Source organism: Bacillus sp. KS1, from assembly GCF_020075515.1.
Lineage (GTDB): Bacteria > Bacillota > Bacilli > Bacillales > Bacillaceae > Bacillus > Bacillus velezensis.
Genome location: NZ_JACAWW010000018.1, coordinates 169,731 through 215,219, shown reverse-complemented (window position 1 = coordinate 215,219; position 45,489 = coordinate 169,731). Strand labels below are relative to the sequence as shown.

The following is a 45,489-nucleotide window of genomic DNA, read 5'->3' as shown; positions in this document are numbered from 1 at the left end:
ATCGCGCGCATTCTCATGGACTGCGGCGTCACGGCTGACGAACGTGTCGGCATTTTGACGAAACCGTCCTTGGAAATGGCCGCGGGCGTACTCGGCGTCCTGAAAGCGGGCGCGGCATTTGTGCCGATTGACCCCGACTACCCGGAAGAGCGGATCAGCTACATTCTGCAGGACAGCGGCGCCAAGCTTCTTCTCACACAGGAAGCGCTGGACGTGCCGGAAAGCTACAAAGGAGAAACGATTCTGCTTGACGGCGGACGCTCCATTCTGAGCCTGCCGCTTGATGAAAACGATGAAGCGAACCCGCAGACAGAAACAACGGCGGATCATCTCGCTTATATGATTTACACGTCAGGAACGACCGGACAGCCGAAGGGTGTCATGGTCGAACACCATGCGCTGGTGAACCTGTGCTTCTGGCATCACGACGCATTCGCCATGACGGCGGATGATAAAAGCGCCAAATACGCGGGCTTCGGTTTTGACGCCTCCATTTGGGAAATGTTCCCGGCATGGATCATCGGCGCGGAGCTTCACGTCATTGACGAAGCGATCCGGCTGGATATCACCCGCTTAAATCACTATTTCGAGGAGAACGGCGTGACCATCACCTTCCTGCCGACGCAGCTGGCCGAACAATTTATGGAGCTGGAAAATACCTCTCTCCGTATGCTTCTCGTCGGCGGTGACAAGCTGAAGCGGGCGGTGAAACAGCCGTACACGATCGTCAACAACTACGGCCCGACGGAAAACACCGTCGTCGCGACAAGCGGCGTCATCAATCCGGAGGAAGGATCGCTTTCGATCGGACGGGCGATTGCCAATACGAGAGTTTATATTCTCGGCGACGGCGATCAGGTGCAGCCGGAAGGCATTGCCGGTGAATTGTGTGTGGCCGGCCGCGGTCTTGCGCGCGGATACCTGAACCGTGAAGAAGAAACGGCGAAGCGGTTTACCGCAGATCCGTTCGTGCCCGGCGAGCGCATGTACCGGACCGGCGACCTCGTCAAATGGAACGCGCAGTGCGGCATTGAATACATCGGCCGTATCGACCAGCAGGTCAAAGTGCGGGGCTACCGGATCGAGCTTTCAGAAATCGAAGTCCGCCTCGCCCAGCTTGCGGACGTTCATGACGCAGCGGTGACGGCCGTGGAAGACAAAGCGGGCAATACCGCGCTTTGCGCCTATGTCGCGCCTCGGCAGGACGATATTGAAGCGCTCAAAGCCGCGCTGAAAGACACGCTGCCTGACTACATGGTGCCGGCGTTCTGGGTGGAGATGGACGAGCTTCCGGTCACCGCAAACGGCAAGATTGACAAAAAAGCCCTGCCGGAACCGGACATTGAAGCGGGAAGCGCCGCTTACAAAGCGCCGGAAACGGAGATGGAGACGCTGCTTTCAGACATTTGGCAGGAAGTGCTCGGTCTTGACCAGATCGGCGTAAGCGACAATTTCTTCACGCTCGGCGGCGATTCGATCAAAGGCATCCAAATGGCGAGCCGCCTGAACCAGCATGGCTACAAGCTGGAGATGAAGGATCTCTTCCAGCATCCGACCATCGAAGAGCTCGTCTCCTATGTGGAGCGGACGGAAGGCAAGCAGGCCGACCAGGGACCTGTCGAGGGCGAAGCGGAGTTAACGCCGATCCAGCGTTGGTTCTTTGAGAAAAACTTCACGAACAAACACCACTGGAACCAATCCGTCATGCTTCACGCGAAAGACGGCTTTGATCCGGACCTGGTGGAAAAAACCCTGCAAGCATTGATTGAACACCATGATGCGCTCCGCATGGTTTACCATGAAGAAAGGGAAGGCATCATTCAGACATACCTCCCTGTCACAGAATGCAAGGCAAGCTTTGACATCGTTGATCTGTACGGAACGGACGAGGATATGCTGAAAAGCCAGATTCAGCGGCTTGCCGATCATCTTCAGGGAAGTCTTGATCTGGAGAACGGCCCGCTGTTAAAAGCGGAGCAATACCGGACAGAACTAGGCGATCATCTGTTAATCTCGATTCACCATCTCGTCGTGGACGGGGTATCATGGAGAATTCTGCTTGAGGATTTCGCTTCAGGTTATAAACAGGCGCAGCAGCAAAACAGCATCGTCCTCCCGCAGAAAACCCACTCCTTTAAAGATTGGGCGGAGGCGCTGAACACATTTGCGCAATCAGAAGAGCTGAAAAAGCAGGCGGATTATTGGACGCAGGCAGATGCGGAAGAACTCCAGCCGCTGCCGAAAGATCATGATCCGAACAAACGGCTCGTCAAACATACGGCGGCCGTGAAATGTGAATTGACTGAGGAAGAAACGGCGCAGCTGCTCACAGATGTTCATCATCCGTACGGAACGGAAATCAACGACATTCTGCTCAGCGCGCTCGGCTTAACGATCGGTGAATGGACGGAAAACGGCAAAGTCGGCATCAACTTAGAAGGACACGGCCGGGAAGAAATCATACCGAATGTCAATATTTCACGGACGGTCGGCTGGTTTACGGCCCAATATCCTTTGATTCTGCAGATCAGCAAGGAAGACGGCGTCTCTTCCGTTATTAAAACGGTAAAAGAGACGGTGCGGCGCGTTCCTGATAAAGGTGTAGGATACGGGATTCTCCGGTATCTGTCATCCGATGAAACAGAAAAAGGCGCCGCGCCTGAAATCAGTTTTAACTACTTGGGGCAGTTTGACAATGAAGTGAAAACGGAATGGTTTGAGCCGTCTCCATATGATATGGGACGTCAAGTCAGCGAAGAGTCAGAGGCGTTATACGCACTGAGCTTCAGCGGGATGGTTACAGGCGGCCGCTTCGTCATTTCCTGCTCATACAATCAGGAAGAATATGAAAGAAGCACCGTCGAAACACAGATGCAGCGGTTTAAAGACAATCTCTTAATGATCATCCGCCATTGCACGGCCAAAGAGGAGAAAGAATTTACGCCGAGCGATTTCAGCGCGCAGGATCTTGAGATGGATGAAATGGGAGACATCTTTGACATGCTTGAGGAGAATTTAACGTGACAAAAACAGATCACAGAAGGGGGGAGCGGAGCAGATGAGCCAGTTCAAAAAAGATCAAGTTCAGGACATGTATTATTTGTCGCCGATGCAGGAGGGAATGCTGTTTCATACTCTCCTGAATCCCGGCCAAAGCTTTTACATCGAACAAATGACAATGAAAGTAAAAGGCAGCTTGAATATCAAATGCCTCGAAGAAAGCATGAATGTGATCATGGACCGGTACGATGTATTTCGTACCGTGTTCATTCACGAAAAAGTAAAAAGGCCGGTCCAAGTCGTATTGAAAAAACGGCAGTTTCAGATAGAAGAAATCGATCTGACACATGTAACGGACAGCGAGCAAACAGCCAAAATCAATGAATACAAAGAACAGGATAAGATCAAAGGCTTTGATTTGACGCGGGATATTCCGATGCGGGCAGCCATTTTTAAAAAATCGGAAGAAAGCTTTGAATGGGTGTGGAGCTACCACCACATCATTTTGGACGGCTGGTGCTTCGGCATCGTCGTGCAGGATCTGTTTAAGGTATACAATGCCCTGCGCGAACAAAAGCCGTACAGCCTGCCGCCGGTCAAACCGTATAAAGACTATATCAAGTGGCTTGAAAAGCAGGATAAACAAGCATCACTGCATTACTGGCGCGGGTACTTAGAAGATTTTGAAGGACAAACGACGTTTGCGGAGCAAAGAAAGAAACAAAAGGACGGCTATGAGCCGAAAGAGTTGCTCTTCTCACTGCCGGAGGCGGAAACAAAAGCATTTACCGAGCTTGCAAAATCGCAGCATACCACTTTGAGTACGGCGCTGCAGGCGGTTTGGAGTGTATTAATCAGCCGCTACCAGCAGTCCGGCGATTTGATCTTCGGCACAGTCGTTTCCGGGCGTCCCGCAGAAATCAAAGGCGTTGAACATATGGTCGGGCTGTTTATCAATGCTGTTCCGAGGCGGGTGAAGCTGTCTGAGGATACCACATTTAACGGCTTGCTCAAGCAGCTGCAGGAGCAATCGCTGCAGTCTGAGCCGCATCAATATGTGCCGCTCTATGACATCCAAAGCCAAGCCGATCAGCCAAAGCTGATTGACCACATCATTGTGTTTGAAAATTATCCGCTTCAGGATGCAAAAAATGAAGAGAACAGTGAAAACGGCTTTGATATGGAGGACGTCCATGTTTTTGAGAAATCGAATTATGATCTCAACCTGATGGCTTCTCCAGGTGATGAAATGCTGATTAAGCTTGCCTATAACGGGAATGTGTTTGATGAGGCGTTTATCCTGCGCTTAAAATCTCAGCTTCTCACTGCGATTCAGCAGCTCATCCAGAAGCCGGATCAGCCTGTCAATACGATCAGACTTGTTGATGAAAAGGAAAGAGAGCTTCTGCTTACCGGCTTAAACCCGCCGGCTCAGACTCATCAGGCGAAGCCTCTGACGGATTGGTTCAAGGAAGCGGTGAATGTAAATCCTGATGCGCCGGCGCTTACGTATTCCGGTCAGACTCTTTCCTACCGTGAATTAGATGAGGAAGCGAACCGCCTTGCGCGCCGTTTGCAAAAGCAAGGTGCGGGCAAAGGCTCCGTTGTCGCGTTGTACACGAAGCGCTCGCTTGAACTGGTGATCGGCATTCTCGGCGTATTAAAAGCGGGAGCGGCTTATCTGCCGGTTGATCCGAAGCTGCCGGAAGACCGAATCTCGTATATGCTGGCTGACAGTGCGGCAGCCTGTCTGCTGACACATCATGAGATGAAAGAAAAAGCGGCTCAGCTGCCGTATACAGGAACAACACTCATCATCGATGATCAAGCACGGTTTGAGGAACAGGCAAGCGATCCTGCAGCCGCAATTGATCCCGATGATCCGGCGTATATTATGTATACATCCGGCACAACCGGAAAGCCGAAGGGCAATATCACCACTCATGCCAATATTCAAGGATTGGTCAAGCATGTAGATTACATGGCATTTTCTGAAAAAGATACGTTCTTATCTGTTTCCAATTACGCTTTTGACGCATTTACCTTTGATTTCTACGCATCAATACTGAATGCGGCACGGCTCATTATCGCAGATGAACATACACTGCTTGATACAGAACGGCTCACTGATCTGATCCGGCAGGAGAATGTCAATGTCATGTTTGCGACAACCGCACTGTTTAATCTTCTCACCGATGCGGGAGAGGAGTGGCTGAAGGGGCTTCGCTGTGTGTTATTCGGAGGTGAGCGCGCGTCTGTGCCTCACGTCAGAATGGCGCTTGAGATCATGGGGCCTGGCAAGCTGATTAATTGCTACGGGCCGACTGAGGGAACGGTGTTTGCGACAGCTCACGTCGTGCACGATTTACCGGATTCCATTTCCTCATTGCCGATCGGAAAGCCGATCAGCAATGCAAGTGTTTACATTCTTAACGGGCAAAATCAGCTTCAGCCATTTGGGGCTGTCGGTGAACTGTGCATCAGCGGAATGGGTGTATCAAAAGGGTATCTGAACCGTCATGACCTGACGAAGCAAACGTTTATTCCAAATCCGTTCAAGCCGGGAGAAACGCTTTACCGCACAGGGGATTTAGCACGCTGGCTGCCGGATGGAACAATTGAATACGCCGGGCGTATTGACGACCAGGTCAAAATACGCGGACACCGGATTGAGCTTGAAGAAATCGAAAAGCAGCTGCAGGAATACCCGGGTGTGAAAGATGCGGTCGTTGTTGCAGACCGCCATGAGTCCGGAGATGCATCAATCAACGCCTACCTCGTGAACCGGACGCCGCTTTCAGCTGAAGACGTAAAGAGGCACTTGAAAAAACAGCTTCCTGCTTACATGGTGCCGCAAACCTTTACTTTCTTAGAGGAGCTTCCGTTAACGACAAACGGGAAGGTCAATAAACGGCAGCTGCCGAAACCGGATCAGACTCAGGCGGTGAAAGAATGGATCGGGCCTCGAAACGCGACGGAAGAAACGATTGCACACATCTGGTCCGACATCCTCGGCAGACAGCAGATTGGGATTCATGATGATTTCTTCGCGCTCGGAGGCCATTCCTTAAAAGCGATGACGGCAGCGTCACGCATTAAAAAAGAGCTCGGTACGGACATTCCGGTGCAGCTGCTATTCGAAGCGACGACAATCGCAGGCATTGCCGATTATCTGCTTCACGGTGAAGAAAAAGGTATGAAAGATCTCACCATCATGAATAAAAATCAGTCTGACACACTGTTTGCGTTCCCGCCGGTTCTCGGTTACGGGCTGATGTACCAGCCGCTGGCAAAACAGCTGTCCGGCTATCGAATCTGTGCGTTTGATTTTATCGAGGAAGACAACCGCATCGAACGCTACACAGAGCTGATCAATCAGCTCCAGCCGGAAGGACCGGTCAAGATGTTCGGATACTCGGCAGGCTGCACGCTCGCCTTTGAAACGGCCAAACGGCTTGAAGCCGAAGGACGTAAAGTGGAGCGGCTGATCATGGTTGATTCTTATAAAAAACAAGGCGTCAGCGACTTGGAAGGCCGCACCGTAGAAAGCGATGTCCAGGCGCTGATGAAGGTAAACCGGGATAACGAAGCGCTGAATGACGAAGCCGTCAAAGAAGGTCTCGCCAAAAAAACAAACGTGTTTTATTCTTATTTCGTGCATACCGTCAGCACCGGCACGGTCAATGCGGATATAGATCTATTAACGTCAGAACCGGACTTTGCGATGCCGCCGTGGCTCGCTTCGTGGGAGGAAGCCACGACAGGTGAATACCGTGTGAAAAAAGGCTGCGGCAGTCACGCAGAAATGCTTCAGGGAGAATGTCTCGAAAGGAATGCGGCATATTTGCTCGAATTCCTAAGGAAGGAACATCCGAAGCTGACAGCTTCACGATAGAAAAGGAGGAAGCCCGCCAATGGTCCAGCTCTTTAAATCGTTCGATACCACGGAAAAAACGCAGCTTATCTGTTTTCCGTTCGCAGGAGGCTATTCCGCATCATTCCGCCCGCTCCACACCTATCTTCAAGGTGAGTGTGAGATGCTTGCCGCGGAACCGCCGGGACACGGAACAAATCAAATGTCCGCCGTTGAGGATTTTGAACAGCTTGTCAGTTTATACAAGCAGGAGTTGAATCTCCATCCTGACCGCCCGTTTGTGCTGTTCGGCCACAGTATGGGAGGCATGGTCGCTTTCAGGCTGGCGCAAAAGCTGGAGCGGGAGGGGATTTACCCGCAGGCCGTGATCATCTCAGCCATTCAGCCGCCGCATGTTGAAAGGAAAAAAGTGTCTCATCTTGATGATGAAAAATTTCTCGCCCATATTATCGAGCTGGGCGGAATGCCGCAGGAGTTAGTGGAGAATAAGGAGGTCATGTCATTTTTCCTGCCTTCTTTCAGATCCGACTACCGCGCGCTTGAAAGCTTCCGTCCGTCTGATTCTCACATGATTCAATCACCCGTCCATATTTTTAACGGGCGGAAAGATAAAAAATGTATCAAAGATGCGGACGGATGGAAAAAATGGGCCGACAATCCCGTATTTCATGAGTTTTCGGACGGCCACATGTTCATATTAAGTGAAACTGAAAAAGTGGCGGAACGAATATATGAGATTATTAACAGGAGCACTGCAGGCCAATTGTTATAGGATATGACAGACAGCATTCGCTGTCTGTTTTTTGTAACAAAATCTGCCCGTGAGTTTTCTCATTTATCAAAAATTTTATGTTATGATTTGATGGAATATAATTTTGAAGGGATTGTCGTACATGAATGATGCAGCAAAAGAGCTGAACAGAACATTATCTGAAGAAAACCCGCACGTGCTTCATATGCTTTCTGATTTGGGCAGAGAGTTGTTTTATCCGAAAGGGGTGCTGACACAATCGGCGGAAGCGAAAGCCAAGGCCGGAAAGTATAATGCCACGATCGGGATTGCCACCTCACAAGGCGAGTCCATGCACTTTTCCCATATTCAAGAGACACTGTCCGCCTATAACCCCGATGATATCTACGATTATGCTCCGCCGCAGGGAAAAGAGCCGCTCAGACAGGAATGGCTGAAAAAAATGCGTCTCGAAAATCCTTCATTAGCCGGCAAAGACATCAGCACGCCGATCGTGACAAACGCTTTAACACACGGGCTGAGCATTGCCGCCGACTTGTTCGTCAATGAAGGGGATACGCTGCTTCTGCCGGATAAATATTGGGGAAATTACAATTTCATTTTCGGTGTCCGGCGCAAGGCATCCATTGAGACGTACCCGCTTTTTCAGCAGGATGGGCGTTTTAATGCGGCGGGGCTGTCCGAGCTGCTGAAAAAGCAGGAAGAAAAGGCGATTGTCGTGCTGAATTTCCCGAATAATCCGACAGGCTATACGCCGGGGGAAGAGGAAGCATCAGAAATCGTCAGCGTGATCCTGGAGGCAGCGGAGGCCGGCAAAGAGATTGTCGTGCTCGTAGACGATGCGTATTACAATCTGTTTTACGATGAAACGGCCATTCAGGAATCCATCTTCAGCAAACTCGCCCAAGTGCACGACCGGGTGCTTTGCGTGAAAATAGACGGCGCGACGAAGGAAAATTACGCGTGGGGCTTCCGCGTCGGTTTTATTACGTACAGCACAAAAAGCGAAAAAGCGCTGCGCGTGCTCGAGGAAAAAACAAAAGGGATTATCAGGGGAACGATTTCAAGCGCCCCGCATCCGTCCCAAACGTTTATGCTGCGGGCGATGCAGTCACCGGAATACGAGAAAGAAAAATCGCTGAAATATAATATCATGAAAAAACGGGCTGACAAAGTGAAAGCCGTTCTTGCAGAAAACAAGCACTATGAAGACGTATGGACGCCTTATCCGTTTAACTCGGGTTATTTCATGTGTGTCCGGCTGAAAGACATAAACGCCGGCGAATTAAGAGTGTCGTTGCTTGAAAAGAGAGGAATCGGGACGATATCCATTAATGAAACCGATTTGCGAATCGCATTTTCATGTGTTGAAGAAGAACACACCGCGGATCTGTTCGAAGAAATTTATCAAGAAGCAAAGCAGCTGCAGAAACAGGCGGAAATATCAGGCTGACAAAAAAAGGAGGGGGATACCCTCCTTTTTCTATGCTTACAGCAGCTCTTCATACGTTTTCATCTCAATCCCGTCACAAAAATCGGGATGCGCCGCACAAACGGCCAGCTTATATTCCTCGTCCGCATCATATGTGCGGATGAAACAAGGTTCATGTCCGTCCGGGAGCTCAATGGACACATGGCCGTCGTCTTTGAGGCGGACGCTGAATGAATCAAGCGGAAGGGAAAGCCCTTTTCCGGCCTGCTTGATAAAGCTTTCTTTCATCGACCACAGGTGGTAAAAATAATCGGTCTGCTGATCGGGGTGTTTCGCTTGCAGATCACTGTATTCCGTCGGCGAAAAAAAACGTTTGGCGATATCAATCGTGCCGGGCTTCATTTTTTCAATATCAATGCCGATCGGTTTTGAATCAACGGCACACACGATCCAGCGCCCGGAGTGGGAAATGTTAAAGTGCATGTCCGGAAGCGCGGGGATGTACGGCTTTCCGTATTCCTGGACGCTGAATGAAATCCCGGCCGGATCAAGTCCGTAAGCCTTCGCCGCAGCGGTGCGGATCAGCATGTCGCCGATCAAGGTGCGGTGAGCATCCTCCTTATGGTAAAAGCGCCGGCATTTTTCCCGCTTTTCGGCGGACACGGCCGCCATCATCCGATCCTCTTCCCCTGCAGAAAGCGGGCGGTCCATATATACTCCGTAAATCTTCATGTCCAGATCCTCCGTCTGAAAATATTGTCAAAACCATCCTACCATATCAGACGAAAGCTGTCCGAAAATAAAAAAACAAAACCGTTTCGGCTTTGTTTTTAATGAACGGACGTTGCCCGCCCGGAGATCGCGTATGTTAACAGTTTAGAGGACTGCGGCAAAGAAAAACGCAGAATCAGCCCCGTCAAAACAGCCGTAATAATGGTTCCGGCGCCGATCGGTCCGCCCATCACCCAGGCTGCGGCAAGAATCGTCAGCTCAATGCCGTTCCGCACCCATTGCACGTTCCAGCCCGTTTTTTCAGATATCAGCATCATCAGAGAGTCCCGGGGGCCCGCGCCGAGCCCTGCTGATACGTAAATACCGACGCCGCAGCCGATCAGCAGCAATCCGATAGAAAAAAACACGGCCGCTAAGGAAAAAGCGTGCGCCTCAGGAAGCAGAAACGAGAAGAAATCAATAAACATTCCCATCAGCACCATGTTTAAGATAGCGCCGATTTTCGGGAGCGTCCTCGTGAACAGGCAGGTTAAAGCCACGATGACCGCGCCGACCAAGATGGACCATTGGCCGACAGATAGCCCGAAATGCTGAAAAAGCCCATAATGAAAGGCATCCCAAGGGCTGATGCCGAGAGCTTTTCCTTTAATGGTTAACGATACCCCGAAAGACAAAATCAACAGACCGGCAAAATAAAACGTCCAGCGCATCAAGAATTCCCGCTTCAAAGAGGTCCCTTCTTTCATAACATTCATTAATTGTCATTGTAGCATAACCGCCCAAAAAAAGAAGAAGCGAAATCAGTGTTTCGCTTCTTCTCCGGCTCCTACAAAGGATTCAGTATACGATTTAAAAACCGCTGCGTGCGTTCTTCTTTCGGCGCGGAAAAAATCTGGGCCGGCGGTCCTTGTTCCACAATGACGCCGCCGTCAATGAAGATGACTTCATCAGCCACTTCCTGCGCGAATTTGATTTCATGGGTGACGACGACCATCGTCCAGCCTTCGTTCGCCAGATCCTTAATCACTTTGAGCACCTCGCCGACCAGCTCCGGATCAAGTGCTGACGTCGGTTCGTCAAACAGCATCAGCTCGGGCTGAATCGCAAGCGCGCGGGCGATGCCGACCCGCTGCTGCTGACCGCCGGAAAGCTGGAACGGATATAAATCCATTTTGTCTTTCAGTCCGACTTTTTCCAGAAGCTCTATCGCTTCTTTTCTGACTTGCTCCTTGTCGCGCTTTTGCACTTGAACGGGTCCTTCCATGACGTTTTCAAGCGCCGTGCGGTGAGGAAACAGATGATACGCCTGAAAGACCATGCCTGATTTGCGGCGGAGGCGGAGAATATCAGCCTGCTTCACTTTTTTGGAGAAATCTATTGAAAAATCGGAGAATGCCAGCTCGCCGCGATTGGGGATCTCAAGCGCGTTCAGACAGCGCAGAAGCGTCGTTTTTCCTGAACCGGACGGTCCCAGAATGGCGATGACTTTCCCTTTTTCTATCTCCATATCTATCTTTTTTAAAATTTCATTCTGTCCGAATGATTTATTTAATCCTTTGACGGAAAGCATATCGAAACCTCCTTATTTGGCCACATAACGGTCGAGACGCCGTTCGATCACATGCTGTACGATTGACAGCAAGAAGCAGATGATCCAATAAATAAAGGCGGCTTCAATATAGATGACCAAGATTTGATCAAGGTTTTGCGCGCCGATTTCCTGCGCTTTTCTGAACAGCTCCGCGACGAGAATCTGTGACGCGAGAGATGTATCCTTGATCAGGCTGATAAATGTATTTGATAATGGCGGAATGGACACGCGAAACGCCTGCGGCAGGATCACGCGGAACAATGTCTTGCGATAGGTCATGCCGATCGTATAACCGGCTTCCCATTGCCCTTTCGGCACGGATGAAATAGATGCCCGGATGATTTCAGAAGCATAGGCGCCCACGTTTAATGAAAACGCGATGACTGCGCTTGGGAAAGGGTCCAGCGTAATATTAAATGTCGGGAACAGATAAAAAATGATGAACAATTGAACGAGAAGAGGAGTGCCGCGCACCGCTGATACGTATACGCTGAACACCCATCTCAATGGTTTCATATTTGACATTCTGGCGAGCGCCGTAATCAGCGCGATGATCATTCCGAAAATAAAGGAAAGAATGGTAAGGGGAATCGAGTAATAGATTCCCCCGGAAAGAATCGGCCAGAATGACTGCTGCACCAAATCCCACGGAATGGCTGTTGCAATCACGGGTTCCGGCATGTTACTTAGAAACATCTTCGCCGAACCATTTTTTCGCTATTTTAGAAAGAGTCCCGTCCTCTTTCATTTCTTTTAACGCTTTGTTGACGTGAGTCACAAGTTCGCCGCTTCCTTTTCGGAATGCGAAATATGTCTGCTGCGGCTGGCCTGCTTCAAACGCGATTTTCACGTTTTTATTGCCGGACGTTTTTAAGTAGTTCAGTACGGCAAGCTTATCGTTGTAAGTCAGATCAGCGCGGCCCTGCTGAATGAGCTGAAGGGATTGCGCCATGCCTTCAACGCCTTCAATTTTCGCGCCGGCTTCTTTCGCTAATTTATTGTAATTGCTTGTTAATGACTGAGCCGCTGTTTTTCCTTTGACATCAGCCTCTTTCGCAATCGTGCTGTCTTTTTTCGTCACGACGACTGCATTTGACGTTGTGTATTTATCAGAAAAATCATATTGGTTCTCACGGCCTGTTTTGCCGACTTGGTTGGCGACGACGTCAAACCGTTTCGCGTTTAAACCGGCAAACATGCTGTCCCATTGTGTTTCTTTAAAGTCAGCTTTCAGACCGAGGCGTTTCGCGACTTCTTGAATCACTTCAACATCATATCCGGTCAGTTTGTCAGTCTTTTTATCATGGAAGGTAAACGGTTCGTACGTTCCTTCTGTACCGACGGTCAGTACGCCTTTTTTCTTGACAGAAGCCCAAAGATCGCCGTCTTTTGACTTAGATCCGCTGTCCTGTGAGTTTCCGCAGGCTGCAAGCATTGCGATGCTGACCATCATGAACAAAGCGAATAATGCTTTTTTCATCTTCTTTATTCCCCACTTTTCTGAGTAGTTTTATTGAGAAAAAATAGCTCCCAATTGTAAAGGATAACTTTTTTTTAGTATGAGTCAAGTAATTGGTTTTCATAAGCGGGAATTCATCGTGTTCCGGATCAAAATAATTCCAAAAACTGTCTGACAGGCTTCGGCAGGTAGCTGTCTTTTCTCCAGATGACGGCCGGTGTCATGACAAACGGGTTGTCTTCGATGATAACCGTTTTGACATGCGAGCGCATATGGACGGGAATCATCGTCAAAGGCAGAATTGTGGCGCCGAATCCTGATGATACAAGGCTCAAGAGCGTCGCGGAGTCATGGCATTCACAAACAACCTGGAGGTCGAGACCGTACTGTTCACAAACTTGGAGGACTTGGTCATACACACCTCTTCCATTGACGGTGCGCAAAAGGATCAGAGGCAAAGAGGCGATGTCATTCAGTTTAATCGTTTCTCCGCACAGTCGTTTTGAATGCTCGGACAGCACCAATACACACGGAATGTCTTCAAGCTCCTTCGATTCAATGCCGTCGTTTTTAATCAAGGTGGTGGTGACGGCGGCGTCAATCTGCCGGGTTTCCAGAAGCTCGAGCAGTGAGACGGGCTCATCTTCCCAAATGTTAAAGGTGAGATGCGGAAACCGCTCTTTCATCTGTGACACTTTCTCAAGCATAAGCGCTGCGCAGTAAATGGTTGACCCGACGGCAAGTGTCCCGGCCACCTCCTCCTTCAGCTCTTGTACCTCGATTATAGCGTCCTCAAACTTATGAAGAATCTCTTTCGCTCTTTTCAAAAAGACGTTTCCTTCATATGTGAGGGTCATTTGTTTCTTTTTATTGCGGTCAAACAGAATGACGCCCAATTCTTCTTCGAGCTGTTTCAACTGTCGGCTCAAAGGCGGCTGTGCCATATGGAGCTTTTTGGCGGCCGTCGTGATTTTCTGCTCTTGGGCAATGGTGATGAAATAACGCAATTGCCGAATATCCATGAGAACGCTCGCTCCTTTCTTTTATACCTTTAAGGTATGATACATAGATTTAACGAATATTTTTCATATGGATATATCAGGAGTATGATGGATTTGACACCACATTTCAAGCGTAAAGGAGGGGTCAATATGAAGCTCGTCATCGGAATGACCGGGGCAACGGGAGCCATATTCGGGATCAGGCTTTTAGAATATTTAAAAGCCGCGGAGATCGAAACCCATCTTGTCGTGTCTCCTTGGGCAAATGTCACCATTACACATGAAACCGATTATACGTTAAAAGATGTCGAGAAACTCGCATCCTATACGTATTCTCACAAAGACCAGGCAGCGGCGATTTCAAGCGGCTCGTTTGAAACGGACGGGATGATCATCGCTCCGTGCAGTATGAAATCACTGGCAAGCATCCGCACCGGAATGGCTGACAATCTGCTGACAAGGGCGGCTGACGTCATCCTGAAGGAGCGGAAAAAACTTGTGCTGCTGACAAGAGAAACGCCGCTCAGCCAAATCCATTTAGAAAATATGCTAGCGCTTACAAAAATGGGTTCCGTCATTCTTCCGCCGATGCCGGCATTCTATAACAAGCCGGCTGACATGGATGAATTGATAGACCATATTGTGTTCCGGACGCTCGATCAGTTCGGCATCCGTCTGCCGGAAGCGAAACGGTGGTACGGAATTGAAAAACAAAAAGGAGGAATCTGATAATGGCCTATCAGGATTTTAGGGAATTTCTCGCCGCTCTTGAAAAAGAAGGGCAGCTCTTAACCGTCAACGAAGAGGTAAAACCGGAGCCGGACCTGGGCGCCGCCGCGCGTGCAGCCAGCAATCTCGGGGATAAAACCCCTGCGCTTTTGTTTAACAATATTTACGGACATCACGATGCGCAGGTGGCTCTGAATGTCATCGGCTCGTGGCCGAATCACGCGATGATGCTCGGCATGCCGAAAGATACGACTGTTAAAGAACAATTCTTTGAGTTTGCCAAACGGTACGATGCATTTCCGGTGCCGGTCAAACGGGAAGAAACCGCGCCGTTTCATGAAAATGAAATAACGGAAGATATCAATCTTTTTGACATCCTTCCGCTATTCAGAATCAACCAGGGGGACGGCGGCTACTATTTGGATAAAGCGTGCGTCATTTCCCGCGATCTTGAAGATCCGGACAATTTCGGCAAGCAGAATGTCGGCATTTACAGAATGCAGGTAAAGGGAAAAGACCGCCTCGGCATTCAGCCGGTGCCTCAGCATGATATTGCGATTCATCTTCGCCAAGCTGAAGAACGCGGCGTGAATCTTCCCGTTACGATCGCGCTCGGCTGTGAGCCGGTGATTACGACGGCTGCATCAACTCCGCTGTTATACGATCAATCCGAGTATGAAATGGCCGGCGCGATTCAAGGGGAGCCCTACAGAATCGTTAAATCTAAATTGTCTGATTTAGACATCCCTTGGGGTGCTGAAGTCGTTCTGGAAGGAGAGATCCTTGCGGGAGAACGGGAATACGAAGGACCTTTCGGTGAGTTCACGGGCCATTATTCAGGCGGCCGCAGCATGCCGGTGATCAAAATCAAACGGGTATATCATAGAAACAATCCGATTTTTGAACATTTATACTTAGGCATGCCGTGGACGGAGTGTGATTATATGATCGGCATTAATACGTGCGTGCCGCTTTACCAGCAGCTCAAGGAAGCTTATCCGAACGAAATTGTCGCCGTGAATGCGATGTATACGCACGGGCTGATCGCCATTATTTCCACGAAAACGCGCTACGGCGGATTTGCCAAGGCGGTCGGCATGCGCGCCCTGACGACGCCGCACGGACTCGGCTACTGCAAAATGGTCATTGTCGTGGATGAAGATGTCGATCCGTTTAACCTGCCGCAAGTCATGTGGGCGCTCTCAACGAAAATGCATCCGAAACACGATGCAGTCATCATTCCTGACCTGTCCGTCCTTCCGCTTGACCCGGGGTCTGATCCGGCAGGGATGACACACAAAATGATTCTTGACGCCACAACGCCTGTCGCTCCGGAAACAAGAGGCCATTATTCGCAGCCGCTTGATTCTCCGCTGACAACGAAAGAGTGGGAACAAAAACTGATGGACTTAATGAATCAATAAGAAAGGATGAGGTTGCAATGAAAACATGCCCGCGCTGTGAATCGAAAAAAGGAGAAACCGTCAGCCAATCGCCGGTCAAAGGCGCTTGGGAAATTTACCAATGCCAAACCTGCTTTTTCACATGGAGATCCTGTGAACCGGAAAGCATCACGAATCCGGCGGCATTCAACCCGGCATTTAAAATTGATCCGAAAGAAACGGAGACGGCCGCACATGTTCCCGCTGTCCCGGAAAGAAAAGCGTAATGCTGACGGAGCACTTGCCAGAGGCGCTTTACACGCTTTTAGACGGGACGGAGCTTGAAAAAAAGCAGCACGACGCGTTTGTGCTCCAATCCGTGACAAAAGAAGGCCGTCCGCACGCGGCTATGATCAGCGCCGGTGAAATCGTGGCTGTGAGCAGAACAAAACTCCGGCTCGCCTTATGGAAAAACACGACGACCGTAAAAAGCCTGCTGCATTCGGGACAAGCTCTTTTCATCGCCTGGCATGGAGGAGCCGCATATTACGTCACATTGGAATGTGAGGCGCTTCCGCCGCTGAAAGAGGCGAAACATGAGCGGGAACGGTTCAGCTGCCGCGTGATCACCGTCAAGGAAGATCGGGCGAAATACGCGGATCTGACATCCGGACCGGCCATCCAGCTCCACGAACCGGAAGATGTCTTGAAGAGATGGAGAGAAACACTTGAGGAGTTAAAACGATAGACACATAAAAAAAGCCTGCGGACGATTCCGCAGGCTTTTCTTTTATTGTACGCCTTTCATCGCCCGTTTAATAACGGGAGATAGAAGAATCAAAATAATACCAAGAATGATCGAAATAAGACCGATTGAGCCGAAGTAGGCCGCTTCAGAAATCTTATCAAACAAACCGACTACTTTTGCGTTCAGGGCTTGACCGCAGGCGTTTGTTAAAAACCACATGCTCATCGTCTGCGCTGAGAAAGCGGCAGGCGCAAGTTTCGTTGTGACGGATAAACCGACCGGTGAAAGGCAAAGCTCACCAAGCACAACCAAAAGGAAGCTGAGCACAAGCCAAAGCGGGCTCACAAGCTCGCCGCTCCCGCCCATAACCGGAAGCACCATGACTAAAAATGATAATCCGGCAAGGATAATGCCGATCGCGAATTTAATCGGTGTTGAAGGCTGGCGTTTGCCGAGCTTCATCCAGATCCACGCGAACACCGGCGCGAAAATAACGATGAATAACGGGTTCAGAGACTGGAACCATGAAGACTCAAGATGCATGCCCGCAAAGGAAAGTCTCGTGCGCTGATCCGCATATAAAGCAAGAATCGTCGCGCCCTGCTCCTGAATCGCCCAGAACATTGCCGCTGCAATAAACAGCGGAACATAAGCCGCAAGCCGTGATTTTTCCGTTTTCGTCGCTTTTTTGCTCGTGAACATCACGATAAAGTAAATAACCGGAATGACAATGCCGAGGATACTGACGGTGTCAATCACACGCTGGATCGTCAGCCAGCCGGTTTGAATCAGAACAATAATAACGGCTGCTGCGATGACCACTCCGATTCCCGTGCCGATCACTGATGATTTAGAAATCGGATTCGGTACATTGGAGCCTGCTTTGCCGAGGTATTTCTTTCTCGTAAGAGCGAAAACAATCAGTCCGAGGAACATACCGGCCGCGGCGCATCCGAAGCCTAAGTGGTAGTTGTACTTCTGTCCGAGTGTTCCGACAATTAGCGGCGCAAGCAATCCGCCGAGGTTGATCCCCATGTAAAAGATGCTGAAACCTGAGTCGCGGCGCTCGTCTTCCTTCGTATATAAATCTCCGACAACGCTGGATACGTTTGGTTTAAGCAGGCCGGTTCCGATAATGATCAGAGCCATGCTGGTAAAAAACGCCGCCGTGCTGCCAGGGAAGGCAAGAGCGATGTGCCCGAACATAATTAAAATTCCGCCGTAAAATACGGTGTTTGCCGTGCCGAATACCCGGTCGGCCAGCCATCCGCCGATGACGCTCGACATGTATACGAGAGACCCGTATATGGACATGATGGCAACTGCGGTCGTTTTATCAAAGCCGAGACCGCCATGAGCGACTTCCGTGTATAAATAGTAAAGCAATATGGCTCTCATACCATAGTAGGAGAAACGCTCCCAAAATTCGGTGAAAAACAGTGTAAACAAGCCGCGGGGATGACCGAAAAAGCCTCTTTGCGGCACAGTTTCTGTTATAGAGTCCTTATCAATAGATGCCACCTGAGCCAACCCTTTCTTAAAAAAGTGTATTACAAAAATCATATTCTTATATAATACTTGTGTCAATATAATTTATACTGAATTCAAAAAATTCCAGAATGAAAAGATATTAAAACGTTGAATATAGACGAATCTTCCTAATTCCAATGACTTATTTTGTTATATTATCTGACGAAACTATCTTTATAAACTTTTTTAATAAAATTTAAAGTATGTACAGGCGGAGCGGGATAGAGCGGAATAAGATGACAATAAGAGAGGAAGGAGGAGATTATTACTTGCCGAATCGTATATTGGATATTACGGATTGCGGTGTGGCGGCAGACGGAAAAACCGACGTGACGGGCGCCATCAATCAATGCTTGGCCAGGGCCGTAAGCGAAGGCTGTCATACGGTGTTTTTTCCGCCCGGAACGTATAAAATCAACGGCACGCTTGGCGGGGACAGAAGCCAGCCGTTTCGGAACGCCGGGATTAACGTGCCGAGCCATCTCACCATCGTTTTAGATCCGGAATGCACGATTAAAGTGGCGCCGAACAGCTCCTGGGGCTACTCGGCTTTCTATATAGGCAGGCGTGAAAATGTCACCATCACCGGCGGCCGGATCATCGGGGAACGGGATGAACACACGTATACCAATGTCCCTTTGCGGTCGACCCATGAATGGGGGTTTGGAATCTGTATTGAAGGCAGCAGCAATGTGCTGATCGAAAATGTGAAGATTTCGGATTTTACGGGAGACGGCATAATTGTCAGCCCGCTCGGGTTAAAAACAAACAGTGATTACGAAACTTCAGAACAGGTGACCATCCGCCGCTGTGAGGTCAGGCAGTCAAGGCGGAACAACATTTCAATCACCGGCTGCCATACCGTTACGGTGGAAGAATGCGTGATTGAAGACGCCGGGCAAGGGAACGGAACGGCTCCGAAATTCGGAATCGATATTGAATCGTACGGAGAAGGCGATATTGATTATGAGGAAGCTCTTCATATTACGGTCCGCAACAACTTCTTCTCCGGAAACGCCGCAAGCTCAGTCACCAATTTTAACGGATATAATGTGTTAATTGAAGGAAATCATTCCGATAACACAATCAGCTACGGGTATGGGGCACATACCGTCATTTCGGGGAATGTCTTCTTTCGGTCAGACGGCGGCTCAAGAACCGCAGTCGCCGGACAAGGTGTGTCACAAGGACAGGACAGCAGCAATGCCGTCATTTCCAACAATCTGATTACCGGGTTTTCCACCGGAATAGATGTAAGGGGAAAAAGCGTCCTCGTCACCCATAACAAAATCAATCAATTTGAAAATACGGGCATCTCCGTCTATCAGGCAGAAGATGTGACCGTTGACGGCAATGTCATTGAAAACGGACGTTCCGAAACGAGACGAAGCACGGGGATGCGGGCGACGCTTTCGGAAAACGCCGTCTTTACGAATAACACTCTGAATCAGGTGACAGACGGAATCAGCATGTCTGCCGGCAATATCACCGTAAAACAAAATGTGCTGACATCGTTCAGCCGGGGCATATGGGTCACAGGCGGAAATGCTGTCATTGAAGGAAATACGCTCATTCCGAATGCGTATCAGGGCGCCGCGGAGTCCTATGCCGTATCTGTGACAAATGACGCCAGGGCTGTCATCAAAGGCAATCTCTTTAAGAACTACAAAAACTACCCCATTTTCAGTTCAACATCCTCAGGGACCTCTGTCATCGGCAACCGCTTTGAATCATCACCGCTCATCGTTACCGTGTATCTGAACTCAGGCACGCATGAAGTCATAGACAATACGCTCACGATCAACCGAACGGCGGGCAGCCCGATCGGCATCTATCTGAACGGAGCCTCCAATTCCCTCGTGTCGGGCAATACCATCAACAACCTTTCCGCCGCTTCTGCTTCCGCCATCCAAACCAATTCCTCCGCAAGCACCAAAATCATCGGCAACCGCATTATCAAAGGTGTCATTGTGAAACACACGACAGATACGGAAAGCGGAAATATCGTCATCTGAAAACAATCTGCATCGGAAAAATAAAAAGAACACATGAACTCCGAGAGAAGGAGGGATGTGTTCTTTTTTGACACAATACAGCCGTGCGCCTGTCAGGCATCTTTTTTACCCGATTTATATAAAGCGATCATTTCTCTGATTAAAAAGAGGGCGAATAAAAACAGTATCAGCCATTCTGAGAAGGTGGTCAATTTAAAAGCGGACAGGTTGTTTTGGACCGCTCCATAGAAACTGAAACCTTGCAGCATATCCATCGCGAGTGAAATCACCAGCAAGGCAGCCAGCAAAAAAAATGAAACTCCCAATATTTTCATGAGCAACACTCTCCCTTTTTATCCTTTTCGATTACGCAAAACTTATACAGACTTTCCGCCGTGCATAATCTTTTGCCGTACAGGAAGAATATGAAAAAAACGAGGAAAGGTTTTTTGCGATATGCCGCCATTTTTTAAGCAGAGGAAACAAAAAAAAGCCGATCAAAACGACCGTGACAATGAAGACAGAAAAGAAGCGGACAGCCGGCCGGACAAAGAACGGGGTGAGCCGATCTCCCTCAGCTTAAAAGAAAATATGAAGAAGCTGTCTGAGAGGTTCGGCAACAGTGCCGATGTCGTCATCCGCCGGCTGAAAATCGGAAAAGAAGAGCTTCCGGCCGCAATTGTGTATATCGCCGGTTTGGTAGACGAACAGCTTGTCAGCCAATCCCTTCTGGAGGATTTAATCGACATCCCGTCCGTTCAGCCGGAACAAGCGGTCTGCCTGATATACGATAAAACGCTTGCGATCGGCGGGGTGAAAGAGGAAGAGAAGTGGAAAAGTCTTTATGCCGGGCTGGTGGCGGGCAGCACGCTTATTTTTGTCGACGGGGCTGACAAGGCGCTGATCGCCAGCACGGAAGGGGGAGAGCACCGGTCCATTCAAGAGCCGAGCACTCAGGTCTCTTTCCGCGGCCCGCGGCAGGGATTCACTGAATCTCTGCAAATCAATATTTCCATGATCCGCAGGTATGTAAAAACGCCTGATGTATGGGTTGAAAAAATGGAGATCGGACACGAAACGAATACGGATGTCGCGCTGATGTATATTAACGGAATTTGCGATAAAAAGCTGATTAAGGAAGTCCGCAAGCGGCTGAAGCACATTGACATCGACAGCATTCTGGAATCCGGCTACATTGAACAGCTCATTGAAGACGCGCCGTTTTCTGTGTTCCCCACCGTATATCATACGGAGCGGCCGGACGTTGTGGCGGGGAATCTGCTGGAAGGACGATTTGCGATTATCGTGGACGGAACGCCGTTCGTTCTCATCGCGCCGGCCTTATTTATTCAATTTTTTCAATCGGTTGAGGATTATTATTCACGATTTGATATCGCCACCAGCATCAGGATGCTGCGGGTTTTGATCTTCTTCATTTCACTGGTGGCGCCGGGGATTTATGTGGCGGCGACGACCTTTCACCAGGAAATGATTCCGACGCAGCTGCTGATTGTCATCGCGGCCCAGCGGGAGACGGTGCCGTTCCCGGCCGTGATTGAAGCGCTGACGATGGAAGTGGCCTTTGAGATTCTCAGGGAGGCGGGTGTCCGGCTTCCGAGAGTTGTCGGCTCCGCCGTTTCCATAGTCGGAGCGCTTGTCATCGGCCAGGCCGCCGTACAGGCCGGCATTGTTTCCCCGGCCATGGTTATCGTCGTCGCCCTGACGGCGATTGCCAGCTTTGCGACCCCGGCTTTTGACATGGCGATATCTGCGCGCCTGATCCGGTTTCTCTTTATTCTCTCGGCGGCGGTCATGGGATTTTACGGGCTGATTCTGGGCATTATCATGATGTTTGTTCATCTGTGCGGCCTGCGTTCATTCGGATTTCCGTATATGTCCCCGCTCGCTCCTTTAACCCCGGGCGGACTGAAGGATTCCCTCCTCCGCGCTCCGTTATGGGCGGATGAAAAAAGGCCGGGACTGCTCGTGCAGGAAAACAACAGGCGCCAAGGGGAACATCAAAGACCGAAACCGGAGACATCCAGAGGAATGGTTAATAAAGATGTAGAAGAGGGCGACGGTAATGAAAAGACGTAAATGGATGCTTATCCTCTGTACGATGGTTTCCCTTATGTTTGTATCCGGATGCTGGGATAAAAGGGAGCTGACCGATTTAGCGGTGATCTCCGCCATCGGTATTGACCGGACCGAAACGGGAAAGTACGTCCTTCACTTTCAAATTATCAATCCGGGAAACGTGGCCGGCGGTCTGCAGGGCGGCGGAGCGGGAGACCGGCCTCCGGTTTCCGTCTATTCGGTGTCCGGAGACAATTTGACGGAAGCTTTGAGAAAAGGCTCGATGAAAGTGTCCAGAAGGCTCTATTTTGCGCATACGAATCTCGTGGTGTTCAGTGAAAAACTGGCGAAAGAGGAAGGGCTCAGTTTTATTCTGGACAATCTTGACCGCGACACCGAATTCAGGACGACCGCAACCGTTGTGATTGCGCATAATTCCAAGGCGGAAGACATTATTAAAGTGCTGACGCCGATTGATAAAATCCCTTCCAATAAAGTGAACAAGACGCTCAGCTTCACGCAGGAACAATATGGCAGAGTCATTAAAACCAGCCTTCAGGACGTTCTGATTGATCTCGCTTCTCCGACCGGGTCGCCGTTTATTCCTGGTTATGAAATGCACGGAGACGATAAAGCCGGTCCTACGATGGAAAATACGCAGACAACTGAACCGAAAGCAGTGCTGTCAGCGGACGGACTGGCGGTGTTCAAAAAGGATGGGAGGCTGGATTACTGGATTGAGGATGACGACAGTGTAGGGGCGGTATGGCTGCTTAATAGGATTAAGCATACGTTCATCAATGCGGATTGGAAGAACGTGAAGCACGCAATCAGTCTGCAGGTCACCCGCCAGAATACAAAGGTGACGGCCACTTTTCCGAACGGAAAACCGCATATTCACGTGCATGCTCAGGTCGAGGGGCTGGTGGACGCTGTCAGATACCCTTTCCATCTGTCTGATCCGCAAGTGCTGATGTCGATGCAAAAGGCGCTCAGCGTACAGCTTGAGAAAGATATCACCAAATCGATTGAAGATATAAAAGCCCATAAGAATGACTTCGTCGGCTTCGGAGACCTGATCTATCGGAAGCATCCGGACAAATGGAAAAAGTTCAAAGGGAAGTGGGATGAAGAATATTTCCCCAATCTCCCCGTAGATGTCAAAACGGAAGTCATTATCAGAAGAACGGGCTTGCGGAATAATCCTCTCTCAGACAAGCTTGAGCATGATTGATTTGAGGAGAAAGGAGCGAAGCGTATGGAAAATGCGAAAATCGGTACGCGTCAGCTGTTTATTATGATCATTTTGTTTGAATTGGGCAGTTCGTTATTGATCCCGCCGGGCACGATGGCCGGGCGGGATGCATGGCTGTCCGTGCTTCTCGGGTGCGTTATCGGTCTCGGGCTTTTCTACGTTTATCAGGCGCTGTATCAATTTTTTCCTGAGTCTTCTCCGAGAGATTACATGAACGAACTGATCGGCAGACATCTGAGCTGGGCGGTCTCCCTTCTTTATATTCTCTATTTTGCTTATATCGCCGCCCGCGTATTGCGGGATTTCGGCGAAATGCTTGTCACCTTCGCCTATCAGGACACGCCGATTTTAATTGTGAATGCCATGCTGATGATCGCCGCGATATTTGCGGTCAGAAAGGGAATTGAAGTGATAGCGAGAGCCGGCGAGCTGCTGTTTGGCATTATGTATTTCCTGACAGCCGTCGGGCTGATCCTCATTATCAGCTCAGGCACGATAAACCTCAGATTTCTCCAGCCCGTTTTAGCGGAGGGTGCAGGAACGGTCATTTATTCCGTGTTTAAACAGACGATGTTCATCCCGTTCGGTGAATTAATCGTGTTTGTCATGATTTTCCCTTATTTAAAAGATCGGAAAAAGGTGAAGAAAACCGGATTTATGGCGATTATCATCAGCGGGCTGTTTTTGGCGATGTCAGTGGCGATTAATATTTGTGTGCTGGACGTCAACTTAATGCTCCGCTCTCAATTTCCGCTGCTGAGCACCATACAGACAATTAAAGTGGAAGAGTTTTTAGACCGGCTGGATGTCTTTTTCATGCTCGTGCTCGTCATCGGCGGTTTTTTCAAAGTCAGCCTTTTTACATATGCGGTTGTCGTGGGCGTGTCCACGCTGTTTAAAGAAAAAAATCCGTCCCAGCTGGCCTTCCCGGTCGGATTGGGGGTGCTGATTCTCTCCATCAGCATCGCAAGCAATTTTTCGGAACACATGAATGAAGGCTTAAACATTGTGCCGATCTATATTCATCTTCCGTTTCAAGTGCTGTTCCCCGTTTTGCTGCTTATCATTGCCGTTATTAAGAAAAAGGTCAAAGGGACCGTCTATACAGTTTCGAAGAAATAACCCGGCCGGTGCGCCGGGTTTTTTAAATATCATGATTTTTGTCTTAATGCATTGACAAACTTGCTTGGCAATTGTACATTTTGATTTATTCTTATAAAATTACTAGGAAATATAGGTTTAGTCGTGTTAATATTTTCCAAACCGTATTTCAGAATAGAAGGAGATCCATCATGACAAAGAAAAAAGAAATCAAACTCGGTGTGTTTCTCGCGGGCACCGGCCATCATGTCGCTTCTTGGAGACATCCTCAGGCACCGGCGGACGCGAGCATGAATTTGGATTATTTCAAAGAACTGGCGAAAACGGCTGAGCGGGGAAAATTGGACATGCTGTTTTTGGCGGACAGTTTATCAATAGACGGCAAATCACATCCGAATGTGCTGACGCGCTTTGAGCCGTTTACGCTGCTGTCGGCGCTCGCTCAGGTCACATCCCGCATCGGTCTGACGGCGACCGCATCTACCACATACAGCGAACCGTTCCATATCGCGAGACAATTTGCATCGCTTGATCATCTTTCCAACGGCCGTGCGGGCTGGAATGTCGTCACATCTTCGATTGAATCGACCGCGCTTAATTTCAGCGGCGAAAAGCATCTTGAGCACCATCTCAGATATCAGCGCGCGGAAGAATTCGTTGAAGTCGTCAAAGGATTATGGGATTCGTGGGAGGAAGACGCCTTTATTCGTGACAAAGAATCAGGAGCTTTTTTCGATAAAGACAAAATGCATGAATTGAACCATAAAGGAACATATTTCTCCGTGAGAGGGCCGTTAAATGTCGCCCGCACACCTCAAGGGCGCCCGGTCATTATTCAGGCCGGATCATCAGGAGACGGAAAAGCGCTGGCAGCCAAAACGGCGGAAGTCATTTTCACCGCGCAAAATCATTTGGAGTCCGCGCAGGAATTCTATCAATCTATTAAAGAACAAGCGGCTTCTTTCGGCCGTGATCCTGAAAAAATCGCGATCATGCCGGGAATTTTTCCCGTTATTGCCGATACCGAAGAAGAAGCGCAGGCAAAATATGAAGAGCTCCAAGACCTCATCATTCCGTCTGTCGGCCTGAACATTCTGCAAAACTATCTGGGCGGCGTCGACCTTTCCGCCTGCCCGCTTGACAGCCCGCTGCCTGAATTGGATGCGGATGCGTCGAATGCCGTTAAAAGCCGGTTCAAGCTCGTTCAGGAGATGGCCAAACGCGATAACATGACCATCCGCGAACTTTACAAATATGTGGCGGGTTCAAGAGGCCATCATATCTTTGTCGGAACGCCGGAACAGCTTGCCGATAAGATGGAAGAATGGGTCGGAAAACAAGCTTGTGACGGTTTCAACATCATGCCGCCGCTTTTGCCTGAAGGTCTCACTCTTTTTGTAGACAAAGTGATTCCAATTTTACAAGAACGGGGCGTGTTCAGAAAAGAGTATGAAGGAACGACGCTCAGAGAACATTTCGGACTGGAAAAACCGGCAAACCGATATGCCGACTAAAGGAGGGCTCATCATGTCAAGACAATACCGGCTCGCAACAGAGGCAGACGCTGATGAGCTGCTTTCACTGACACTGCGGGCGTATGAACCGATCCGCAAGCTTGGCATCAACTTTGCCGCAGCAACGGCGGATAAGGAGCTCGTTTTGAATAACATACAAAAAAACGCCTGTTACGTTTTGGAGGAAGACGGACGGATTCTGGCGACGATTTCTCTGCGTATGCCGTGGGGGCCGAATCCCGGGCCGTACGGTGTCCCTCATATTTGGTGGTTCGCCGTCGATCCTGAAACCGGAAAAAAAGGGACGGGCTCGGACATGCTGGAGTGGCTGGAGAATACAGTGCTCCGCGATACATTAAAAGCGCCTTTCGTGTCACTGGGCACAGCGGACAAGCATCCATGGCTGATCGGCATGTACGAGCGGAAAGGCTACGTCCGTGCAGGCGAAAAGGATTTAGGAAAAGGGCACATCACCATTTATTTAAAAAAACAATTGCAGGATTAACATTTTAATAGGAAAAGGCGGGATTTCAATGAAGAAGAAAACATGGGCTTTGCTGCTGTCTGCCGCGCTTTTGGCGGTCTTAACAGCATGCGGAAACGGAAACGAAAGCGAAGGCGGCGATAACGTACTGCATGTAGGCGCCACGGGGCAAAGCTATCCGTTCGCATATAAAGAAAACGGCAAGCTGACCGGCTTTGACGTGGATGTCATGGAAGCCGTCGCGAAAAAAATCAACATGAAACTGGACTGGAAGCTGCTTGAATTCAGCGGTCTGATGGGAGAGCTCCAGACCGGCAAACTCGACACCATCTCAAACCAGGTCGCTGTCACGGACGAACGCAAGAAAACGTATAACTTCACAGAACCGTATTCGTATGCGGGCACTCAAATCGTCGTCAAAAACGATAACAAAGACATCAAATCAGTCAACGATCTAAAAGGAAAAACAGTGGCGGCCGTTCTGGGCTCAAACCACGCGAAAAACCTTGAGAGCAAGGACCCGGATAAAAAAATCAACATTAAAACGTATGAAACACAAGAAGGTACGCTGAAAGACGTGGCTTACGGACGGGTTGACGCTTATGTGAACAGCCGCAGCGTCCTGATCGCCCAGATCAAAAAGACAGGTCTGCCTCTGAAATTAGCAGGAGACCCGATTGTCTATGAAAAAGTCGCTTTCCCGTTTGCGAAAGATGCGGCTCACGATAAAATCCGCAAAAAAGTAAACAAAGCCATTGAAGACCTGCGAAAAGACGGCACGCTGAAAAAGCTGTCTGAAAAGTATTTTAAAGAAGACATCACAACGGAAGCAAAGCATTAAGAAACGGCGGTGAAAATCGAGAATGAACAGCATTGATTGGGGATTTATGTTTTCAGCTTTTCCCGCGTTAATCGAAGCCTTGCCGATCACATTACTAATGGCCGTCGCGGCCATGGTATTTGCCGTGATCGGCGGCCTTATATTAGCGCTTATCACAAAAAATCGTGTTCCTGTGCTTCACCAGCTGTCAAAGGTGTATATTTCATTTTTCCGGGGCGTGCCGACGCTCGTGCAGCTTTTCTTAATTTATTACGGCCTGCCCCAGCTCTTTCCCGGAATGAGCAAGATGACGGCGTTAACTGCGGCGATTATCGGGTTAAGCCTGAAGAATGCCGCCTACTTGGCTGAAATCTTCCGCGCGGCGCTCAACTCAGTCGATGAGGGGCAGCTTGAAGCCTGTCTGTCTGTCGGAATGACAAAATCCCAGGCGTACAGACGGATCATTTTCCCGCAAGCCGTCAGAAACGCGCTTCCCGCGACGGGAAATACGTTTATCGGCCTGTTAAAGGAAACATCGCTCGCCTTTACATTAGGAGTGATGGAAATGTTCGCCCAAGGAAAAATGTACGCATCAGGCAACCTCAAATATTTTGAGACGTATTTAGCCGTCGCGGTCATGTACTGGATTCTTACGATTATTTACAGTGTGCTGCAGGATCTGCTCGAACGGGCGATCAGCAAGCCTTATCGCACATAGGAGGAGGCTCAGGATGATACAAGTCAGACATATTCGAAAAGCATTTAAAGACCTTACCGTACTTGACGGGATCGATCTTGAGATCAAAAGCGGCGAAGTCACGGCCATCATCGGCCCGTCAGGCTCGGGAAAATCAACGCTCCTCCGTTGTTTGAATCTGCTGGAGCGCCCGGATGACGGCATCATTGAAATCGGTGATGCAAAACTGAATGCAGCGTCCTATTCGCGCAAAGACGTTCATAAGCTTCGCCAGCAGACGGCGATGGTGTTTCAGAATTACAACCTGTTCAAAAACAAAACCGCCCTGCAAAATGTGACAGAGGCGCTGATCACCGCGCAAAAGAAACCGAAAAAAGAAGCGGAACGGATCGGTATGGAACTGCTGAGGCAAGTCGGTTTAGAACACAAAGCGGACAGCTACCCAATTACGATGTCGGGCGGGCAGCAGCAGCGGATCGGGATTGCACGGGCCTTGGCCGTTGATCCTCACGCGATTTTACTGGATGAACCGACTTCGGCCCTTGACCCTGAGCTTGTAGCCGGGGTGCTCCAAGTCATCAAATCAATTGCCGAAAAACAGACAACCATGATCATCGTCACGCATGAGATGGCTTTTGCTCGTGAAGTGGCCGACAAAGTTATTTTTATGGCAGACGGACGTATCATCGAACAGGGAACGCCGGAAGAGCTGTTTGACAATCCGCAGAACGAACGGACGAAAAAATTCATTAAGCAAGTGGGAGAGCCCGCCGAACTTGTCTAAGAAGGGAAGAAGAAGAAATGGCAAATGAAACGTATGAATCATTAAACAAACGTTTAATCAATATCCGCCGCGACCTTCATGAATACCCTGAGCTGTCAGGAGAGGAATTCGAAACGACGAATAAAATCCGCCGCTGGCTGGAGGAAGAAGGAATCACGGTTCTTGATATGCCGAAACTTCAAACCGGAGTGATCGCTGAAATCAAAGGAGACAAAAGCGGCCCCGTCATCGCCGTCAGAGCGGACATCGACGCATTGCCGATCGAAGAGAACACAAACCTTCCGTTTGCTTCGCGCAACAGCGGCGTGATGCACGCCTGCGGCCATGATTTCCATACGGCATCTATCCTCGGCACGGCTTTTTTATTAAATGAGAGAAAGCATGAGATGAAAGGAACGGTGCGGTTTATTTTTCAGCCCGCGGAAGAAATCGCCGCCGGAGCAAGACAGGTCATTGAAGCCGGCGCGCTTGACGGTGTATCGGCGATATTCGGCATGCATAACAAACCTGACCTCCCCGTCGGCACGGTCGGTCTGAAAGAAGGCCCGCTGATGGCGAGTGTCGACCGCTTTGAAATCACCATTAAAGGAAAAGGCGGCCACGCCGGAATCCCTGATAACAGCATTGATCCGATTCAGGCGGCAGGGCAGATTATCGGCGGCCTGCAATCAGTTGTCAGCAGAAATATCAGCTCGCTTCACAATGCCGTCGTCAGCATCACAAGAGTTCAAGGCGGCAGCTCTTGGAATGTCATCCCGGACCATGTTGAAATGGAAGGCACCGTCCGGACGTTTCAAAAGGAAGCGCGTGACGCTGTTCCGAAACATATGAAGCGGGTTGCCGAAGGAATCGCAGCCGGGTTCGGGGCAGAAGCCGAATTCCGCTGGTATCCTTACCTTCCGTCAGTGATGAACGACGCCCGTTTCATACAGGCGGCGGAACAAACGGCTGAAGATCTTGGGCTTCAGACCGTTCGGGCAGAACAGTCGCCCGGCGGCGAAGACTTCGCATTATATCAAGAAAAAATCCCCGGCTTTTTCGTCTGGATGGGAACAAACGGAACAGAAGAATGGCACCATCCCGCCTTCACACTCGACGAAAAAGCGCTCCCGGCAGCGGCTGAGTTTTTCGCCCGGCTTGCCGTCAATGTATTGGAGCAGACGGAATGAATACGGAAAATCTGACGGCCGGACTTGCTCAGGCCGTCATGTCGTCTGTGCCGGAAACATCCGCCGAAGCGATGAAAGAAGCGCGCAAAGGACTGCTTGATTTTACAGCGGCTGCTTTTGCGGGGAGACGGGATACAGGAGTTGAAAAGCTGGTAAAACTGGCCGAAGAAGAAGGCGGGATGCCGATAGCGCCGCTTATCGGCAGAAATCAAAAAACCACGCCGTCCCAATCCGCGCTCATTAACGGCTTCATCGCACATGCGCTTGATTTTGACGATGTTCATTCTGATGTAAGAGGACATCCGAGCGCGGTCATCCTCCCGGCTTTGATTGCAGCCGCATCAGCCGGCCGGATAGACAAGAGCCGTTTTCTCGGTGCTTATGTGACGGGAATCGAAGTGATGGCGCGGCTCGGCGAGTCAGCTGGAAGGGATCATTACGAGAAAGGCTGGCACAATACAGGAACGTTAGGTGCCATTGCGGCCGCATGCGCCGTCGGATTCGCAGAGAATCTGAATCAAACCCAATTACAGAAAGCAATCGGGTTTGCGGCTGCCCGTTCCGGAGGCATGAGAGTGCAATTCGGGACAGAAATGAAGCCGCTCCACGCCGGCCTGGCCGCTCAAGCCGGGGTGTTCGCCGTAAAGCTTGCAAAGGCCGGTTTCGGCGGCTCAGCTCATGCGCTCGACGGAGAGAAAGGTTTTTTCGGACTGTACGGCGATCTTGAACGGGCAGAAACCCTGCTTGTAAACGGGTGGGGAAACCCTTGGCGGATCGTGAGTCCGGGACTTTGGTTTAAGGTTTATCCGTTTTGCTCGGCGGCCCATCATGCGGCGGACGCCATTCTCAAGCTGAAGGCCGAACATGGTCTCACTTTCGGCCAAACGGAACGGATTGACGTGATTTATCCGCCGGGCGGGGACGCCGCATTGACAGAACGGCGTCCGAAAACAGGCGAAGCGGGTCGGTTCAGCGTAGAATATGTGATCACCTTAGCTTTGCACGGTAAGGATTTTTCAGTTGAACATTTCACATCCGAGCCGATTCCGCAATCCCTTCAAAAAGGATTTGAGCGGATTCACCGCAGCTGCGATGACCAAATTCAGCCGGCTGACAACGCCGTTCCGAAGGGCCGTTTTACAATTGTACGGGTCACGGTTTCCGGCGGTCATGTCTATGAAGCACGTATCGACTGTCCGAGGGGAGCGCCGGGAAACGGTCTTTCTGAAAAAGATATTGAAGACAAGCTCCGGCTCGCTTTGCCGGGAGAAGAGAAAAAGGCGGAAGAATTGATCAAAGCAGCCGGACAATCAAATATTGACCGTTATTTACAGCTGATATAAATAAAAAGAGCGAGGGGATGCAGCCCTGGCTCTTTTTACGTTCACTTCTATTGAATAGGGGGATATAGGGTGCGCCCCTGTCTGCGCTGGCAGGGGCGCGGTATCAGGAAACGGCCGTGCCGTTTTCTTTGACCGTGAAACTTCCTCTTGATAAGCGGATGTTGATATCAGACACTTTGGCAATTTGTTCGTCGTGCGTAACCATGATGACGCATTTGCCGCCTTTATGCGCCAGATCCTGAAAGAGCCGGACGATTTCCTTTGACGTATCCTCGTCGAGGTTTCCCGTCGGCTCGTCCGCGCAAATCAGATCCGTATCACAGCAGAAAGCCCGCGCAATTGAAACGCGCTGCTGCTGTCCGCCGCTTAATGTCAGCACCCGCTGACGGGCCTGCTGTTCGGTGATGCCGACTTTATCCAGCATGCTGAGCGCGGACGCATCTTTGTTGTTCTCCTTAGATCCGGTAATCTCCATCGCGGTTGTGACGTTCTGGAGCGCCGTCATATACGGGATCAGATGATGAGATTGAAAGACGATAGAGACATATTGATTTCTGAATTTGGTTAATCCGATTTTTGAGATGTCTTCTCCGTTATAAAGGATGCTTCCCTCTTTAGGTGTGTCAAGACCGCCCGCCAGAGACAGAAACGTGGTTTTTCCCGTTCCGGAGGCGCCGGCAATTGTATAAAACTTCCCTTTTTCAAAGCTGATCGTTATATCCTGAAACAGCGGCTGTGATTTATCTTGGTACCAGTAGCCGGTCTGTTGAAAGGTTAATAGGCTCATTATGCTGCCTCCTCTTATTCCTGCTTGGTCAGGATCGTTTTAGGGTGAAGCCGCATGACTGATACAGACGGCAGTAATGTGGCGATGACGGCAATTGCGACGCCGATCCCGCCGAGAATCAGAAGGTCATTCAGCGAAACGTTTACCTGCATTGTACTGATGACATCTGCACCGGATGAATGCTGACCGAACATGCCGTCTCCCCGCGGCATTTCTCCTCCGCCCCAGCCGCTTGTTTGCTGCTGGGAATCATCGGCTGAGCTGACCTGCTGGGAAAGAAGCTGATTTCCGAGCTGATTCGCCACAAGGCTGCCCGTGACGGATGCGATCCCGATGGCGATAACCGCGACAATCAGAATTTCCGTTAAGAATTGTCCGATGAGCTTCCAGCGCTTTTCGCCGATCGCCATCAAGACACCCATTTCATACTTGCGTTCCCTGATCGACATCATCACGATCAATCCGAGAATGACCGCGCCCGCGATGGATACAAGGTACACCACGTTTTTAGAAAATGACGCGACATTTTCAATCGGGCCGGCCATTTGCTGATACACCTGATCATTTGTCGTCAGCGTGTAGGTTTTATCATCTATAGATGTTTTTTTCGCAGCCGCAACGAATGAGTCAATATATTTTGCATCATCCATATAATAAACGGCTGAGCTGATTCTGTTTTTGTTATCAGACCCTTTTAACGCCGCAGCTGCGGTGTAAGGCGTATAGATTTTATTGTCAGGGTTTAAGAATGAAAAATGCTCTGCCTGATCGTCTCCTGATGATGTTGTTTTATAAATTCCCACAATTTTAAGCTTTGTACTCACAGAATCATCCGCTGCTGAGGAAACTGTAATGGAGCCGCCGACCTTCAGCTTGTTTTGATCTGCCAGCGTTTCATTGATCACTGCGACTTTTGCGTCCGCATCTGTTTTTGTGATGGCGCGGCCTTCAGTGATTTTTGAGCTCCCGCCTGTGAAATCATCAAGCAGCGCCGTAGAGAGCACGCCTTCGACCGAAATATCCGCTGAAATCATCTGTCTTCCGCCGCCTTGAAAACGGCTTCCGCCGGAACTGTTATCGGCTGATTCGCCTGAGCTTTTTATCGCGTCAAAGCTTTCTGCGTTTGCTGACGCTGTCGTGAGGAAGTTGTAATTTTTAACGTGCTGTAAAGATGTAAGTTTCTTGGCATCAGAGACGGAAATCGGCGTTGATTCAAACGTCCTCTTTTCACCGTCTTTTTGCTGCTGCGCCATTTGCTTTTGGCGGTCAGCCTGGAGTGTGACGCTCCCGCCGAGCTGCTGCCTTGCCAGTTCGCTTGATTTCTTTGCCGCTGACTGGATCGTAAGACCGGACAGGACAAAAATGCAAATCACTGAAAACACAACCAGCTGCAAAAACGTTTTTCCCTTTTTTGCCTTCATGCTCCAAAAGGCTCTTTTTATAAAGTTCATGTCTGTTCCTCCGTGTGGGTGTCAGATCTTGTAAAACCAGCCTTCTTTAGAACCGGTTATCCGATATGTATATAGTAGGAGAAATGTATGAAAAAAATATGAACAAACTATTTCCGGGTGATGAAATAAAAACTAACAATTGTGAAACGCGAAAATATCCGGGTAAAATGGTGCTATTATAAGTAAAAGCGTCAAGATAAACGGAGGACCCAATGAAGATATTAATGATAGAAGACAATATAAGCGTATGCACCATGACGGAAATGTTCTTTTTTAAAGAAGGATTTGAAGCCGAATTTGTCCATGACGGAGTGGAAGGCTATCAGCGGTTCACGGAAGAGGACTGGGATTTGGTCATTCTGGATATTATGCTTCCATCTATGGACGGAGTGACGATCTGCCGGAAAATAAGAGAGACGAGCAGTGTGCCGATTATTATGCTGACCGCAAAGGACACGGAGTCTGATCAGGTGATCGGGTTTGAAATGGGAGCCGACGACTATGTCACCAAGCCGTTCAGCCCGCTGACGCTAGTAGCGCGGATTAAAGCGGTGATCAGAAGATACCGGGCGACGGGGCAGGCCGTAAAAAGCGGCGACTTGATCGAAACGGCGTGTTTTTCAATCAATAAGAAGACGCGGGAAGTGTTTCTGCATGGAAAGCCTGTCGAGAATCTGACGCCGAAGGAATTCGATCTGCTCTTTTATCTCGCACAAAATCCGCGCCAGGTCTTTTCGAGAGAGCAGCTGCTTGAGCAGGTGTGGGGCTATCAATTTTACGGCGATGAACGTACGGTTGATGTTCATATTAAACGGCTGCGCAAAAAACTGTCCAGTGAGGAAAAACCGTTTTTATACACGGTGTGGGGGGTAGGATACAAATTTGATGAGGATTAAATACTTATATCAGCTGCTGTTAAGCCATGTCAGCATTTTGATTTTGGCCTTTTTCATTATCATTTCCCTGTTTTCGCACTTTGTGAAAGATTTTGCGTATCAAAATAAAGTGGATGAGCTGTCTTCTTACGCCCAGCAGATCACAAGTGAGCTGAACGGACGCGATCTTGATCTGCGCCGCCTGTATCCGTATCAGGACATGTTAAAAACGCGCGAGACCAGGTTTATTATTTTTGATGAACATCAGAGGCCTTACTTTTTTCCTGACGATATGCCGCCGCGCGAGAAGCTCAAAAGTAAGGAGTGGCACATGCTGAAGCAAGGGAAAACCGTTCAGATCAGAGCGGAGATGAACCGTTTTAATACGGAGGGCTTGGAAGTATCGCTTGTCGCAAAACCGCTTTTGATCAACGATCAATTTAAAGGCGCGGTGCTGCTCGTGTCTCCCGTCAGAGGGGTCGAGCAGATGATCAGCCAGGTCAACCGCTATATGATTTACGCGATTATCAGCACCCTTATCATCACGATTCTGCTGAGCTGGCTTTTATCTAAATTTCACGTTAAGCGGATTCAGACATTGCGGGATGCGACCGGAAAAGTGGCATCCGGGGATTACGATATTTCGCTCAAGAACAGCGGCGGCGATGAAATCGGCATGCTGGCGTCCGATTTCAACATCATGGCCAAAAATCTGAAGCAATCGAGAGAGCAGATTGACCGCCTGGAAAAACGGAGGCGCCAATTTATCGCCGATGTCTCCCATGAGCTGAGAACGCCTTTGACGACCATTAACGGACTTGTGGAGGGGCTTAACAGCAACACCATCCCGGAAAAAGATAAAGAGAAATGCTTCTCGCTGATCAGTGAAGAAACGAAGCGGATGCTCAGGCTCGTGAAAGAAAATCTGGATTATGAAAAAATCAGATCCCAGCAAATCAAACTGGACAAGCTCAGTCTGCCGCTCATCGAGGTGTTTGAAATTATTAAAGAGCATCTCAATCAGCAGGCGGAGGAAAAACAAAATCAGCTGCGGATTCAGGCGGAGGACGGCGTCAAAGTGTTCGCCGATTATGACAGGCTGATCCAGATTCTCGTCAACATCACGAAAAACAGCATTCAATTTACGCAAAACGGAGACATCACGCTGCGCGGGTATGAAGGTTATAAAGAAACGGTGATTGAGATCGAAGACACCGGAATCGGCATCTCCAAAGAGGAAATTGAGCATATATGGGAGCGGTTTTATAAGGCGGACGTGTCCCGGACGAATACGGCATACGGCGAATACGGACTCGGCCTGTCCATCGTCAGGCAGCTCGTTGAAATGCACAAGGGCACGATAGATATTGCCAGCGAAAAAGGAAAAGGCACGACGTTTACAATCCGCCTTCCGCTGAATACGAAACATGAATCATCTTGAAACCGGCAGTCCCGTCTGGCTGCCGGCTGTTTTATCTTCACTCGGAAAATTGCGCTCTGCCGAAACAAAGTTTGCGTGTTTTTCGGGATGGAAAGACACGGAAACGTGATAAAATAACTGGTAAACAGGTCTTGGATGGGGAGGGTGAAGGAATGAAGAGCGGGTTAATTCCTTCTTCAGCAGTCGGGCAGAAAATTAACGAGTGGTATCGATACATCAGAACATTCAGCGTGCCGGATGCGGAGATCTTGAAGGCCGAGATCAAACAAGAGCTTGACCGTATGGAGCCTGATTCAAACTTAGTGCTTTATTATTCCCTCATGGAATTTCGCCATCAGCTGATGCTGGACTACTTGGAGCCGCTGGAAAAACTGAAGATAGAAGACCAGCCGACCCTGTCGGAAATTCTTGATAACATTGATAACAGCCAGGCCGGCCTCAAAGGGCTTCTCGATTATTACGTCAACTTTTTCAAAGGCATGTTTGAATTTGATAAAAGAGAATTTATCTCAGCGATTACATATTATAAACAAGCTGAGAAAAAACTGGCCTTCGTATCGGACCACGTGGAACGGGCGGAGTTTTATTTTAAAGTGGCCGAAGCTTATTATCATATGAAACAAACGTATTTTTCTTTGATACATATAAAAAACGCTTATGAAATTTACGTCGAGCAGGACACATATAACGTCCGGATCATTCAATGCCATTTTGTATTCGGCGTCAATTTAATGGATGAAAGGCGCTTTGAACAGGCGGCCAAACATTTTCAGCACGCTCTGCAAATGGCCGAAAAAGAACAAAAAGCGCAGCTTGTCGGGAGGGCGCTGTATAACCTCGGACTGTGCTACTACAATCAGGACCGCATCGGCGAAGCGATTCCGTACTTTGAACGGGCGGTTGATACATTTGAATCACAAAGAATCGTCAATTCTCTTCCTCAAGCATATTTCCTAATCACACTCATTTACTTTAAACTCGGAAAAAAAGAAAAAGCGTCGGAATATCACAAGCGGGGATATGAATATGCTAAAGAAACAGACGATCCCGTTTACACGGTAAAATTCGAATGGCTGCAGGCTCTGTATCAGGCGAAACCGGATGAGGAAAAAATCAGCGCATGTTTCCGTTACCTGGAAGATAAAAATTTATACGCCGATATAGAGGATTTAGCACTAGAAGCAGCTAAATATTACTATGAACAAAATTGCTTTAAGATTTCTTCTGACTATTTTCTGAAAGTCGAAGAGGCAAGGAAACAAATACAAAGGAGTGAGGGTTTGTATGAAATTGAAATCTAAATGGTTTGTTATTTGTTTAGCAGCCGCCGCGATTTTTACAGTGACAGGTGCAGGCCAGACAGATCAGGCTGAATTCCATGTAGCTGAAAGAGGAATGACGTGAGAAGAAAATAACCTGAACAAAGGAAAAGACTGCCCGGGAATGTTCCCGGCAGTCTTTTTTTTTGCGCGGCCGGACTTGAACAGCGGCGGAAAACAAAAGAAAACGCCGCAGGTCAAAACCCGCAGCGTCCTCATATAGACGGAGTGATGCTTAGAAACCGCCAACATAGGCAGTACCTACAATAACCAACAGGATAAATAAAACAACGATCAAAGCGAAAGAGCTGATTCCAGAATATCCTGACATGAGCTTCACCTCCATATTGTCTATACCATACAATATGTAAAAGAAGCTGCTTTGTAAGGGATATTAGTGGACAAGAGAAAAAAGAGGCGGTGTCCTATGAGAGTAAGACTCCTGCAAAAAACTCGTCATACAGCGCCCGCACCGCTTGTTTTTCCTGTTCTTCTTTCACCCCGAACATCATGCTGACTTCCGATGACCCCTGATTGATCATCTCGATGTTGACGCCGGCTTCGGACAGTGCTTTGGATGCCCTGGCGGTTGTGCCGACATTATGGCGCATCGCTTCCCCGACGACCATAATCAGCGCCAGGTTGTGCCTGACTGTGACTTCATCTGCTTGAAGTTCCTGCTTCAGACGGGTGACGAGCCTGTGTTCCAGTTCTGAGTCCATCTGATCGTGCCGAAGGATGATCGTGATGTCGTCAATGCCGGATGGAACATGTTCATACGTCAATCCTTCTTCCTCCAAAATGTGAAGGGCTTTGCGGCCGAAACCGATTTCCCGGTTCATTAAATATTTGCTTATGTAAATGCTGCAAAAGCCCGTATCGCTTGCGATGCCGATGACTGGCCCGTTCGTATTGTCACGGCTGCTGACGACGCGCGTTCCTTTCGCCTCCGGATTATTCGTATTCTTAATCTGAACGGGGATGCCGGCCCGAAAAGCGGGAATCAGCGCTTCATCATGAAAAACGGAAAACCCGGCATAGGAGAGCTCACGCATTTCCCGATACGTCAGTTCGTTAATCTCTTTCGGATGCCGCACGATTGACGGGTTGACGGAATAGACGGCGTCCACATCAGTAAAGTTTTCGTACAGGTCGGCTTTTAAGCCGCTGGCGAGAATGGAGCCGGTAATATCAGAACCGCTCCGGGAAAACGTCACAATCTCATGCTCCTTCGTGTAACCGAAAAATCCCGGAAAAATGATCAAGCCTTCACGGTTTCTCAGACGGTACAAATGATCATAAGACTCAGGGAGCACCTGGGCGCTTCCGGGTTCATTCGTCACAAACAGCCCCGCTTCTTTCGGGCTTACGTATTCGGCTTTCACGCCCTGCCGGCGGAAGTAGGCCGCGATCAGCTTCGCGTTGTTGTCCTCGCCGCTCGCTTTCACCGCATCCATATACTGATCGGGATTGGCTTTGCTGCTGTTTAAGAGAGCGAATAGGTCACTGCGGATTCTTTCTATAATAGAGAAATCCAGGTTCAGCTCACGCGCGATGGCGGCGTACCGTTCAATGACCGGTTCGGCAAGCTCGGGCGCTGCACCATTTTGCAAATAATGCTCCGCACAGTGGATTAACAGATCCGTCACCTTTGTATCGTCCGAGAAGCGTTTTCCCGGCGCCGATACGACGACGGCTTTCCGCGAGGGATCAGCCGTCACGATTTGAAACACTTTCTCAAGCTGGGCTCCTGACGCAAGAGAGCTGCCTCCGAATTTTACAACTTTCATGATTTACATCCCCTAATATTTAAATTTTCTCACAAATTTAATTTTTATTATCTCTCTTTCAAACATGTAAATCAAGGATTTTTTCTATGTGGAGAGAACATTTGTATTTTCATGGAGGAATTTTGCCGCTGTTTGTCAGATTTGTTTCCCGCAAGCGTGTCATCATGTGCAAAAAATGATAAGCAGCCAAATGAAGGTTATAGAAAATCCTGCAAATTCTTGATAGACTGATTGTAAGACAATTTAGTGTACGGCCCGCGGATGACCGTTTTTGAAAGCAAAACTGTATTGACTGCGCTTGGAAAGATGATAAGATTATAGTTGTCGTTGATAATGATAATCATTACGAGTGGGGATATATGGGAGTTGTTTGGCAATCAGTCATACCGTTTGTGATGGGTGCAGGGAGGCAGCATGAAGCTACGTTACTTACTTTTGCTACTGGCGGTTTTGGCGTGTACTTCTATATTTATCGGTGTAGAAGATTTGTCGCCGCTGGATATTTTTCATTTAAATAAAGAACAGGCAGGTACATTGTTTGACAGCCGGCTGCCGCGTTTGGTGAGCATTATCATCGCCGGCATGAGCCTGAGCATCTGCGGATTAATCATGCAGCAGATCAGCCGGAATAAATTTGTATCGCCGACGACTGCGGGAACGATGGACTGGGCAAGGCTCGGAATTTTGATTTCATTAATGCTTTTTACGTCAGCGAGCCCGCTTGTGAAAATGTCTATCGCTTTTATTTTCGCGTTGGCGGGAAATTTCCTTTTCATGAAAATCCTCGAGAGAATCAAGTTCAATGATGCAATTTTTATTCCTCTCGTCGGTTTAATGCTTGGGAACATCGTCAGCTCAATCGCCACGTTTATCGCATATAAATACGACCTGATCCAAAACCTGTCATCTTGGCTGCAGGGAGATTTCTCACTGGTCGTTAAAGGCCGGTATGAGCTTTTATATCTGAGTATCCCGCTGGTGATCATCGCTTATGTGTATGCGGATAAATTTACGGTGGCGGGAATGGGAGAGAGCTTTTCCGTCAATCTCGGCCTGAAATACAAACGCGTCGTCAATATCGGTCTGATTATCGTGTCGCTCATCGCTTCACTGGTGATCCTGACCGTCGGGATGCTGCCGTTTCTCGGTTTGATCATTCCCAATATGGTGTCGATTTACAAAGGGGACAACCTGAGGAGCAGCCTGCCTCACACCGCTCTCTTGGGCGCTGTTTTTGTGCTGTTTTGCGACATTTTGGGAAGGGTGATCATCTTCCCGTACGAAATTTCCATCGGCCTGATGGTCGGTGTTATCGGCAGCGGCATCTTCCTGTATATGCTGTTAAGGAGAAAAGCATATGAGTCATAATAAAAAAATTACGCTGCTGGCGGCGCTCGCCATAATATGTATCGGATTCTTTCTGTTCTACGGACTGGGCAATTGGGAATACTCCCTGCCGAGACGATGCTTCAAAGTGCTTGCCATGATGCTCACAGGGGGAGCGATCGCGTTTTCAACGGTCATCTTCCAGACGATTACAAATAACCGCATACTGACACCGGGCATTTTAGGCCTCGATTCCCTGTATATGCTCATTCAGACCGTCATCGTGTTCCTGTTCGGTTCAATGAATATCGTCATGATGAACAAAAATCTTAATTTCGTCATCTCCGTCGGACTGATGGTGCTCTTGTCACTCGTTTTGTATCAGCTCATGTTTAAAGGCGAGGGGCGGAACGTGTTTTTCCTTCTGCTTGTCGGCGTCGTGTTCGGCACGCTGTTCAACAGTCTGTCATCCTTTATGCAGATGCTGATTGATCCGAATGAGTTCCAGGTTGTTCAGGACAAAATGTTTGCCAGCTTTAACAATATCAACACCGATCTTTTAGGATTTGCCGGTGCTGTCTTTCTTCTGACAGGCATTTATGTCTGGCGGTTCACGCGGTTTTTTGACGTGCTGTCGCTCGGCAGGGAGCACGCCGTCAACCTTGGGATTGATTACAATAAGCTTGTGAAACAGATGCTCATCGTCGTCGCCATTCTTGTGTCTGTCTCTACGGCTCTTGTCGGGCCGATTATGTTTTTAGGACTGCTTGTCGTCAATCTGGCGAGAGAGTTTTTAAAAACCTACAGGCACACGTATTTAATCGCGGGTTCCGTCCTGATCAGCATCGTCGCGCTCGTCGGGGGCCAGTTTGTCGTGGAGAAAGTGTTCACGTTTTCCACGACGCTGAGCGTCATCATTAATTTTGCCGGCGGGATTTATTTTATCTATCTGCTGTTAAAGGAGAATAAATCATGGTAGAGGTCAAAAATGTAAGCAAACAATACGGAGGGAAAACCGTCCTTGAGAAAACGTCTCTATCCATTCAAAAGGGCAGGCTCACCTCGTTTATCGGTCCGAACGGCGCGGGAAAAAGCACGCTGCTGTCTATCATGAGCCGGCTGATTAAGACGGATTCCGGAGAAATCACGGTCGACGGGCAAGAGATCGGGGCCTGTAAAAGCAACGATCTGGCGAAAAAAATCAGCATCCTGAAGCAGACGAACCAAATCAATATCAGACTGACGATTAAAGACCTGGTCAGCTTCGGCAGATTTCCGTATTCCCAGGGGAAACTGACGGATGAAGATTGGGTGCATATCAACCAGGCCCTCAGTTATATGAAGCTGGATGACTTAAAGGATAAATACCTCGATCAGCTCAGCGGAGGCCAGTGTCAGAGGGCGTTTATCGCGATGATCATCGCTCAGGATACGGACTATATTTTTCTCGATGAGCCGCTGAACAATTTAGATATGAAGCATTCCGTTGAAATGATGAAGCTGTTGAAGCGGCTTGTGGAAGACTTCGGAAAAACGGTCGTCGTAGTGATTCACGATATCAACTTCGCATCCGTCTATTCAGACCATATCGTCGCACTGAAAAACGGACGGATCGTCAAAGAAGGGCCGGCGGAGGAGATCATTGAAACCGCCGTGCTTGAAGATATTTATGATATGACCATCCCGATTCAAGAGATTGACAGTCAGCGGATCGGTGTGTACTTTTCTTAAAAACCAGATGAGGTGAAAGTCATGAAAAAATTCGCATTGCTATTCATTGCGCTAGTTACGATTTTTGTTGTTTCTGCATGCGGAAACGGGGACAAAACATCAGGCAAATCAAAAGAAACAATCACAATCAAAGATGATCTGAACAAAGAAGGAGTCAAAGTGCCGAAGAATCCGAAAAAAGTCGTCGTATTCAACTTCGGAATGCTGGATACGATGGATGAACTCGGTTTACAGGATCACGTGGCGGGACTTCCGAAACAAAACCTTCCAAAATACTTATCTTCATATAATAGTGATAAATACGCCAATACCGGCGGTTTAAAAGAACCGGATTTTGAAAAAGTCGCGGATATTGATCCGGATTTAATCATTATCGCCCACAGACAATCTGATTCTTATAAAGAGTTCTCAAAAATCGCGCCGACGATTTATCTTGATGATGACTATACAAACTACGTTGACAGATTCAAGCAAAACACCGAAGTGATCGGCAAAATCTTTAACAAAGAAAATGAAGTGAAAGATAAGCTTGCGAAAATTGACAAATCCATTGCCGATCTGAAGAAAAAGACAAGCAGCACGGATAAAAACGGATTAGTGGTGATGGCGAACGACGGCAAAATCAGCGCGTTCGGGTCTAAATCAAGATACGGCTTCATTCATGATGTGTTCGGCGTCAAACCGGCTGACAAAAACATCGAAGCCTCACTGCACGGACAAAGCATTTCCTATGAATATATCGCCAAAACAAACCCTGATTACATGTTTGTCGTTGACCGCGGAACAGCGATCGGCACAAAATCTTCAACAAAACAAGTGGTTGAAAATGATTATGTAAAATCGGTGAAAGCCGTGAAAAACAACCATGTTGTCTACCTTGATTCAGCTACATGGTATTTATCAGGAGGCGGCCTGGAATCCATGGCGCAAATGGTGAAAGAAGTAAAAGACGGAATCGAGAAGTAAAAAAAGAACCCGGTCACATACGTGATCGGGTTCTTTTTGGTTTACCGCGTAACGGCCTGCTGCTGCTCGGGCTGACGCGGTTTTTTCTTCAATGTAAAAGATAGGAGGAAGCCGGCCAGCGCGATGCAGGCGGCTACGACAAAGGCCGCATTCATGCCGTGCAGGGCGGCGTTTGCCGGAGTTGACGCATTGGCGTGCGCGGCCTGGCTGCTCATCACGGAAACCAGCAGCGCCGTACCGATAGAACCGCCGACTTGGCGGACGGTATTGTTCATGGCTGTGCCGTGCGGAATTAAGTGGCGCGGCAGGGCGTTGATTCCCGCTGTCGTCACCGGCATCATAATCATGGCTGTTCCCAAAAGCCGCGCGGTATAAACGACGACAATCCAAATGAGAGACGTCGAGTCCGTCAGATTCATAAACGGCAGGGACGTGAGCAGGATGATGAAGAATCCGGTCATCGCAAGGCCTTTTCCGCCGATTCTGTCAAACACCCGGCCGATAAACGGAGACATCATCCCCATCACAATCGCGCCCGGCAAAAGCATTAATCCGGTATCAAACGCGGAGACGCCCCGGACTTTTTGCGTGTAAAGCGGGAGAATGGTTTCCGTTCCGATCAGCAGCGCGAAAACAAGCGTTCCGAGCAGGGTGGTCAGGCTGAAAATCCCGAAAGAAAACACACGGAATTCCAGCATCGGTTTTTTGAGCTTCATCTGTCTTGCGATAAAGAAAATCAGCGCGGCCGCTCCGACAAGCAGCGAAGTCAGCACTTCAGTACTGGTCCATCCTGAGGAACCGGCGCTTGAGAAGCCGTAAAGCAGCCCGCCGAATCCGAGGGTCGATAAGATCACGGATAAAATATCAATCTGTGTTTCTCGTAATGTCGTGACGTTTTTCATCAGAATAATTGCTAAAAGCAAATCGATGACTGCGATCGGGAAGATGATATAAAACAAAGACCGCCAAGAGAATGCTTCGACCGCCCATCCGGAAAGCGTCGGGCCGATCGCCGGCGCGAACGAAATAACCAAGCCGACCATACCCATGGCGCGGCCGCGCTTTTCCATCGGGAAAATCGTGAGAAATACCGTCTGCATGAGCGGCAGCATAATTCCGGCGCCGGCCGCCTGAATAATCCGGGCCGTTAAGAGCACCGGAAAGTTCGGGGCGAATGCGCCGACAATGGTGCCCGCCGTGAAAATACTCATAGCGGAAATCAGGAGGGTGCGGCTCGTAAATTTCTCTATTAAAAATGCGGTAATCGGAATCAAAATCCCGTTTGTCAGCATAAACGACGTTGTCAGCCATTGCGCTTTGTTGGCATCTATATTGAAGTCATTCATAATGTGCGGCAGCGCCGTGATAAGCAGTGTCTGGTTCAAAATGGCGACGAACGCTCCCGCCAAAAGAATCCCGACAATGACAGAGCGGTTGTATGGTGCAGTTTTAATACTCTTATTCAAGCTGATTCCTTCTTTCTTTATAGTTTGAGCAATGTTTTAACGGCTGCAAGCGGCTGGTGCAGCGGTCCGGCCTGCTCCAAATAACCGATGAGCGCTTTTATAAGAAAATCCCGCGGCTGTTTGTCCGCTGATTCTTTCTCCAGCATAACCGCCGCGGAAGCGAGTCCTGCGGCATCATATTTTTCCTCCGGAAGGGCTGAGACGGCTTCTTTCAGTTCCTTCAGGCTTTCAGCCAGCAATACGGTTTTGTCTTTTGGCTCAAATGAGGAAGCGGAGGCGGTATAAAGGTCAATCATCTCCTGAGGCAAAGCCGTTTCGGTTTTCCTGTTTTCGACGATGAGATTGAGATGGCGGATGATAAAGTCCGTGAGCGGCTCCAGGGCGAGCGGTTCTTTTTCCAGCTTAATCAGCGTGATGCATTCTCTCAGGAGCCCCTGCAGGACGATCACCAGCTCCCATACATAAGGAATAATGTCTTCGCCGTACGTCTGAATCAGTGAATCGCGATGCCAGCAGATAAAGGTGGAGCGGGCCCTGTGAATATGCCGTTTTACCCGCTCATTAATGGAAGAGGGGCTTCCGTACATCAGCATATTAAAAAACTGCTGGTTGCGCCTGAAGCCTTCAAGCTCAGCCATCAGTTTTTTGGCAAACCGTTCCTCAGGGGAGAGGCTCGTTTCTTCATTTAATAATGAAGCGGCCGCTACCATCTGTTTCTGGTTAAAATCGAGCAGCTCCAGGAGCAGGTCTTCCTTTGATTCAAACAGCTTATACAAAGATGCTTTGGAGACTTTGCACTCCTCTGCGATCGCCTGCATCGAGACCGACGAAAAGCTTTTCCCGGAAAAAAGCTTCCTTGCCGCCAGCAGAA

General features: G+C 49.1%; 40 protein-coding genes and 1 pseudogene (1 of these 41 cut by a window edge). 27 read left to right on the top strand and 14 right to left on the bottom strand.

The annotated features are described in order from the left end of the window. From srfAB to HWY38_RS13630, 4 genes and pseudogenes are all read left to right on the top strand, one after another. Positions 1-3,024 (top strand): annotated as a pseudogene (gene srfAB, locus HWY38_RS13645) (surfactin non-ribosomal peptide synthetase SrfAB); the annotation flags it as partial. Between the two features lie 34 nt (positions 3,025-3,058). Beyond that, positions 3,059-6,895 (top strand): surfactin non-ribosomal peptide synthetase SrfAC, encoded by a 3,837-nt coding sequence (gene srfAC / locus HWY38_RS13640; protein ID WP_224182030.1) that lies wholly within the window; start codon positions 3,059-3,061, stop codon positions 6,893-6,895. 19 nt (positions 6,896-6,914) lie between these two features. Beyond that, positions 6,915-7,646 (top strand): surfactin biosynthesis thioesterase SrfAD, encoded by a 732-nt coding sequence (gene srfAD / locus HWY38_RS13635; protein ID WP_014304324.1) that lies wholly within the window; start codon positions 6,915-6,917, stop codon positions 7,644-7,646. Positions 7,647-7,767: 121 nt separating this feature from the next. Continuing rightward, complete coding sequence (locus HWY38_RS13630) at positions 7,768-9,078, top strand: aminotransferase class I/II-fold pyridoxal phosphate-dependent enzyme (protein ID WP_088037498.1); 1,311 nt, start codon at positions 7,768-7,770, stop codon at positions 9,076-9,078. A 36-nt stretch (positions 9,079-9,114) separates the two neighbouring features. On the opposite strand, the gene HWY38_RS13625 is transcribed toward HWY38_RS13630, so the two are convergent. The 6 genes from HWY38_RS13625 to HWY38_RS13600 form a co-directional block, all read right to left on the bottom strand. Then, a complete protein-coding gene (locus HWY38_RS13625; RefSeq protein WP_024084876.1) occupies positions 9,115-9,789 on the bottom strand; it encodes a 4'-phosphopantetheinyl transferase family protein in 675 nt (224 codons plus the stop codon). Positions 9,790-9,887: 98 nt separating this feature from the next. Beyond that, positions 9,888-10,535: a YczE/YyaS/YitT family protein gene (locus tag HWY38_RS13620; RefSeq protein ID WP_077723128.1), complete on the bottom strand. Its 648-nt coding sequence runs from the start codon at positions 10,533-10,535 to the stop codon at positions 9,888-9,890. A gap of 80 nt (positions 10,536-10,615) precedes the next feature. Next, positions 10,616-11,359, bottom strand: a complete 744-nt coding sequence (tcyC, locus tag HWY38_RS13615; protein WP_003156376.1) for a cystine ABC transporter ATP-binding protein TcyC — start codon at positions 11,357-11,359, stop codon at positions 10,616-10,618. A gap of 12 nt (positions 11,360-11,371) precedes the next feature. Further along, complete coding sequence (locus tag HWY38_RS13610; protein WP_003156375.1) at positions 11,372-12,076, bottom strand: amino acid ABC transporter permease; 705 nt, start codon at positions 12,074-12,076, stop codon at positions 11,372-11,374. Beyond that, entirely contained in the window at positions 12,063-12,860 is a 798-nt protein-coding gene (tcyA, locus tag HWY38_RS13605) for a cystine ABC transporter substrate-binding lipoprotein TcyA (protein WP_003156373.1), read from the bottom strand. Before tcyA ends, HWY38_RS13610 begins: the two co-directional genes overlap by 14 nt. A gap of 128 nt (positions 12,861-12,988) precedes the next feature. Beyond that, positions 12,989-13,861 (bottom strand): LysR family transcriptional regulator, encoded by an 873-nt coding sequence (locus tag HWY38_RS13600; protein ID WP_003156371.1) that lies wholly within the window; start codon positions 13,859-13,861, stop codon positions 12,989-12,991. A gap of 93 nt (positions 13,862-13,954) precedes the next feature. Between HWY38_RS13600 and HWY38_RS13595 the strand changes: the two genes are divergently transcribed. The 4 genes from HWY38_RS13595 to HWY38_RS13580 are packed head-to-tail and all read left to right on the top strand — an operon-like array spanning position 13,955 to position 16,699. Further along, entirely contained in the window at positions 13,955-14,569 is a 615-nt protein-coding gene (locus HWY38_RS13595; RefSeq protein WP_088005476.1) for a non-oxidative hydroxyarylic acid decarboxylases subunit B, read from the top strand. A gap of 2 nt (positions 14,570-14,571) precedes the next feature. After that, a complete protein-coding gene (gene bsdC / locus HWY38_RS13590; RefSeq protein WP_043866828.1) occupies positions 14,572-15,993 on the top strand; it encodes a phenolic acid decarboxylase BsdC in 1,422 nt (473 codons plus the stop codon). Between the two features lie 17 nt (positions 15,994-16,010). Further along, a complete protein-coding gene (locus tag HWY38_RS13585; protein ID WP_007410250.1) occupies positions 16,011-16,238 on the top strand; it encodes a non-oxidative hydroxyarylic acid decarboxylases subunit D in 228 nt (75 codons plus the stop codon). Next, the gene (locus HWY38_RS13580; protein WP_224182029.1) at positions 16,238-16,699 is read left to right on the top strand and encodes a pyridoxamine 5'-phosphate oxidase family protein; all 462 of its coding nucleotides are present in this window, start codon (positions 16,238-16,240) and stop codon (positions 16,697-16,699) included. The genes HWY38_RS13585 and HWY38_RS13580 overlap by 1 nt, the downstream gene beginning before the upstream one ends. 42 nt (positions 16,700-16,741) lie before the next feature. Here HWY38_RS13580 and HWY38_RS13575 read toward each other — a convergent pair whose 3' ends face one another. Further along, complete coding sequence (locus tag HWY38_RS13575) at positions 16,742-18,220, bottom strand: peptide MFS transporter (RefSeq protein ID WP_029326232.1); 1,479 nt, start codon at positions 18,218-18,220, stop codon at positions 16,742-16,744. Between the two features lie 278 nt (positions 18,221-18,498). Here HWY38_RS13575 and HWY38_RS13570 point away from each other — a divergent pair, with 278 nt between their 5' ends. After that, a complete protein-coding gene (locus HWY38_RS13570; protein WP_224182028.1) occupies positions 18,499-20,244 on the top strand; it encodes a right-handed parallel beta-helix repeat-containing protein in 1,746 nt (581 codons plus the stop codon). A 92-nt stretch (positions 20,245-20,336) separates the two neighbouring features. Here the strand turns inward: HWY38_RS13570 and HWY38_RS13565 are convergent, their stop codons facing one another. After that, positions 20,337-20,558: a hypothetical protein gene (locus tag HWY38_RS13565; RefSeq protein ID WP_224182027.1), complete on the bottom strand. Its 222-nt coding sequence runs from the start codon at positions 20,556-20,558 to the stop codon at positions 20,337-20,339. Positions 20,559-20,679: 121 nt separating this feature from the next. Between HWY38_RS13565 and gerKA the strand changes: the two genes are divergently transcribed. The 10 genes from gerKA (at position 20,680) to HWY38_RS13515 (ending at position 31,466) form a co-directional block, all read left to right on the top strand. Beyond that, the gene (gene gerKA, locus HWY38_RS13560; RefSeq protein WP_224182026.1) at positions 20,680-22,320 is read left to right on the top strand and encodes a spore germination protein GerKA; all 1,641 of its coding nucleotides are present in this window, start codon (positions 20,680-20,682) and stop codon (positions 22,318-22,320) included. Next, positions 22,307-23,533 carry a Ger(x)C family spore germination protein gene (locus tag HWY38_RS13555; RefSeq protein WP_224182025.1) on the top strand — a complete coding sequence of 409 codons (1,227 nt, stop codon included), beginning with the start codon at positions 22,307-22,309 and terminating at the stop codon, positions 23,531-23,533. Before gerKA ends, HWY38_RS13555 begins: the two co-directional genes overlap by 14 nt. A gap of 24 nt (positions 23,534-23,557) precedes the next feature. Then, positions 23,558-24,676 (top strand): GerAB/ArcD/ProY family transporter, encoded by a 1,119-nt coding sequence (locus tag HWY38_RS13550; protein WP_044802607.1) that lies wholly within the window; start codon positions 23,558-23,560, stop codon positions 24,674-24,676. Positions 24,677-24,843: 167 nt separating this feature from the next. Continuing rightward, entirely contained in the window at positions 24,844-26,169 is a 1,326-nt protein-coding gene (locus tag HWY38_RS13545) for an LLM class flavin-dependent oxidoreductase (RefSeq protein WP_224182035.1), read from the top strand. Positions 26,170-26,182: 13 nt separating this feature from the next. Further along, a complete protein-coding gene (locus HWY38_RS13540) occupies positions 26,183-26,674 on the top strand; it encodes a GNAT family N-acetyltransferase (RefSeq protein ID WP_003156352.1) in 492 nt (163 codons plus the stop codon). Positions 26,675-26,702: 28 nt separating this feature from the next. Further along, a complete protein-coding gene (locus HWY38_RS13535) occupies positions 26,703-27,494 on the top strand; it encodes an amino acid ABC transporter substrate-binding protein (RefSeq protein WP_032872866.1) in 792 nt (263 codons plus the stop codon). Positions 27,495-27,516: 22 nt separating this feature from the next. Beyond that, positions 27,517-28,191, top strand: a complete 675-nt coding sequence (locus HWY38_RS13530; protein ID WP_007410261.1) for an amino acid ABC transporter permease — start codon at positions 27,517-27,519, stop codon at positions 28,189-28,191. Between the two features lie 13 nt (positions 28,192-28,204). Then, entirely contained in the window at positions 28,205-28,954 is a 750-nt protein-coding gene (locus tag HWY38_RS13525) for an amino acid ABC transporter ATP-binding protein (protein ID WP_224182024.1), read from the top strand. A gap of 17 nt (positions 28,955-28,971) precedes the next feature. Further along, positions 28,972-30,123: a M20 peptidase aminoacylase family protein gene (locus tag HWY38_RS13520; protein WP_224182023.1), complete on the top strand. Its 1,152-nt coding sequence runs from the start codon at positions 28,972-28,974 to the stop codon at positions 30,121-30,123. Continuing rightward, positions 30,120-31,466: an MmgE/PrpD family protein gene (locus HWY38_RS13515; RefSeq protein WP_014304336.1), complete on the top strand. Its 1,347-nt coding sequence runs from the start codon at positions 30,120-30,122 to the stop codon at positions 31,464-31,466. The genes HWY38_RS13520 and HWY38_RS13515 overlap by 4 nt, the downstream gene beginning before the upstream one ends. 103 nt (positions 31,467-31,569) lie before the next feature. Here HWY38_RS13515 and HWY38_RS13510 read toward each other — a convergent pair whose 3' ends face one another. After that, positions 31,570-32,253, bottom strand: coding sequence for an ABC transporter ATP-binding protein (locus HWY38_RS13510; protein WP_052587125.1), 684 nt, complete (start codon positions 32,251-32,253; stop codon positions 31,570-31,572). A 14-nt stretch (positions 32,254-32,267) separates the two neighbouring features. After that, positions 32,268-33,704 (bottom strand): ABC transporter permease, encoded by a 1,437-nt coding sequence (locus HWY38_RS13505; protein WP_088037501.1) that lies wholly within the window; start codon positions 33,702-33,704, stop codon positions 32,268-32,270. A gap of 212 nt (positions 33,705-33,916) precedes the next feature. Between HWY38_RS13505 and HWY38_RS13500 the strand changes: the two genes are divergently transcribed. From HWY38_RS13500 to HWY38_RS13485, 4 genes are all read left to right on the top strand, one after another. Then, positions 33,917-34,600 carry a response regulator transcription factor gene (locus HWY38_RS13500; protein ID WP_024084885.1) on the top strand — a complete coding sequence of 228 codons (684 nt, stop codon included), beginning with the start codon at positions 33,917-33,919 and terminating at the stop codon, positions 34,598-34,600. Continuing rightward, positions 34,587-36,020, top strand: a complete 1,434-nt coding sequence (locus HWY38_RS13495; RefSeq protein ID WP_161620115.1) for a sensor histidine kinase — start codon at positions 34,587-34,589, stop codon at positions 36,018-36,020. The genes HWY38_RS13500 and HWY38_RS13495 overlap by 14 nt, the downstream gene beginning before the upstream one ends. Before the next feature lie 152 nt (positions 36,021-36,172). After that, a complete protein-coding gene (locus HWY38_RS13490; RefSeq protein ID WP_003156336.1) occupies positions 36,173-37,321 on the top strand; it encodes a Rap family tetratricopeptide repeat protein in 1,149 nt (382 codons plus the stop codon). Further along, the gene (locus HWY38_RS13485; protein WP_003156334.1) at positions 37,305-37,424 is read left to right on the top strand and encodes a PhrC/PhrF family phosphatase-inhibitory pheromone; all 120 of its coding nucleotides are present in this window, start codon (positions 37,305-37,307) and stop codon (positions 37,422-37,424) included. The genes HWY38_RS13490 and HWY38_RS13485 overlap by 17 nt, the downstream gene beginning before the upstream one ends. A gap of 150 nt (positions 37,425-37,574) precedes the next feature. Here the strand turns inward: HWY38_RS13485 and HWY38_RS13480 are convergent, their stop codons facing one another. Continuing rightward, the gene (locus HWY38_RS13480) at positions 37,575-37,685 is read right to left on the bottom strand and encodes a YjcZ family sporulation protein (protein ID WP_369719092.1); all 111 of its coding nucleotides are present in this window, start codon (positions 37,683-37,685) and stop codon (positions 37,575-37,577) included. 79 nt (positions 37,686-37,764) lie between these two features. After that, positions 37,765-39,129, bottom strand: coding sequence for an aspartate kinase (locus tag HWY38_RS13475; RefSeq protein ID WP_046559345.1), 1,365 nt, complete (start codon positions 39,127-39,129; stop codon positions 37,765-37,767). Positions 39,130-39,543: 414 nt separating this feature from the next. Between HWY38_RS13475 and HWY38_RS13470 the strand changes: the two genes are divergently transcribed. Genes HWY38_RS13470 through HWY38_RS13455 form a run of 4 tightly spaced genes read left to right on the top strand, consistent with a single transcriptional unit; the run spans position 39,544 to position 43,152 of the window. Continuing rightward, a complete protein-coding gene (locus HWY38_RS13470) occupies positions 39,544-40,497 on the top strand; it encodes an ABC transporter permease (RefSeq protein WP_003156332.1) in 954 nt (317 codons plus the stop codon). Next, entirely contained in the window at positions 40,487-41,434 is a 948-nt protein-coding gene (locus HWY38_RS13465; RefSeq protein ID WP_088037502.1) for an iron chelate uptake ABC transporter family permease subunit, read from the top strand. The genes HWY38_RS13470 and HWY38_RS13465 overlap by 11 nt, the downstream gene beginning before the upstream one ends. Beyond that, positions 41,428-42,186: an ABC transporter ATP-binding protein gene (locus HWY38_RS13460; RefSeq protein WP_015388706.1), complete on the top strand. Its 759-nt coding sequence runs from the start codon at positions 41,428-41,430 to the stop codon at positions 42,184-42,186. Before HWY38_RS13465 ends, HWY38_RS13460 begins: the two co-directional genes overlap by 7 nt. Before the next feature lie 21 nt (positions 42,187-42,207). Then, entirely contained in the window at positions 42,208-43,152 is a 945-nt protein-coding gene (locus tag HWY38_RS13455; protein WP_003156329.1) for a siderophore ABC transporter substrate-binding protein, read from the top strand. A 41-nt stretch (positions 43,153-43,193) separates the two neighbouring features. On the opposite strand, the gene HWY38_RS13450 is transcribed toward HWY38_RS13455, so the two are convergent. After that, complete coding sequence (locus tag HWY38_RS13450; protein WP_015388705.1) at positions 43,194-44,618, bottom strand: MDR family MFS transporter; 1,425 nt, start codon at positions 44,616-44,618, stop codon at positions 43,194-43,196. 17 nt (positions 44,619-44,635) lie between these two features. After that, positions 44,636-45,489 carry the 3' portion of a TetR/AcrR family transcriptional regulator gene (locus HWY38_RS13445; RefSeq protein ID WP_003156326.1) on the bottom strand. The gene runs 22 nt beyond the window's last position, so the window shows 854 of its 876 coding nt (coding positions 23-876); its start codon lies beyond the right edge, outside the window; it ends in the stop codon at positions 44,636-44,638.

Bases quoted from the DNA above. Each gene is read 5' to 3' on its own strand.
- srfAC (WP_224182030.1), top strand. From the start codon at position 3,059: ATGAGCCAGTTCAAAAAAGATCAAGTTCAGGACATGTATTATTTGTCG.
- srfAD (WP_014304324.1), top strand. From the start codon at position 6,915: ATGGTCCAGCTCTTTAAATCGTTCGATACCACGGAAAAAACGCAGCTT.
- HWY38_RS13630 (WP_088037498.1), top strand. From the start codon at position 7,768: ATGAATGATGCAGCAAAAGAGCTGAACAGAACATTATCTGAAGAAAAC.
- HWY38_RS13625 (WP_024084876.1), bottom strand. From the start codon at position 9,789: ATGAAGATTTACGGAGTATATATGGACCGCCCGCTTTCTGCAGGGGAA.
- HWY38_RS13620 (WP_077723128.1), bottom strand. From the start codon at position 10,535: ATGAAAGAAGGGACCTCTTTGAAGCGGGAATTCTTGATGCGCTGGACG.
- tcyC (WP_003156376.1), bottom strand. From the start codon at position 11,359: ATGCTTTCCGTCAAAGGATTAAATAAATCATTCGGACAGAATGAAATT.
- HWY38_RS13610 (WP_003156375.1), bottom strand. From the start codon at position 12,076: ATGTTTCTAAGTAACATGCCGGAACCCGTGATTGCAACAGCCATTCCG.
- tcyA (WP_003156373.1), bottom strand. From the start codon at position 12,860: ATGAAAAAAGCATTATTCGCTTTGTTCATGATGGTCAGCATCGCAATG.
- HWY38_RS13600 (WP_003156371.1), bottom strand. From the start codon at position 13,861: ATGGATATTCGGCAATTGCGTTATTTCATCACCATTGCCCAAGAGCAG.
- bsdC (WP_043866828.1), top strand. From the start codon at position 14,572: ATGGCCTATCAGGATTTTAGGGAATTTCTCGCCGCTCTTGAAAAAGAA.
- HWY38_RS13585 (WP_007410250.1), top strand. From the start codon at position 16,011: ATGAAAACATGCCCGCGCTGTGAATCGAAAAAAGGAGAAACCGTCAGC.
- HWY38_RS13580 (WP_224182029.1), top strand. From the start codon at position 16,238: ATGCTGACGGAGCACTTGCCAGAGGCGCTTTACACGCTTTTAGACGGG.
- HWY38_RS13565 (WP_224182027.1), bottom strand. From the start codon at position 20,558: ATGAAAATATTGGGAGTTTCATTTTTTTTGCTGGCTGCCTTGCTGGTG.
- gerKA (WP_224182026.1), top strand. From the start codon at position 20,680: ATGCCGCCATTTTTTAAGCAGAGGAAACAAAAAAAAGCCGATCAAAAC.
- HWY38_RS13555 (WP_224182025.1), top strand. From the start codon at position 22,307: ATGAAAAGACGTAAATGGATGCTTATCCTCTGTACGATGGTTTCCCTT.
- HWY38_RS13550 (WP_044802607.1), top strand. From the start codon at position 23,558: ATGGAAAATGCGAAAATCGGTACGCGTCAGCTGTTTATTATGATCATT.
- HWY38_RS13540 (WP_003156352.1), top strand. From the start codon at position 26,183: ATGTCAAGACAATACCGGCTCGCAACAGAGGCAGACGCTGATGAGCTG.
- HWY38_RS13535 (WP_032872866.1), top strand. From the start codon at position 26,703: ATGAAGAAGAAAACATGGGCTTTGCTGCTGTCTGCCGCGCTTTTGGCG.
- HWY38_RS13530 (WP_007410261.1), top strand. From the start codon at position 27,517: ATGAACAGCATTGATTGGGGATTTATGTTTTCAGCTTTTCCCGCGTTA.
- HWY38_RS13525 (WP_224182024.1), top strand. From the start codon at position 28,205: ATGATACAAGTCAGACATATTCGAAAAGCATTTAAAGACCTTACCGTA.
- HWY38_RS13520 (WP_224182023.1), top strand. From the start codon at position 28,972: ATGGCAAATGAAACGTATGAATCATTAAACAAACGTTTAATCAATATC.
- HWY38_RS13515 (WP_014304336.1), top strand. From the start codon at position 30,120: ATGAATACGGAAAATCTGACGGCCGGACTTGCTCAGGCCGTCATGTCG.
- HWY38_RS13510 (WP_052587125.1), bottom strand. From the start codon at position 32,253: ATGAGCCTATTAACCTTTCAACAGACCGGCTACTGGTACCAAGATAAA.
- HWY38_RS13505 (WP_088037501.1), bottom strand. From the start codon at position 33,704: ATGAACTTTATAAAAAGAGCCTTTTGGAGCATGAAGGCAAAAAAGGGA.
- HWY38_RS13500 (WP_024084885.1), top strand. From the start codon at position 33,917: ATGAAGATATTAATGATAGAAGACAATATAAGCGTATGCACCATGACG.
- HWY38_RS13490 (WP_003156336.1), top strand. From the start codon at position 36,173: ATGAAGAGCGGGTTAATTCCTTCTTCAGCAGTCGGGCAGAAAATTAAC.
- HWY38_RS13485 (WP_003156334.1), top strand. From the start codon at position 37,305: ATGAAATTGAAATCTAAATGGTTTGTTATTTGTTTAGCAGCCGCCGCG.
- HWY38_RS13480 (WP_369719092.1), bottom strand. From the start codon at position 37,685: ATGGAGGTGAAGCTCATGTCAGGATATTCTGGAATCAGCTCTTTCGCT.
- HWY38_RS13475 (WP_046559345.1), bottom strand. From the start codon at position 39,129: ATGAAAGTTGTAAAATTCGGAGGCAGCTCTCTTGCGTCAGGAGCCCAG.
- HWY38_RS13470 (WP_003156332.1), top strand. From the start codon at position 39,544: ATGAAGCTACGTTACTTACTTTTGCTACTGGCGGTTTTGGCGTGTACT.
- HWY38_RS13465 (WP_088037502.1), top strand. From the start codon at position 40,487: ATGAGTCATAATAAAAAAATTACGCTGCTGGCGGCGCTCGCCATAATA.
- HWY38_RS13460 (WP_015388706.1), top strand. From the start codon at position 41,428: ATGGTAGAGGTCAAAAATGTAAGCAAACAATACGGAGGGAAAACCGTC.
- HWY38_RS13455 (WP_003156329.1), top strand. From the start codon at position 42,208: ATGAAAAAATTCGCATTGCTATTCATTGCGCTAGTTACGATTTTTGTT.